General features: G+C 71.3%; 43 protein-coding genes and 1 pseudogene (1 of these 44 running past the window's edge). 21 read left to right on the top strand and 23 right to left on the bottom strand.

The features are described from left to right. Both FAF44_RS30270 and FAF44_RS30265 read left to right on the top strand, forming a co-directional pair. Nucleotides 1-469 carry the final stretch of a serine/threonine-protein kinase gene (locus tag FAF44_RS30270; protein WP_237106714.1) on the top strand. The gene continues 1,100 nt to the left of window position 1, outside the view, so the window shows 469 of its 1,569 coding nt (coding positions 1,101-1,569); its start codon lies off the left edge, out of view; its stop codon occupies nt 467-469. 18 nt (nt 470-487) lie between these two features. Next, a complete protein-coding gene (locus tag FAF44_RS30265; protein ID WP_237106713.1) occupies nt 488-1,441 on the top strand; it encodes a hypothetical protein in 954 nt (317 codons plus the stop codon). A 23-nt stretch (nt 1,442-1,464) separates the two neighbouring features. Here FAF44_RS30265 and FAF44_RS30260 read toward each other — a convergent pair whose 3' ends face one another. Both FAF44_RS30260 and FAF44_RS30255 read right to left on the bottom strand, forming a co-directional pair. Beyond that, nucleotides 1,465-1,827, bottom strand: a complete 363-nt coding sequence (locus FAF44_RS30260) for a DUF5130 family protein (protein ID WP_237106712.1) — start codon at nt 1,825-1,827, stop codon at nt 1,465-1,467. A gap of 7 nt (nt 1,828-1,834) precedes the next feature. Continuing rightward, complete coding sequence (locus FAF44_RS30255; RefSeq protein WP_237106711.1) at nt 1,835-2,125, bottom strand: hypothetical protein; 291 nt, start codon at nt 2,123-2,125, stop codon at nt 1,835-1,837. Nucleotides 2,126-2,473: 348 nt separating this feature from the next. Between FAF44_RS30255 and FAF44_RS30250 the strand changes: the two genes are divergently transcribed. After that, nucleotides 2,474-3,163 (top strand): nuclease-related domain-containing protein, encoded by a 690-nt coding sequence (locus tag FAF44_RS30250; RefSeq protein ID WP_237106710.1) that lies wholly within the window; start codon nt 2,474-2,476, stop codon nt 3,161-3,163. A gap of 67 nt (nt 3,164-3,230) precedes the next feature. Here the strand turns inward: FAF44_RS30250 and FAF44_RS30245 are convergent, their stop codons facing one another. Further along, nucleotides 3,231-5,927, bottom strand: a complete 2,697-nt coding sequence (locus tag FAF44_RS30245; protein ID WP_237106709.1) for an ABC transporter substrate-binding protein — start codon at nt 5,925-5,927, stop codon at nt 3,231-3,233. 145 nt (nt 5,928-6,072) lie between these two features. On the opposite strand from FAF44_RS30245, the gene ilvD reads away from it, so the two are divergent. Both ilvD and FAF44_RS30235 read left to right on the top strand, forming a co-directional pair. Continuing rightward, a complete protein-coding gene (gene ilvD, locus FAF44_RS30240; RefSeq protein ID WP_237106708.1) occupies nt 6,073-7,911 on the top strand; it encodes a dihydroxy-acid dehydratase in 1,839 nt (612 codons plus the stop codon). Between the two features lie 112 nt (nt 7,912-8,023). After that, a complete protein-coding gene (locus FAF44_RS30235; RefSeq protein ID WP_237106707.1) occupies nt 8,024-8,542 on the top strand; it encodes a WYL domain-containing protein in 519 nt (172 codons plus the stop codon). Nucleotides 8,543-8,593: 51 nt separating this feature from the next. Here FAF44_RS30235 and FAF44_RS30230 read toward each other — a convergent pair whose 3' ends face one another. The 3 genes from FAF44_RS30230 to FAF44_RS30220 are packed head-to-tail and all read right to left on the bottom strand — an operon-like array spanning nt 8,594 to nt 10,173. Next, nucleotides 8,594-8,806: a zinc ribbon domain-containing protein gene (locus FAF44_RS30230; RefSeq protein ID WP_237106706.1), complete on the bottom strand. Its 213-nt coding sequence runs from the start codon at nt 8,804-8,806 to the stop codon at nt 8,594-8,596. Between the two features lie 9 nt (nt 8,807-8,815). Then, on the bottom strand, nt 8,816-9,622 hold the full coding sequence (locus FAF44_RS30225) for a GNAT family N-acetyltransferase (RefSeq protein WP_237106705.1): 807 nt from the start codon (nt 9,620-9,622) through the stop codon (nt 8,816-8,818). 44 nt (nt 9,623-9,666) lie between these two features. Beyond that, nucleotides 9,667-10,173: an HNH endonuclease gene (locus FAF44_RS30220; protein WP_237106745.1), complete on the bottom strand. Its 507-nt coding sequence runs from the start codon at nt 10,171-10,173 to the stop codon at nt 9,667-9,669. Nucleotides 10,174-10,456: 283 nt separating this feature from the next. Here FAF44_RS30220 and FAF44_RS30215 point away from each other — a divergent pair, with 283 nt between their 5' ends. From FAF44_RS30215 to FAF44_RS30205, 3 genes are read left to right on the top strand one after another with little or no spacing between them, the layout of a single operon-like run. Next, a complete protein-coding gene (locus FAF44_RS30215) occupies nt 10,457-12,514 on the top strand; it encodes a prolyl oligopeptidase family protein (RefSeq protein ID WP_237106704.1) in 2,058 nt (685 codons plus the stop codon). Nucleotides 12,515-12,524: 10 nt separating this feature from the next. Then, nucleotides 12,525-13,328 (top strand): AraC family transcriptional regulator, encoded by an 804-nt coding sequence (locus tag FAF44_RS30210; RefSeq protein WP_237106703.1) that lies wholly within the window; start codon nt 12,525-12,527, stop codon nt 13,326-13,328. Then, nucleotides 13,325-13,675 (top strand): glyoxalase/bleomycin resistance/extradiol dioxygenase family protein, encoded by a 351-nt coding sequence (locus tag FAF44_RS30205; RefSeq protein WP_237106702.1) that lies wholly within the window; start codon nt 13,325-13,327, stop codon nt 13,673-13,675. The genes FAF44_RS30210 and FAF44_RS30205 overlap by 4 nt, the downstream gene beginning before the upstream one ends. 27 nt (nt 13,676-13,702) lie before the next feature. On the opposite strand, the gene purU is transcribed toward FAF44_RS30205, so the two are convergent. After that, on the bottom strand, nt 13,703-14,557 hold the full coding sequence (purU, locus tag FAF44_RS30200) for a formyltetrahydrofolate deformylase (protein WP_237106701.1): 855 nt from the start codon (nt 14,555-14,557) through the stop codon (nt 13,703-13,705). A gap of 233 nt (nt 14,558-14,790) precedes the next feature. Here purU and FAF44_RS30195 point away from each other — a divergent pair, with 233 nt between their 5' ends. The 4 genes from FAF44_RS30195 to FAF44_RS30180 all read left to right on the top strand — a co-directional run bounded on the left by FAF44_RS30195 (nt 14,791) and on the right by FAF44_RS30180 (nt 17,898). Continuing rightward, on the top strand, nt 14,791-15,741 hold the full coding sequence (locus tag FAF44_RS30195) for an inorganic phosphate transporter (RefSeq protein ID WP_237106700.1): 951 nt from the start codon (nt 14,791-14,793) through the stop codon (nt 15,739-15,741). 12 nt (nt 15,742-15,753) lie between these two features. Continuing rightward, the gene (locus tag FAF44_RS30190; RefSeq protein ID WP_237106699.1) at nt 15,754-16,386 is read left to right on the top strand and encodes a DUF47 domain-containing protein; all 633 of its coding nucleotides are present in this window, start codon (nt 15,754-15,756) and stop codon (nt 16,384-16,386) included. A gap of 82 nt (nt 16,387-16,468) precedes the next feature. Continuing rightward, nucleotides 16,469-17,443 carry a DUF523 and DUF1722 domain-containing protein gene (locus tag FAF44_RS30185; protein WP_237106698.1) on the top strand — a complete coding sequence of 325 codons (975 nt, stop codon included), beginning with the start codon at nt 16,469-16,471 and terminating at the stop codon, nt 17,441-17,443. Between the two features lie 11 nt (nt 17,444-17,454). Further along, nucleotides 17,455-17,898, top strand: coding sequence for an NUDIX domain-containing protein (locus FAF44_RS30180; protein ID WP_237106697.1), 444 nt, complete (start codon nt 17,455-17,457; stop codon nt 17,896-17,898). Nucleotides 17,899-18,132: 234 nt separating this feature from the next. On the opposite strand, the gene FAF44_RS30175 is transcribed toward FAF44_RS30180, so the two are convergent. The 7 genes from FAF44_RS30175 to FAF44_RS30145 form a co-directional block, all read right to left on the bottom strand. Next, nucleotides 18,133-18,903, bottom strand: a complete 771-nt coding sequence (locus FAF44_RS30175) for a hypothetical protein (RefSeq protein WP_237106696.1) — start codon at nt 18,901-18,903, stop codon at nt 18,133-18,135. A 41-nt stretch (nt 18,904-18,944) separates the two neighbouring features. Then, nucleotides 18,945-20,090 carry a pyridoxal phosphate-dependent aminotransferase gene (locus FAF44_RS30170; protein WP_237106695.1) on the bottom strand — a complete coding sequence of 382 codons (1,146 nt, stop codon included), beginning with the start codon at nt 20,088-20,090 and terminating at the stop codon, nt 18,945-18,947. Between the two features lie 83 nt (nt 20,091-20,173). Continuing rightward, entirely contained in the window at nt 20,174-20,614 is a 441-nt protein-coding gene (locus FAF44_RS30165; protein WP_237106694.1) for a hypothetical protein, read from the bottom strand. A 27-nt stretch (nt 20,615-20,641) separates the two neighbouring features. After that, complete coding sequence (locus FAF44_RS30160; RefSeq protein ID WP_237106693.1) at nt 20,642-22,351, bottom strand: tetratricopeptide repeat protein; 1,710 nt, start codon at nt 22,349-22,351, stop codon at nt 20,642-20,644. 198 nt (nt 22,352-22,549) lie between these two features. Continuing rightward, nucleotides 22,550-23,761 (bottom strand): DMT family transporter, encoded by a 1,212-nt coding sequence (locus FAF44_RS30155; protein ID WP_237106692.1) that lies wholly within the window; start codon nt 23,759-23,761, stop codon nt 22,550-22,552. A 473-nt stretch (nt 23,762-24,234) separates the two neighbouring features. After that, a complete protein-coding gene (locus FAF44_RS30150) occupies nt 24,235-24,723 on the bottom strand; it encodes a GNAT family N-acetyltransferase (RefSeq protein WP_237106691.1) in 489 nt (162 codons plus the stop codon). Further along, on the bottom strand, nt 24,720-26,273 hold the full coding sequence (locus FAF44_RS30145; RefSeq protein WP_237106690.1) for an XRE family transcriptional regulator: 1,554 nt from the start codon (nt 26,271-26,273) through the stop codon (nt 24,720-24,722). Before FAF44_RS30145 ends, FAF44_RS30150 begins: the two co-directional genes overlap by 4 nt. Before the next feature lie 274 nt (nt 26,274-26,547). Here FAF44_RS30145 and FAF44_RS30140 point away from each other — a divergent pair, with 274 nt between their 5' ends. From FAF44_RS30140 to FAF44_RS30125, 4 genes are all read left to right on the top strand, one after another. Continuing rightward, nucleotides 26,548-26,832 (top strand): hypothetical protein, encoded by a 285-nt coding sequence (locus FAF44_RS30140; RefSeq protein ID WP_237106689.1) that lies wholly within the window; start codon nt 26,548-26,550, stop codon nt 26,830-26,832. Nucleotides 26,833-27,385: 553 nt separating this feature from the next. Beyond that, nucleotides 27,386-28,249: a mechanosensitive ion channel family protein gene (locus tag FAF44_RS30135; protein WP_237106688.1), complete on the top strand. Its 864-nt coding sequence runs from the start codon at nt 27,386-27,388 to the stop codon at nt 28,247-28,249. A gap of 10 nt (nt 28,250-28,259) precedes the next feature. Then, nucleotides 28,260-28,640 carry a globin gene (locus FAF44_RS30130; RefSeq protein ID WP_237106687.1) on the top strand — a complete coding sequence of 127 codons (381 nt, stop codon included), beginning with the start codon at nt 28,260-28,262 and terminating at the stop codon, nt 28,638-28,640. Between the two features lie 18 nt (nt 28,641-28,658). Further along, nucleotides 28,659-30,062: a glycoside hydrolase family 13 protein gene (locus tag FAF44_RS30125; protein ID WP_237106686.1), complete on the top strand. Its 1,404-nt coding sequence runs from the start codon at nt 28,659-28,661 to the stop codon at nt 30,060-30,062. Here the strand turns inward: FAF44_RS30125 and FAF44_RS30120 are convergent. From FAF44_RS30120 to FAF44_RS30110, 3 genes are read right to left on the bottom strand one after another with little or no spacing between them, the layout of a single operon-like run. Further along, entirely contained in the window at nt 29,975-31,006 is a 1,032-nt protein-coding gene (locus FAF44_RS30120) for an MFS transporter (RefSeq protein ID WP_237106685.1), read from the bottom strand. The genes FAF44_RS30125 and FAF44_RS30120 overlap by 88 nt on opposite strands. Then, complete coding sequence (locus FAF44_RS30115; RefSeq protein ID WP_237106684.1) at nt 31,003-31,425, bottom strand: thioesterase family protein; 423 nt, start codon at nt 31,423-31,425, stop codon at nt 31,003-31,005. Before FAF44_RS30115 ends, FAF44_RS30120 begins: the two co-directional genes overlap by 4 nt. A 23-nt stretch (nt 31,426-31,448) precedes the next feature. Further along, nucleotides 31,449-32,885 (bottom strand): MFS transporter, encoded by a 1,437-nt coding sequence (locus FAF44_RS30110; protein ID WP_237106683.1) that lies wholly within the window; start codon nt 32,883-32,885, stop codon nt 31,449-31,451. 74 nt (nt 32,886-32,959) lie between these two features. Here FAF44_RS30110 and FAF44_RS30105 point away from each other — a divergent pair, with 74 nt between their 5' ends. Continuing rightward, nucleotides 32,960-33,859, top strand: a complete 900-nt coding sequence (locus FAF44_RS30105; protein WP_237106682.1) for an SDR family oxidoreductase — start codon at nt 32,960-32,962, stop codon at nt 33,857-33,859. 2 nt (nt 33,860-33,861) lie between these two features. Next, nucleotides 33,862-34,683, top strand: coding sequence for a MaoC family dehydratase (locus FAF44_RS30100; protein ID WP_237106681.1), 822 nt, complete (start codon nt 33,862-33,864; stop codon nt 34,681-34,683). A gap of 327 nt (nt 34,684-35,010) precedes the next feature. Here FAF44_RS30100 and FAF44_RS30095 read toward each other — a convergent pair whose 3' ends face one another. Further along, on the bottom strand, nt 35,011-35,622 hold the full coding sequence (locus FAF44_RS30095; protein WP_237106680.1) for a TetR/AcrR family transcriptional regulator: 612 nt from the start codon (nt 35,620-35,622) through the stop codon (nt 35,011-35,013). A gap of 109 nt (nt 35,623-35,731) precedes the next feature. Between FAF44_RS30095 and FAF44_RS30090 the strand changes: the two genes are divergently transcribed. After that, nucleotides 35,732-36,886 (top strand): acyl-CoA dehydrogenase family protein, encoded by a 1,155-nt coding sequence (locus FAF44_RS30090; protein ID WP_237106679.1) that lies wholly within the window; start codon nt 35,732-35,734, stop codon nt 36,884-36,886. Beyond that, nucleotides 36,883-38,952 (top strand): annotated as a pseudogene (locus FAF44_RS30085) (acetate--CoA ligase family protein); the annotation flags it as partial. The gene FAF44_RS30090 and the pseudogene FAF44_RS30085, both read left to right, overlap by 4 nt. Before the next feature lie 1,148 nt (nt 38,953-40,100). Here FAF44_RS30085 and FAF44_RS30080 read toward each other — a convergent pair. After that, nucleotides 40,101-40,508, bottom strand: a complete 408-nt coding sequence (locus tag FAF44_RS30080; RefSeq protein ID WP_237106678.1) for a Zn-ribbon domain-containing OB-fold protein — start codon at nt 40,506-40,508, stop codon at nt 40,101-40,103. Nucleotides 40,509-40,584: 76 nt separating this feature from the next. Beyond that, nucleotides 40,585-41,097, bottom strand: coding sequence for a VOC family protein (locus FAF44_RS30075; protein ID WP_237106677.1), 513 nt, complete (start codon nt 41,095-41,097; stop codon nt 40,585-40,587). Nucleotides 41,098-41,248: 151 nt separating this feature from the next. Here FAF44_RS30075 and FAF44_RS30070 point away from each other — a divergent pair, with 151 nt between their 5' ends. After that, nucleotides 41,249-42,568 carry an MFS transporter gene (locus FAF44_RS30070; RefSeq protein ID WP_237106676.1) on the top strand — a complete coding sequence of 440 codons (1,320 nt, stop codon included), beginning with the start codon at nt 41,249-41,251 and terminating at the stop codon, nt 42,566-42,568. Between the two features lie 81 nt (nt 42,569-42,649). Here the strand turns inward: FAF44_RS30070 and FAF44_RS30065 are convergent, their stop codons facing one another. The 3 genes from FAF44_RS30065 to FAF44_RS30055 all read right to left on the bottom strand — a co-directional run bounded on the left by FAF44_RS30065 (nt 42,650) and on the right by FAF44_RS30055 (nt 46,444). After that, nucleotides 42,650-42,874: a hypothetical protein gene (locus tag FAF44_RS30065; protein WP_237106675.1), complete on the bottom strand. Its 225-nt coding sequence runs from the start codon at nt 42,872-42,874 to the stop codon at nt 42,650-42,652. A 301-nt stretch (nt 42,875-43,175) separates the two neighbouring features. Then, nucleotides 43,176-44,840 carry an energy-dependent translational throttle protein EttA gene (gene ettA / locus FAF44_RS30060; RefSeq protein ID WP_237106674.1) on the bottom strand — a complete coding sequence of 555 codons (1,665 nt, stop codon included), beginning with the start codon at nt 44,838-44,840 and terminating at the stop codon, nt 43,176-43,178. Nucleotides 44,841-45,289: 449 nt separating this feature from the next. Beyond that, nucleotides 45,290-46,444, bottom strand: coding sequence for a GGDEF domain-containing protein (locus FAF44_RS30055; RefSeq protein WP_237106673.1), 1,155 nt, complete (start codon nt 46,442-46,444; stop codon nt 45,290-45,292). Between the last annotated feature and the right edge of the window lie 421 nt (nt 46,445-46,865).

Raw genomic sequence — 46,865 nt, 5'->3', positions numbered from 1 at the left:
CCCGCCGAGCCGACGGCCCGCGAGGAGGTCCCCGTGCCCGCCGCCACCACCAGCGGCAGCACGGCCGAGCCCGTCCCCACCACGCCGACGGCCACCGAACGCCGGCCCACGACGCAGCCGGCCAAGCGCGTGCCCTCCCCGCGGGCGACGCGTACGGCGACGATCGTGCCCTCCCCCAGCCCGACCGTCTCCGCCTCCGTCCCGGCCGAGAGTCCTTCGCCCGCGCCGACCACCTCCGAGCCCGAGCAGCCGACGGAGGCGCCCACCACGCCGGGCCCGCAGGAGCCGACGTCCGAGCCCACGGCGGGCCACCCGACCGGCGACATCCAGTGCATCCGGGCCCCGTGCCCGTGACACCGGGCGTTCCCGCCCGGTTCGCCGCCGTCGCCGGTGGGCGCCGGGCCGCGGCCGTCGTCGTGAACCGGGCGCTCCCGCCCGCGTCCGTCTGATGTCCGTAACCGTTCGCTGATCGTGAGAAAGTCGTCGCGTGGACTCGACTCGTGAGCTGTTCGTCGCCCTTGCCCGCCGCTACGCCTTCGCCGACCTCGGCGCGCTCGCGCCGGCGGAGGAGATCGCGGAGGTGTGCGAGTTCGGGCAGCGGCTGCTCTCGCTCGACGCCGAGGACTTCGCGGCCGAGGCCAGGGTGGTGCCGGCCGACCTGCGGCGGCGGGCCAGGGCCTGCCACATGCCGCAGACGCCACGCGAGCAGCCACGGGGGGCGCTGGAGTCGCTGCGGCCCGCGTACGGGCTGCTGCTGGAGGTCATCGCCGTGCGCTGGCACCGGCGCGAGCTGAGCACCATGATCGCGGCGGTGCACATCGCCAGCGAGTACCTGCCGCTGCTGGCCTTCGAGCCGCAGCTCGGGCACGCCGGCGACCCGGCCAGGTGGCCGGCGGGGCTGAGCGCGGCGGGCAGCAGGTTCGGCGTGATCGGCGACCGGGAGTGCGACCACACCAAGTCCGAGCAGTCGGCCACCAACCGCACGTTGCGGGTCTCGATCGAGCCGGGCCAGGGCTGGCGCGCGTACTTCGACCGGCTGCACAGCCAGGTGGCCGGCGCGCTGGGGGTGTGCGTGGCCACCTGCCGCAACCCCTGCACGGCCATGGACTGGATCGATCCCGAGCCGCGCGCCGACCTGCAGTCGCGGGCCCGCACCGCGCTGGCCTTCGCCGAGACGCCGCTCGTCCGGCTCCGCCACGCGGCCCCGGTGGGACACGGGTTCGGGGTGCCGTCGCCGGAGGAGGTGCTCGACGCCTGGGAGCGCAGCCGCGCGGCGCTCGACAAGAACCCGATCGGCACGGCGGCGCTGAAGGACGACGGCTTCCCGCTGCCGGGCCTGCCCGCGCTGTTCTCGGCGGTCGCCGGCACGCCCATCGCGCCGTCCACCCTGCTGCGCGGCGTCAGCGAGCACGTGGTGTCGCTGCTCGACCGGCAGCCCTGAGCCGCCCGCGCCCCAGGCCCTGGTCAGCGGCGGGCGGTGGCCTGCTCGCCGAGTGCGCCGATCCCGTACAGGAGCCCGCCGATCAGGTCGCCGGCGCTGAACGCGGTGGCCATCGACAGGGCCGTCATCCGGCACGCGCCGTCGCTCAGCCGCCGCCGGGCGTTCTCGCCCGTCACGATCTCGAGCGCCCGTCCGTTCGGGTCGACGTAGACCACGACGGCGTCGTCGGCGTCCTGGCCCAGGGCGGCGTGCAGGCGTTCGGCGAAGTGCCGCCGGCCGCCCACCGGCTGCCCGAGGAACACGCCGAAGCGCAGCCCGCTGCGCCGTTCCGCGGTGTGCAGGGCCTGTCTCACGTCGTCGCCCTGGGCGGCGGTCAGTCCTTTCACGGTCACCTCACCATCCCGCGGACGCGCCGCCGGCCCGCATGCCGGGCTCGGCCGTCTCCGCCGCGCTGACCCAGTCGTGCTCGGGCTCCTCCGACCAGTGCGCCGCCCTGTCGGCCAGCACGAGACCGGACGTGCTCACCCCGCGCTCGCTCCTGGAAGGCCCTCCCAGCCACACGGGACCGGCCTCGATCCGGCGCTGCGCGCCGCGCCCCGGCACCATGACGAGCAGGGTGATCAGCACGAACAACCCCATGGACGCCCCGATGAGAAAGAGCAGAATCTCCGCCGCGCTTTTCACACCAAGACCGTAAACCTCGTCGGCGCGCCCGGCCAGACCCGTCGTGACTGTCGTGCAGTCACAGGTTAAGATCTTTTACGGCGGGGCATCTCTAGAGAAGAACAGTAGATATACCCCGAAAGCATGCGTGGAACACGATGAGCTGGGCCATAAAACTATGGACGCGGCAACACTAGGAATCAATCGAAACCCCGGGCTACGGTGAGTTGCGTGGACTCCGACAACCAGCGAGAAGACGGTCACAACACGTCACCGATCTGGGTGAGCGACCGACCAGAAAGTGAGCAGACCGCTGCCGCGAAGCCTTCGGCGCCCACCTCCACGTACGCGCCTGTAGAACGCGCGTCCGTGGGCAGCCTGCTGCAACATCCGACCTTCCGCCGCCTGCGCAATCGCGCGATCGTGGCAGTGGTCGCCGGCGTGGCAGTGGGCTTTCTCGTGCGCGACTGGCGGGTGGGCGTGACCGCGGGTGTGATCGCGGCCGTGCTCGAAGCGGTCTATCGCGCGAGATCCAGTTCGTCCGTACCGGCGTGGCGGCGCACGTCCGTGGCCGAGCGCCGTACCGAGGCGCAGTTGCGCAGGCTCGAACGCAGCGGTTACCGCACACTGCACGCCAGGGCGATCCCGGGCAGCGAGGCCCAGATCGACCACCTCGTGGTGGGCCCGACCGGCGTGTACGCGGTCGACTCCGAGAAGTGGGACCGGCGGCTGCCGGTCCGCGTGCAGATGGGCAAGAAGCTCTATCACGGTCCGTTCGACATGAAGCCCCGGCTCACCGAGGCCAAGTGGGAGGCGTCCCAGGCCAGCGAGCTGATCAGCGAGTCGTTCGGCCGTGAGATCTCCGTCGTGCCCTCCCTGGCGATCTACGGGCCACCGGTCCCGTGGAAGATCATGAACATTCGCGGGGTGGACGTCTACCAGGGCGACCGCGCCCGCAAGTGGATCACCAAGCGGGAGCGGGCGCTGACCACCGCCGAGATCGACCGCATCTACGACATCGCCGCTCAGGTGCTGCCGGCCCGCTACGGCGAGGGCTGATCCGCTTTTCCGCCGGCCGCCGACCTCACGTCGAGGTGGGCGGCCGGTCGCTTATCCCCCGGCCTCCTCAGCGGTAGATCTCCGGGATCGAGCCGCACCAGGAGAACAGCTCGCCGCGGGTAGATCCGGTGATGTCGCCGCAGGCCCCGACATGCGTGGGCCGGTCCGCGTCCTTGACGTGCAGAATCAGCACGGCCTTGTCCACCGGGTACTGCCGGGGCGAGTCGGTGCCGAAGTCGAGCGCCCCGGTGGCGCCCTCGATGGCGTGGCCGCTGGAGTCGGGGGTGTAGAGGGTGCCGAGCTGGCGCCAGACGGTGTAGGAGTTCACCGGCACGCGGTGGCGCATGCCGCCCAGCCGGCGGATGGCGGTGATCATCGTCTCCGTGGCGTCGTACGACAGCGCGGCGTGACCGTCCAGGGTGCGGCCCGGCCCCGGCTCCTCGCACTCGAAGGGGAACGTGGCGAACAGGTCGGCGTAGAAGCTGTGCCGCTGCGGCTGCCCGCACTTCCTGGGCGCGGCGGCAAAAGACTCGTAGTAGTAGTCGATGCCGCTGACGGCCGCCCTGAGGCGCACGTCGGCGACGTACCGGGTGACGTCGTCCCCGCCGAGGATGACCGGGTGCGAGCCCGCGCACTTGTCGGCGACGCCCTTGACGAACGCGGCGAAGTCGGGGATGCCGCGTCCGGCGAAGTACACCAGCCCGTCGAAGCCGCAGGCCGACACCCCGGCGTCGCGCGGGTCGCCCGCGTAGGGGTCGTCGCTGCGGTCCGCCGGGGTCGGCTTGGCCGAGCCGATGGCCGTGTAGCGGTGCCCCTCGACCGCGAAGCCGCGCTCCTTGAGCCGGGCCAGGACACGGGTCTTGAGGTTGGAGACGTAGTAGTCGGTCTCGTCGTGGGAGTAGTAGACGCGGGCCCGGCGGCTCACCTCGCCCTTGCCCGCCAGCGAGGCGGCGAAGGCCGCGGCCACCCACGCCTGCCGGGAGTTCTGCGGCGCGACCTGGAAGTAGAACGGCGAGTCGTTGACCAGGCGGTCGGCCGACAGCGTGGAGGCCACCATGGGCAGCCCCGCCTCGCCCAGCTCCTGGATGGCCGCGACCGTCTCCTGACGGCTCTGGTCCAGGCCCACCACGCCGACGATGGGCGCCGCGCCGTCCTGGTAGCGCAGCAGCAGCCGGGCGATCCGCGACCCGTGCTGCATGCGGCCGCCCGCGTTGGCCAGCAGGATGCGCACCAGCGGCTCGCTGGGGCCGACGGAGCCGTTCTGCCGCCTCTGGGCGATGGCCACGCCGGCCAGGCCCTCACGGGAGGCGGCCAGCGTGTCACGGTCGGTGGAGGTCAGCGCCGCCAGGTAGACGATCGTCACGTACGGCCGGTCGCTGCTCTCGTGGAGCCGCTCGGCCCGCTCGTTCTCCTGCCTGAGCACGGCCTGGACCCGCTCGATCTCGGCGTTGCCCGGCGAGAACAGGTAGTCGGGCTCGGCCACGCCGACGCACTCGGTGCCGGCGAGTTGCCTGCCGCTCTCGGTCCACGGCGTCCACAGGCCGGTGGCGCAGGCGCTGCGGTGCCAGGCGGCGGTCTGGCCGGCGTACGCGCCCACCGCGCCCGCCAGCGCCATCCAGAACAGCGTGATGGCGATCCACGACGACCACCAGGGGGCCACGCGGGCGGGCGGCACCCAGGTGAGGTCGGCGACGTCGTAGCGGGACAGGTCGGGCGGCAGCGGCGGCGCGGAGATGGCCAGCGGGGTCCGCAGCACCCGCTGCCAGTCCGCCGCGCTGTCGGCGGTGACCAGTTCCCGGCGCCAGCGGATGAGCATCCACAGGGGTTCCTCGTCGTCCTCCAGCCGGACGGTGTCCGGTGTGTAGGAGACCACCACGACCGGGTCGAACCTGTCGAGGCCGGCCCGCCGCTCCTCCAGCAGCTCGACCAGCTCGCCGCCGTGCTCGTTGAGGAGCAGAAGGGGGTAGAAGACGTGGGCGGCGCCGCGTACGTGGGCGGGCGAGCGCCGGTACTGCCGGGCGAGGTCGTCCATGAAGGCCCGCAGCAGCAGCCGCGCGACGCGGCCCTCGTCGGCCGGGTCGAGGCCGGCCAGCAGGGCGGGCACGCCGGGCGCCTGGCGGTCGTCGTGCGACAGCGCCCGGCGCAGCCAGCGGAAGCGCCCGCCGAGCACCGGCACCCGCCCGCTGAGCCGCAGGTCGTGCAGGAAGCCGGGCAGCAGCCGCAGCAGCACGTTGACCGGGAACGGCACGTGCTCGGCCCCCGTGCCCGCCGTGTCCACGCCCCAGCCCCAGTTGCGGTCGGACTCGCGCAGGACGCGGCGGGCGTGCTCCTCCCTGGCGTGGGTGTCGGCGAGCTGCTCGACCAGCGTGGCGACCAGGCGGTAGCGCGGGAAACGCAGCCGGTTGCTGCGCAGTTCGGCGACGATGCGGGCGAGGATCTTCGGCACCGGCTCGCCGGGCTGGACGTCGGGGTGGGCGCGCGGGATGTCCGGCGAGATCACCTGCGTGGCGGCGGCGTCCTTGGGCGCGAGCGCCCTGGGCCAGCCGGCGGCCTCGCTGAGCCGGACCAGCGGGATCCCCCGGCGGCCGGTGTGCTGCCTGGCCTCGGCCCCCTCCCGCCGGCCGGACAGCAGCGATCGTCTGGCGACGTGCGGTGAGTCCTGGACGCCCTCGCCCATGGCGGGTCTACGGCATAACCGGTCTATCGTGTGAATGAAGTTGCCGACCCTCGCGGGGTCGTCGAGCATGGCTGCCCCGTGGCTCATCTGATCTCTGTAACACGAGTTCGGCCGCCGGCGACGTCGTTTGCGGCACGATCCGGTAACCAACCGTCCGATGCGTGGACACGCGTCTCATTTACCGGGCAGTGGCCGTAACATGTGAAGACTCACCGACGATGGGAGATGCCCAATGCCCGCCCTCAGGTCACGCACAGTCACCCATGGCAGGAATATGGCCGGTGCCCGGGCCCTGCTCCGGGCGACCGGCGTAGCCGGGAGCGACTTCGGCAAACCCATCATCGCGGTGGCCAACAGCTTCACCCAGTTCGTGCCGGGCCACGTGCACCTGCGCGAGGTGGGCGACGTGGTCTCCGCCGCGATCAGGCAGGCCGGGGCCATCCCCCGCGAGTTCAACACGATCGCGGTCGACGACGGCATCGCGATGGGCCACGGCGGCATGCTGTACTCGCTGCCCTCCCGCGAGCTGATCGCCGACGCCGTGGAGTACATGGTCAACGCCCACTGCGCGGACGCGCTGATCTGCGTGTCCAACTGCGACAAGATCACGCCCGGCATGCTGCTGGCCGCGCTGCGGCTGAACATCCCGACGATCTTCGTCTCCGGCGGCCCCATGGAGGCCGGCAAGACCCCGGGCAAGAAGCTCGACCTGATCGACCCGATGATCGCCTCCGCCGACGACTCGGTCTCCGACGCCGAGTTGCTGGAGATGGAGGAGAACGCCTGCCCGACCTGCGGCTCGTGCTCCGGCATGTTCACCGCCAACTCGATGAACTGCCTGGCCGAGGCCATCGGCCTGGCGCTGCCCGGCAACGGCACCATCCTGGCCACGCACAAGGCCCGCAAGACCCTGTTCGAGGACGCCGGCCGCCAGCTCGTCGAGATCACCCGCCGCTACTACGAGGAGGACGACGAGTCGGTGCTGCCGCGCTCGATCGCCACCCGTGAGGCGTTCGAGAACGCCATGGCGCTCGACGTGGCGATGGGCGGCTCGACCAACACGATCCTGCACATCCTGGCCGCCGCCCGCGAGGCGCAGGTCGACTTCGGGCTCAAGGAGATCAACGAGATCTCGCTGCGGGTGCCGTGCCTGTGCAAGGTCGCCCCGGCCACGGCCAAGTACCACGTCGAGGACGTCCACCGCGCCGGCGGCATCCCCGCCATCCTGGGCGAGCTCGACCGGGCCGGGCTGCTGCACCGCGACGTGCCCACCGTCAACGGCGGCACGCTGGCCGACCTGCTGGCCCAGTGGGACGCCCTGTCGCCCACGGTCAAGCCCGAGGCCGTGGAGCTGTGGCACGCGGCCCCCGGCAACGTGCGCACGGTCAAGGCCTACTCCCAGGACAACCGCTGGGACGACCTCGACCTCGACCGCGAGGCGGGCTGCATCCGCGACCGCGAGCACGCCTACTCCGCCGACGGCGGCCTGGCCGTGCTCTACGGCAACATCTCGCGCGACGGCGCGGTCGTGAAGACGGCCGGCGTGGACGAGTCGATCTGGAAGTTCAGCGGCCCGGCGGTGGTGTTCGAGTCGCAGGAGCAGGCGGTCGAGGGCATCCTCGGCGGCCGGGTCACGGCCGGCGACGTGGTCGTCATCCGCTACGAGGGCCCCAAGGGCGGCCCCGGCATGCAGGAGATGCTCTACCCGACGTCGTTCCTGAAGGGCAAGGGCCTGGGCAAGGTGTGCGCGCTGGTCACCGACGGGCGCTTCTCCGGCGGCACCTCCGGGCTGTCGATCGGGCACGCCTCGCCCGAGGCTGCCGAGGGCGGCACGATCGCGCTGGTCGAGGACGGAGACATCATCGACATCGACATCCCCGGCCGCTCGATGGAGCTGCGCGTGCCCGAGGCCGAACTGGCCGCGCGGCGCGAGCGGCTGGTGGCCGAGCTGGGCGGATACCGGCCGCGTGACCGCGAACGGGCGGTGAGCGTGGCGCTGCAGGCGTACGCGGCGATGACGACGTCCGCCTCGACGGGCGCCTCGCGCGACCTGTCGCAGCTCTCGCGGTAACGCTCCGCGTTCCTGTGCGGCGGGCGGACCTCGGTGCTCGCCTGCCGCACAGTGACCTGTCTTCCCGGACAGACTTTCGAAAATTGTCGGTGGCGGTCCGTATTCTATGGGTATGACGACAGTCGTGAAGCACGATACTCGCCCGCTGACGACCGCCGAGATCGCCGCCCTCGCCCTCTCCCTCGCCCACCTCGGAGCGGGGCCCCAGGCCGTCACCGCACGGCGTGGCCTGCAGCACGTGTTCGAGCACCTCGACCTCGACGACGACGTCATCGCCGCCACCCTCACGACCCTGACCGAGCCGCTGCCCGTCGACGTCGCCTCCCGCGCCCGGCTGATGGCCGACGCCATCACCAGCCGGCTCATGATCCGTCTGCACTACCGCGACGCCGCGGGCGCCGTCACCGTGCGCGACGTCGAGCCGGTGACCTGCCTGGTGCACCGCGAATACTGGTATCTCGTCGGCGTGTGCCGGCTGCGCAGGGCGATCAGGGCGTTCCGGTTCGACCGGATCATCGCGGTCGAGCCCACGCTCACGCCGTCGCGGCCGCACCTGGCCGACCGGTTCCTGCCGTTCCAGCGCCGTAAGCGGCGCACCACCCCGGCGGCCGAGCGGCGACTGACCGCCTAGCAGCAGCCCAGCAGCGGGGCGCCGCCCCGTACCGGCCGGTCGGCGGGGGCTTCAGGAGGCGCAGCAGCCGCCACCGCAGCACCCGCCGCCGCCACCACCGGCCCTGGGCGCGGCGGCGCCACCCGTCATGGAGACGGTGGACAGCAGCTTCACCGTGTCGTCGTGGCCCTCGGGGCAGGCCGCCGGATCGTCGGAGGCCGACATCGGGCGGGACACCTCGAACGTGGAGCCGCAGGAGCGGCATCGGAAGTCGTAGCGCGGCATGCGCTCATCTTAACCGCGGCCGGTGTAGGCGATGTGGGCGTAGTCGGCCACTGGTTCGTAGCCGATCGCCCGGTAGACGGCGTTGCTGGTGGGGTTGGCCAGGTCGGTGAACAGGACGACCTGCTCGCAGCGCTCGGCGAGCGCCACCTGGCTGGCGTGCGCGGTGACGGCCGCGCCGTAGCCGCGCCTGCGCCGTGACGGCGGCGTGTACACCGGGCCGATCCGGCAGACCCCGCCGACCGCCGGGGACAGCGCGGCGAGCGAGACCGGCGCCCCCTCCGCCTCCCACACGAACAGTTCCTCGTGCTGCAACCGCCGCGCGACCACGTCGGCGACCTCGCCGTGGCCCATCCCCGTCTCCTCGCCGAAACCCTGGTACCAGCTCACCAGCAGCGGGAAGTCGACCGGCACGGCGAGCCGGCCCCGGCCGGGGACGTCGGGGACGGCGAGCGCGCCGAGCCGGTAGAGCCGCTCGGAGACCACCAGCCGCGGCGCGCCGAGCAGCCGGGTGGCCTCGTCGGTCACCTCCCGCGGGCCCACGAACACCGGCAACTCGCCGCCGAGCGCCTCGACCAGGGGCGCGACGGCCTCGACGGGCACGGCGAAGAGCCCGGCGGGATGCGGCGGCGTGTGGAAGACCGCACCGCGGACCGCGCCGCCGGCCGTCCACCACCCGAACAGGGGATCGCGTACGGGCATGCCCGCCCGCAGGTTCGCCAGGACGGTCAGCGGCACCGTGTTGCGCACCGGGTCGCCGAGCAGGAACGGCTCGGCGACCCCGGCGTACTCCTCGACGGCCGAGGTGAAGGTCCACATGCCTGCACATGGTGTCAGGCGGCGAACCCCGGCTCAAACGTGTGTCAGGCCGCTGCCTCCAGGTAGGGCGCCCATTGCGGGTCACCGACGAGCGAGGCGCCGATGAGCCGCCAGTGGGCGCCCCGTGGCACCGCGGGGCTGACACGAAGCGTCCACCCCAGCTCCTCCAGGTACTTGTCGGCCTTTCTGTGGTTGCACGTGGTGCAGGAGGCGACGCAGTTCTCCCACGTGTGGGTGCCGCCCCTGGACCGAGGGATCACGTGGTCGATGGTCTCGGCCTTCAGCCCGCAGTAGGCGCAGCGGAAGTCGTCGCGCCGCATGAGGGCGGCCCTGGTCAGGGGGATGCGGGATCGGTAAGGGATGCGGACATATCTGCGGAGCCGGATCACCGAGGGCACTTCGAGCGTACGGCTGGCGGACCGCAGCACCGTGCCCCGGCCGTCACGGTGGACGACGTCGGCCTTCTCCCGCAACACCAGCACCACGGCGCGGTGCAGCGAGAGGGTGGTCAGTGGCTCGTAGGTGGCATTCAGCAGCAGGACCTGGCGCATCATCGGGCCTCTTCCCGCTGCGCGCGTATCAAAGGGGACATGCCGCGGCATGTCCCGGCTGGCGGCCCCTCCTGGGGCACTTGTGCTTCCGTCACGTGGACCTCCGCCGGACGGTCCAGCGGATGGTCACCACGGCACCGTCCTGTCACCAAGTCTGGCGTTTGCACCGTGGTCCCCGCCACCCCAAAATCCTCATGCCGGGCTGACCATAGGGACTCACGGTACGTTTTATGCCCGCTCTACCAGCGCTTTACGCATGCTCATTGGCAGTAGGGTTCCGTGCATGACGCGAGAGCCGTACCCAACAGCACGTCGCGACGACATCGTCGACATCCTGCACGAAACACCCGTCCCCGACCCCTACAGGTGGCTCGAGGACCCCGACAGCCCCGAGACCAAGGGGTGGCTGCTCGCGCAGGCCGAGTTGTTCGCCGCGAAACGCGGACCGCAGCGGTTCAAGAGCCGCATCGCCGAACTGCTCAGGTCGGGGTCGGTGGGCGTCCCGACCTGGCGTGGCGAACGGTACTTCTTCTCCCGGCGCACCCCCGACCAGGAGCACGCCGTCTACTACGTGGTCGAGCCCGACGGCACCGAGCGGGCGCTGATCGACCCGATGGCGATCGACCCGTCCGGCCTGACCACGCTCGACGCGGTCCAGCCGGACAAGGAGGGGCGGCTGCTGGCGTACCAGATCTCGGTGGGCGGTGACGAGGAGTCGATCGTCTACATCATCGACGTGGCCACCGGCCTCCGGGTCGAGGGGCCGATCGACCGCTGCCGCTACTCGCCGATCGCCTGGCTGCCCGGCGGCGAGGCGTTCTACTACGTCCGCAGGCTGCCGAGCACCGAGGTGCCGGAGAACGAGACGCAGTTCCACCGCCGCGTCTACCTGCACCGCGTCGGCACCTCCACCGAGGAAGACGTGATGATCTTCGGGCAGGGCCTGAAGATGACCAACTACTACGGCGTCTCCGTCTCCCGCGACGGCCGCTGGCTGCAGGTCTCGGCCCACGAGGGCACCGCGCCGCGCAACGACGTCTGGGTGGCCGACCTGACCGCCTCGCCGATCGAGCGGCCGGAGCTGAAGGTCGTCCAGGAGGGCGTGGACGCGCAGGTCGGGCTGGCGTTCGGCCGCGACGGCAAGCTCTACGTGCACACCGACCGCGACGCCTCCCGGGGCCGGGTGTGCGTCACCGACCCGGCGGAGCCGGGCTACGACAACTGGCGCGTGCTGATCCCCGAGCACCCCGAGGCGGTGCTCAGCACGTTCGCGATCCTCGACGACCTGGAGCGCCCGGTCATGCTGGTGGGCTGGACCCGCCACGCGATCAGCGAGATCACCGTGCACGACCTGGCGACCGGCGAGCGCATCGGCGAGGTGCCCACGCCGGGGCTCGGCTCGATCGGCGGCATCGCCGAACGTCCCGAGGGCGGTCACGAGGCGTGGTTCGGCTACACCGACAACACCACGCCGCCGACCATCCAGCGCTACGACGCGCGGACCGGCGAGACCACGCTCTGGGCCGCCTCACCGGGCGCGGTCGAGGTGCCGCCGGTACGCACCGAGCAGGTGGTCTACCGCTCCAAGGACGGCACCGACGTCCGCATGCTGGTCATCTCCCCCGTCGGCGAGCAGAGCGGCCCGCGGCCCACCATCCTGTACGGCTACGGCGGCTTCGGCCTGTCCATGACCCCCGGCTACTCGGCCTCGGTCCTGGCCTGGGTGGAGGCCGGCGGCGTCTACGCCATCGCCAACCTGCGCGGCGGCGGCGAGGAGGGCGAGGAGTGGCACCGGGCCGGCATGCTGGCCAACAAGCAGAACGTCTTCGACGACTTCCACGCCGCGGCCGAGCACCTCATCGCCACCGGCGTGACCACGCCCGCCCAGCTCGGCATCTCCGGCGGCTCCAACGGCGGCCTGCTGGTGGGGGCGGCGCTGACCCAGCGCCCCGACCTGTACGCGGCCGTGGCCTGCTCCGCGCCGCTGCTCGACATGATCAGGTACGAGAAGTTCGGCCTCGGCGCGACCTGGAACGTCGAGTACGGCTCGGCCGACGACCCCGAGCAGTTCGGCTGGTTGCGCGGCTATTCGCCGTACCACCATGTCGAGGAGTCGGTGGCCTACCCGGCGACGCTGTTCACCGTGTTCCAGTCCGACACGCGCGTGCACCCGCTGCACGCGTGGAAGATGTGCGCGGCGCTGCAGCACGCCTCCTCGGCCGACCGGCCGGTGCTGCTGCGCAACGAGACCGAGGTCGGCCACGGCGCCCGCTCGATCAGCAGGTCGGTGGACCTGTCGGCCGACACGCTGACCTTCCTGGCCGGGCACACCGGTCTGTAGTCTCGAACGTATGAGCGTGCGGCCGGGTCCGGTCATGGTCGAGGCGGTCCCCAGCGCCGCCCTGCGGCCCTACGTGACCCGGCTGTGCGCCTACCGCGAGCACTACGCCGCACCGGTGACCCGGTCGGAGACGGCGATGCCGGGGGCGGTGCTCATCCTGGCCTTCGGCGCGCCGATGGAGGCCGACGGGCAGCGGGTCACGGCGTTCGGCGGCGGCCTCGGCGACCGCTTCACCGTCACCCGCACCGCCGGGCCGGCCGAGGGCGTGGAGGTGTTCCTCACGCCGTTCGGGGCCCGGCGGCTGTACGGGCTGCCGATGCGGCACCTGACCAACCGGGTGGTGCCGGTCGCCGACCTGCTGGGCCGTTGGGGCGAACTGGCGGTCGAGCGGCTGGCCGCGACCGCGTCGTGGCGGGGCCGGCTGGCGCTGGCCGACCGGCTGCTGCGCGAGCGGATCGCGGCGGGTCCCGTGCTGGGGCCGGAGCTGCCGTGGGCGTGGGCGCGGCTGTTGGAGTCGGGCGGCCGGCTCGCCGTGTCGTCGCTGGCCGAGTCGCTGGGCTGGAGTCACCGCCATCTCGTCGCCCGCTTCCACGACCAGGTGGGGCTGCCGCCGAAGACGGCCGCCCGGGTGATCAGGTTCGGCCGGGCGTTGCGGCTGCTGCGCTCGGGCACGGCCCCGGCCGAGGCGGCGGCCGAGTGCGGCTTCTACGACCAGGCGCACCTGAACCGCGAGTTCCGCGTGCTGGGCGGCACCACGCCAGGTCAGATACGTCCAAGACCCGGGGCCGTCGCCGGGGCATCGTGGGCCCCATGACACGCACCGTTTACGCACTCGCCCGCTACCACGACTGCCAGGCCGCGATCGACTTCCTGACCGGCGCGTTCGGCTTCCGCGTGCACGAGGCCGCCACCAACGACGAGGGCGTGGTCCACCACGCGGAACTGCTCGTCGGCGACGACATGATCATGATCGGCCAGGGACGGCCCGGCGGCCCCGGCGTCTACGTCGCCGTGGACGACGTGGACGCCCACCACGCCCGCGCGAAGGCGGCGGGCGCCACGATCACCATGGAACTGGTGGAGCAGCCGTACGGGTCGCGCGAGTACGCCTGCCACGACCCGCAGGGCAACCCCTGGTTCTTCGGCACCTTCCGGCCCTGAGCCGGCCCCTCTCAGCAGCCGGCCCTCTCAACGGGGGAAGACGACCGTCTTGTGGCCGTCGAGCAGCACCCGCTGCTCGGCGTGCCACCTGACCGCCCTGGCCAGGGCCACGCACTCGACGTCGCGCCCTATGGCCACGAGGTCCTCGGAAGAGTGGCTGTGGTTGACCCGGGCCACCTCCTGCTCGATGATCGGCCCCTCGTCGAGGTCGGCGGTCACGTAGTGGGCCGTGGCGCCGATCAGCTTGACCCCCCGGTTGTGCGCCTGGTGGTAGGGCTTGGCGCCCTTGAACGACGGCAGGAACGAGTGGTGGATGTTGATCGCCCGCCCGGCCAGCTTCTGGCAGAGGTCCTCCGACAGCACCTGCATGTAGCGGGCCAGCACGACCAGGTCGACCTGGTAGTGCTCCACCAGCGCCAGCACCTCGGCCTCCTGCTTGGGCTTGGTCTCCGAGGTGACCGGCAGGTGGTGGTAGTCGATGCCGCTGGACTGGGTGAGCGGACGCAGGTCGGGGTGATTGGAGACGACGGCGGCGATCTCGATGTCCAGCGCCTTGGACCGGACGCGGTAGAGCAGGTCGTTCAGACAGTGGTCGAACTTGCTCACCATGATCAGCACGCGCGGTTTGCGCGCCACGTCGCGTAGCTTGAAGTCCATGGCGAAGTCGGGGGCGAGCGCGGCGAAGGCGGTGTTGAGGTCGTCCTCGCCCAGCGGGCCCGCGAACTGCACGCGCATGAAGAAGCGCTGCGCCACTCTGTCGCCGAACTGCTGGCTCTCGATGATGTTGCATCCGTGCCGGGCGAGCAGGCCGGACACGGCGGCCACCACACCGGGCCGGTCGGGGCAGGACAGCGTCAGGATGTATTCGGCGGGGCTGGTCATGCCTTCACTCTCGAGGACGTGGGTGATCGAACGCCGTCGCGGCCGGCGGTCTCCGGTCGAGCGTACCCGTGGCGCCGGGCTCCGGGGCCTGGACCCCCGATCGCCGTGGGCGCATGTTCATTCTGGGTAGTCGTCTGGAAGCGCTGAGGAAGCGGATGTGACGGACGGGGCGGCGAACGCCCCTTCGCAGCGAGCGGGTCCCGCCGGGACGGGACGGGATGGAGTGCGCGCCCTTGGACGCCCTCGTGCTGATCGTGGTGGCCGGCCTGTTCGCCGTCGTGTCCGGGGTCAACGACGGCGGCGCGCTCCTCGCGACCGGGCTGAAGCTGCCCGTGGTGCGTCCGGTGACCGGGATCGCGGTGCTGACGGTGCTGGTGGCGGTCGTGCCGCTGATGACGCATCAGGTGGCGCTGACGTTCGTGACCCGGCTGGGCTCCTTCGAGGGGCCCGGCGGCCGGATCGCGGTGACCATCGCGGTCGTCTCGGCGCTCGCCGTCGTCTGGGTGCTCAGCGCGAAGGGACGGCCGACCAGCCTGACCCTGGCCGTGGTGGGCGGGCTCACCGGGGCGGGCCTGGGCTGGGAGCTGCAGATCTCCGCGCACTGGGTGGTGCTGGTGCTGGCCTTCGGGCTGGCGGCGCCGTTCGCGGGCGGGCTGCTGGCGTGGCCGATCATCCGGATGCTGGTGACCACGACCACCGCGCGGGGGCTGCGGGGCTGGCACTGGGCCGGCTTCCTGCTGCAGACCTTCGCGTACGCGGCCAACGACGGCCAGAAGATGCTGGCCGTGTTCATGATCGCGCTGGGGTTCACCGGCGCGCCGCTGGAGTACACGGTGGCGGTGGCCGTGCTGTTCGCGTTCGGCGCCATGTACGGGCTGCCCCGGGCGGGCCGCACGCTGAGCCGCGAGATCATCGTCTCCCGTCCCCCGCACGGGGTCGCGGCGGAGCTGGCGGCGGGCGTGGCGGTGATCGGCTGCGCGGCGGTGGGCATGCCGGTGAGCATGACCCAGGCCATCGCCGGGGGTCTCGTCGGCGCGGGCGTGGCGCAGGGCGGCGGCCGGGTCCGCTGGTACGCGGCCGTCAAGATCGTCGTTGCCTGGCTGCTGACGCTGCCCGCCAGCGGGCTGCTGGGCTGGGGGCTCGCCCTGCTGGTCAAGGGGTTCGCGAGCGTGGAGCTCTCGTGAGGGAGGGTGAGTGTGAAACGGCTGCGGCGGATCAGGGACCTGATGACCGGACGCATGGACGGCGCGCTGCTGGAGGCGCTGCTCGGCCAGTTGGAGGCGACCAAGGAAGGAGCGTGGCTGGCCATGGCCATGATCGGTGGAGAGGTCGGCAGGACGGGCGCGCACGAGGAGATGCGCTCGATCGAGCACCTGGGCGACGAGGAGCGCGCCCGGCTCGTCGATGAGCTGAAGAACGCCCTGGTCACGCCCATCGACCGGGAGGACCTGTTCCGGCTGTCCCGCTCGATCGACGACGTGCTCGACTCGCTGCGGGACTTCGTCCGCGAGTCGCACCTGTACCGGGTGCCGGACCAGATCCGCTTCACGCCCATGCTGGACCAGGTGATCGTGGGCGTCGAGGCGCTGGAGGGGGCCGTGCGCAGCCTCGCCGCCCGCCCGTCGGCGGTCCCGCACGACGCGCTGGAGGCGAAGAAGGCGGGCGGGGCGATCCGGCGCATGTACCAGTACGAGATCTCCCGCATCTTCTCCGGCGAGATCACCGCGGACGCGATGAAGGAGCGGGAGCTGGTGCGCCGGCTGGAGATCGTGGGCATGGCCATCGGCGAGGCCGCGGACGCCATCGCCGACGGGGCGATGAAGCGGTGAGCGCCCGGAGAGCGCGTCCGGCGTCAAATGATCTTCTCGGGCTTGGTTGCCCGCACCCCGATTCCCGGGCTGCAATGTGAAGGTGATCAACGAGCCCGGGACGACCGGCGGACCGGCCGAACGCCCCCGGGTGGCCGTCTCCTCCTGCCTGCTGGGCGAGCTGGTCCGGTACAACGGCGGGCACAGCCGCGACCGGTTCCTGACCGACGAGCTCAGCCCGTACGTGGACTGGGTGCCGGTCTGCCCCGAGGTGGAGGCGGGTCTCGGGGCCCCGCGCGAGTCCATGCGCCTGGAGGAGTCCGAGAACGGCCCGCGCCTGCTGACGCGCACGTCGCGGGTCGACCTGACGGACCGCGTGATCGCGCTCGCCGAACGCCGCGCCGCCGAACTCGACGTGGACGGCTACGTCTTCAAGGCCAAGAGCCCCACCTGCGGCATCCACGGCGTGCCCGTCTACCGGCCCGGCGGCGCCCCGGCCGACCGGCGCAACAAGGGGTTGTTCTCCGCGATCGTCATGGAGCGCCATCCGCTGCTGCCGGTGGAGGACGACGGCCGGCTGCACGACCCGCTGCTGCGGGAGAACTTCGTGGAGCGGGTGTTCGCCCATGCCCGGCTGCGCGCGCTGCTCGGCGGCGACTGGCGGCCCCGCGACCTGGTCGCCTTCCACGCCCGGCACAAGATGCAGTTGCTCGCCCACGACCCGCGGCTCTACCGGGAGGCGGGCCGCGTGGTGGCCGGCGCCGGCGCGCGACCGCGCGAGGAGGTGGCCGCCCGCTACACCGAGGTGTTCCGGAGCACGCTCGCCACCAAGGCCACCACGGGCAAGAACGTCAACGTGCTGCAGCACTGCCTGGGCATGCTCGACCTCGACCCGGTCAGGCGGGCCGACGTGGTGGAGGTCATCGACGCCTACCGGGCGGGCCTGGTGCCGCTGAGCGTGCCGACGACGCTGCTGCGCCATCACGCGCGCGGCGAGGCGGCGGCCTGGGTGCGCGACCAGACCTACTTCTCCCCCTACCCCGACGCCCTGCGCCTGCGCAACCACGTCCCGGGGTAGCCTCTGGCCGCATGAGCGACATCGACGAGCGTCCCGCCGCCCGGGTGGTCTGCCTCGACCGCGACGGCCGGGTGCTGCTGATGCACTGGTACGACGAGATCGCCGGCTCGGACGTCTGGGAGCCGCCGGGCGGGCGGCTCGAACCCGGCGAGACGCACCTGGAGGCGGCCAGGAGGGAACTGGCCGAGGAGACCGGGCTGCCGGGCTCGGCGGTGCTGGACCGCCACGTCGAGGTCGAGCGCGACTTCCGGTGGCTGGGCCGGCGCTTCCTGAAGCGGGAGCTGTTCTACCTGGCACGATTCGCCGGACAGCGGCCGCCGGTGGACCCCGGGGAGCTGACGGAGGAGGAGCGGTCGGCCTTCCGCGGCCACGTGTGGGCCGAGAAACTGCCGGACGGCGTCGAACCCGCCGACCTGGCGCAGGTCGTCGAACGACTCACCGCAGACCCCCGCTGACGCTCACCTCATCGGGCCGGGCGGCTCACCTCAGCAGCCCCGCCGAACGCGACCCGCGCCCCCAGAGCGGCTCACGGCAGACCCAGCCAAGAGCGGCCCTCGACGGGGTCGAGCGGATCACCGCGGAACCGCCGCCGGCGCGGCACAGCCCCCAGCGGGCCGGGCCGCTCATCGCTGAACCACCGCTGACGCGGCACGGCCCCCAGCGGGCCGGGCGGCTCATCGCGGGTTCCCTCAGTGGCCCAGTGCCGCCGAGGTTTCCTCCATGAGGCCGCGCAGCAGCGGGCCGGCGACCTTCTCGTGCTCCGCCTCCACCGGCAGCCCCTGGCCCACCCGCTCGCGGTAGACCTCGCGCTCGTGCGGCTCGGTGTAGGGCATCGCGGTCATCGCGACGACCACGCTGACCCTGGTGCCGCCGTGCGGCTGGACGGCCACGGCGTGCGTACGCAGGCAGGTCTCGTCGGGTGCGCCGTACCAGCCGCACTTGATCGCGGCCCCGGGCCAGCCGAGCGCCTCCCGCGCGCCGTACGCCTGCGACCGCTCCACCTCCCCCATCCACCCGAGCACGGCCTCGGCGTCCGGGTCGCCCGCGAGCGCCGCCTGTGCGAGCACCGCGTACGCGGCGGCCACCTCGTGGGCCGCGACCTCGACGGAGCCGAACCTGGACGGGTCGCCGTTCGGCGGCGTCCACGCCACGCCGGTGCGTTCGCGCAGGTCGTCGAGGATGACCCGCGGGCCGATCGCGAGCCACAGGTTGAGCGTGTCGGCGTTGGAGGAGACGACGACGGCGGGCTCGGCGTGCCGGCGCCACCGGGCGGTGTCGGGGATGCGGGCGGCGCACACCCACGCGTACAGGGGTTTGAGCAGGGAGGCGCAGCGCAGGCGGGTCAGCCCCGATCTGACGCTCACGTCGCGGGCGGGCGGCCCGCCGTAGCCGCGTCTGATGCCCGCCGCCTGGGCGCTGGCACTGTGATCAAGGTCGCCGAGCAGCTCGTTGAAGCCCACGGACCCAACCGTAGCCGTACGAGGCACCCGCCGGCGCGCAGTCAGGCCAGCGCGGCGTCGAACCGGGCACGCAGGTCAGCCAGGCGTTCGACGGGTTCGCGGCTGAAGACGAGCCGGACGTATCGGGGGGCCACGGTCTCGCCCCACGCGGTCATGGGGGTGGCGGCGACGCGTCCGCGTTCGAGCAGGCGGGCGGACAGGGCGGTGGCGGTCAGTCCCAGGGCCTCGGCGTCCACCAGGCACGACCAGCCGCCGGCCGCCCGTACCAGCGGCAGGCCGGCGAGCTGGGTGGCAACGGCCGCGTGGCGGGCCTGGTACTCGGCCGCCGCCTCGGCCACGCCCGACGGCCCCCTGAGCGCGGCAGCGGCGCCGAGCTGGTGGAATCCGCTGGCCACCGTCGTGTTGTAGACGGTCGCCACCATGATCCGGGACATGATGTCGGCCGGGCCGGCGATCCAGCCGATCCGCCAGCCGATCATGCGGTACTCCTTGGACACCGAGCCGATGATGATCGTCCGCTCGGCCAGGCCGTCCACCTGGCACGGGTTGATCCTCGGGTGCCCGTCGAAGACGAGGCGCTCCATGGCCGCGTCGTAGACGAGGTACGCGCCGGTGCGCTCGCAGACCTCGGCGACCGCCGCCCAGTCCTCCCGCTCGAAGACGACGCCCGACGGCATCGACGGGCTCATCAGCAGCAGCACGGCGGCCCGGCGCACCTCGGCGAGCGCCGCGCGGTCCAGCCGCCAGTACCCGCCGTCCACGTGCAGCGGCACCAGGCTGGGACGCGCGCCCGACAGGCGTACGCGCTGGAGCAGCCCCGCGTACGTCGGGTCGGTGAGCATCACCGGGTCGCCCGGCTCGGTGGTGGACAGCAGCACGGGCATGACCGCCGACGTGCCGCCCGAGGTGATCGTGATCTGCCGCAGCGGGTCGTAGTCGTGCCCCGTGCGCGCCCGCAGTTCCGCGGCCACCGCCGTGTTCAGCTCCGGCAGGCCGGTGAACGGCAGCCAACTGTTGCCCGTGCCCTCGGCCAGCGAGCGCCGCGTCGCCTCGACGGCCTCGGGCGGGGGCGGGACGTCGGTGTCGAGGTTCTCCATGCGCAGCACGTCGGGGTCGTCCCCGGCAGCGGCGGCCACCTTGTCGATGTCGATCGGCTGCACGTGCGCGAATCGGGAGTTGGGTCGCATGACGAGCACCTCCGCCAGAGCCGTGTTCCGTATATGGAACATCCTCCGCGGCCTCTCCCCTGTCAAGGCGCCCGCCGAGGGGCTCAGAGACCGCGCGCGGCCACCGAGGCGACGAGCGCGATCGGCACCAGCGCCGCCACCGCGAGCGCGGCCACCAGCCGCCGCCACCGCGGCGTCCCGGCCTCCGTCACGTACGCCGCCAGCGCCCCCGCCACCGCGCACACCGTCCCGACCAGGACCGCGTCCAGCGGCGACGCCGGCCACGACGGCACGGACTCGCCCGCGAGACGGAACACCACGAGCATCCCGGCCGCCGTCAGCGCCACCCGCCGGCCCGGCCGCACGGCGACCCGCTCCAGCGCGAGCGCGGACCCGGCGAGCAGGGCCACGCTGATCACCACGACGACGCCCAGCGCGGGGGCCAGGCAACCCCAGTCCGCGCAGCCGACGCCCGCCCAGGCCAGCCGCACGGTGGCCCACCAGAACACCCCGAGGGCGGCGCACACCGCAGCCGCCCGTCCCATCCGCCCCCGCATCCCCCAATGCTCCCATCAGGAGAGCTGCGCGGCCCTCCGGTCGTCCGCCTCGGCCTCGGCCTGACGTCCCAGGGCGCGCAGGGCGACCGCGCGGTTGGCGTAGAGGTCGGGTTGCGGCTGGAGCTCGATGGCGCGCGTGAGGTCGGCGGCGGCCCCTTCCAGGTCGCCGGTCTCGTACCGGAGCACTCCCCGGTTCCCCCAGGCCGCCGCCAGCCCGGGGGCCAGCTCCAGCGCCCGGTCCAGCGCCGCGCCCGCCTCGGCGGGCCGGCCCGCCTCCGTCTCGACCTGGCCCAGCACCGTCAGCAGGTACGGGTTGTCCGGGGCCAGCCGGAGCCCGGTCTCGACGTCGGCCCTGGCCTCGTCGTCCCGGCCGCGGCCGGCCAGCAGCCCGGCCCGGTTGATGTAGGCGTCCAGGTACTCGGGGTCGAGCTCGATCACCCGGTCCAGGTCGGCCAGCGCCGCGTCGGCCTCCCCCAGCACGACGCGCAGCTCCGCCCGGTTGTAGTACGCCTCCGGCAGCGGCGGCCCGGCCCGCAGGGCCTGCTCGAAGTCGGCCCGCGCCTCCTCGTGCCGGCCCAGCTTGAACAGCAGGTTGCCCCGCTCCACGTAGGTGTCGGGGAAGCCGGGGTCGATCGCGACCGCCGCCCCGTAGTCGTCCAGCGCCTCCTTGGCCCGGCCGAGCCCGGACAGGAGCTGCGCCCGGTTGGCCAGCAGCACCATGCGGTGCTGGCGGTGCCGCTCCCCCAGCTCACGGGCCAGTTCGATGGCCGAGTCGACCAGGGCCAGCGCGGCGTCGAACCGTCCGTGCCGCAGCTCGATCAGCGCCAGGCCGTTACGGTCGAAGCCGAGCTTGAAGGCGCGCTCGGCGGGGTCGGGCAGGATGGTGGAGATCGCGATCGCCTCGTTGATCCAGCCCCTGGCCCGGACCAGGTCGCGGGCGGCCGGGTCGGGGTGGCGGGCGTCGAGCATGGCGGTGCCGTACGCCGCCGCCGCGTGCATCGCCGGGTCCTGGCTGGTCAGGCGCACGCGGTCCCAGATCGCGCGGGCCTCGCCGGTACGGCCGAGCCCGCCGAGCGCGGTCGCGGTGCGCTGCGCGAAGCGCCACCAGCTCGCGCCACCGGGCGGCGTGGCCGCCATCCCCTGCTCCCCCAGCTCCGTCACGGCGTGCAGGAAGCCCTCGCGCACGCAGCGGTCGACGAGGGCCCACAGCTCGTCCACGTCCCGGGTGCCGGGCGGGGGCGCGGGGCCGCCGGAGCACACCATGATGGACAAGGTGCCGGGCGGGATGCGCCGTGTCATGACGTCGAGCAGCTCGACGTCCGTCGGGTCGGCCTCGGCGGCGTTGCACACGGCGATCGCCCCTCCGGGCCGCACGGCGTCGCGGACGAACTCGGCGAGCCCGTTCGCCAGCCGCAGCGTACGGCGGGGCGCCGGCACGAGGATGCGCTCCTCGTCGGACAGCTCCGCGTCGATGCCGCCCCGCCGGGCCGGCACGATCCCGGCCAGTTCGGGCGCCGCCGCGAGGATCTCGATGTCGTGCGCCGCCACCAGCCCCGGGGCGGACCCCAGGGCCGGCGGCACCAGGTGCCGCAGCAACGCCGCGGCGACGGTGTAGGGGCCGCGCGGCCGGCGATGCGCGTCGATCAACGGCATCAGCAGCCGGACGGCCCCCCACCGGGCGGGCGGTTCGCCCCGCACCCTGAGGTGCGACCTCTCCTCGGTCACCCCTTGTGAATGACGCCGGAGGTCCCGGCCAGCCTCGCGGTACCAGGCTTACGGACGAGGATGCGCTTCATGGATGTGCCTCTCCACTCGGGGTTGAACCCCAATTATTGGGTCACTCCACCGAATATCAAGGTTTATCGCAAATAAGTGGGAGACGTATGGATAAAAAGCACTTGCCTTTTGAATGGGATATCTAACCTATGGGGCCCGAAACCAGTGCTGCACGCCCGTGGTGTGCGCCTGCTCCGATTCCTCCATGAGGGCGCACAGGCACCGGCCGAGCAGGGTGACCGACTGGCAGCAGCCGGGCCCCGGCAGGTTCCTCGCGCGCACGATGTAGCTGGCCCGCTGGATCAGCCGCTCCAGGCTGGGCTCCGCGCCGCCCTTGAGCGAGCGGGTCTGCCAGGGGCACGACGTGACGTCCGGGCAGGCGTCCTTGTCGAGGTAGGGCGCCGGGCCGCCGGCCAGGCGCAGCGGATCTTCAGGTTTCGTCCGGAGATCGGCCAGCCGCACACCGGCCCTGCGCGCGACGACCAGCAGGCGGCGGCGTTCTTTTCCCCGTTTGACGGCTCTGGTGGGCAACGCCAGCAACATCGCGCCGCCCATCAGCAGGCCGCCCACGATCATGCTCCACCCGAGCCGCTCGTCGAACCAGATCACCGCGATCGCGGCCACCCAGAGCGGCTGTGAGGACATCAGGATCTGGCTCGGCACGGCCGACAGGTGTGCCTGCGCCTGGGAACGGGCCAGGAAACCCAGCGCGCACGAGATCACGGCCAGGTGCAGCATGGCGATCCAGTCGGCCCCGCCGGAGGGCAGGGTGATCCCGTCACGAACGGCGAAGACACCGGTGAGCGCGCCGATCGTGAAGAGCTGGATCACCGTCAGCGCGTACGCGGGGAACCCGGCGGGGTTCTCGGACAGGTGCTCCAGGAGCAGGGTGTGCCCGGAGTAGAGGGCGGCGGCGGCGAGCGTGACCGACAGCGCTATCAGCGAGATCTGGTGCTCCTCCACCCCGCGTACGAGGGTGAAGACGGCCATGCCCGCCAGGGCGAGCGCCACGCCCGCCCAGATGCGCCGCCGGACCGGCTCCTTGAAGATCAGTAGGGACAGGATGGGTGTGAAGATCACGCTGCAGCCGACGGCGAACCCGGACACCGCCGACGGCAGTCCGTGCAGCGCCGCCGCCTGGCCGGCCTGTCCGACCCCGAACATCACCCCGAGCAGCACCCCGTTGACCCAGGTGCCCCGCGACAGCCCCCGAAGGCAGTGCGGCTTGATGAGGAACAGCGTCAGTGCCGCGAGCAGGTAGCGCTCGGCGAGAAGATCTTCGACCGGTAAACGATGGATGAGATCTTTCATCAGCGGGAACGCCGACCCCCATGCGGCGCTCACGAACAACAGAAGCACGGCTCCCCGAAGGGGGCGGGAGGCGGGCATGTCTGCCATGGGAAAAGCATGGCACCACGTTTCGCAGCCTTTGATGTACGGGGAGCGCCCGGTGATGGTTGTCTACAACCGGGTGGTAAGAGCCTCACCCGCCGGCTCGTAGTTCCTTATCCGCGAGAGCTGATTTACGGCCTTTCCGACATATCGTTCTTGCGAATTCGACGAATGATGTCAGGGTCGATGACCGGGGAACCGTCACCCAGCGCGACGAACCGAGAGCGACGCGTCCGGGATCGGCGAGCCGCGACGAGCGGGCCGAAACGCGCGAAGACCGGCGCACCGGGAAACGAGCGCGCGGGGAAACGGACGCAGGGAGAGCAGCGTCGGGTACTCAGCCTCGGCGGCGACGTCACACCGAGCGGGCCCGGGAGAGGTCACCGGGAAAGCCGGAGGGCGGCCCCAGGAAGGGGTGGGGCCGTACGGCGATGCGTGCTCTAGAGATCGAGCAGCATCAGCGGAAGCAGCCGTTTCTCACCGTAGATGACCGTCAGGCCACCCACCTGCTCCCTGGACAGCTCGCGCCACCCCTGGCGCTCGTACAGCGCCAGCGCGGCCTCCTGGTTCAGCGTGGTGTCACCCCGGACACTGTGGAAGCCCAGCTCCACGGCACGCCGCTCCAGCGCGATCAGCATGGCCGCGCCGAAACCGCGGCGCTGGAACTGGGGATGCACCCGCAACCGGCAGAGCTCCGCCGTGCCGGTGTCGACGGGTTTCAGCCCGCCCATGGCCACCACCCGCCCGGCGACCTCCCCGACAAGGAAGTCACCGCCGCAGGCGAGGTAGATCTCCTGGATGCGCGGGAAGTCGTCGTCGTAGTAGACGCCGTCACCGGGAACCAGGCCCACCTCGGCGAGGCAGATCCGGTGGAGTGCGAGGATGGTGTCGAGATCTGACCACCGATAGCGTCTGATCGTCAGCTTCACCCACCGCCCCCTTTCAACTCGGGTTGTCGCGGCCGCCGGAGCGCGGCCGACAGTTTGTCGAGACCCGGTACCGACGGGTCCCGGGCCAGGATCAGCTTCTCGAGTTGCAGCCCGGGGCGCAGGATGAGGTCGGTGAGATACTCGTCGCCGACCATGTTGAGCGCCCTCGTGGCGATGGCCACGGCCTCCTCGGCGTCATCGTCGATCAGCCGGCACTGGGCCTGGTCGAGCCTGATCAGCGTCTGGTCGAGGATGTGGTCCTCGTACTTCTCCAGCGCCTGGTCGAGCACCACCTCGGCCTCGATCGTCTGGCCGAGCTTGGTGAGCACGTCACCCTGGTAGAAGTAGAGCTGCTTCTCGGTGTAGCCGAAGGCGACGTCCTCCTGGTCCTCCGGGCGCATGTGGGCGAAGGCGTTCCTGGCCCGCGCCAGGGCGCGCTTGGCCTGGTCGACGATCTCCTTCTTGCTCTCGCCGTTGGACATCATGGCCAGCGCCCTGGCCTCGACGACCGGAGCCATGGCCTGCGCCGCGCACGGCGTGGAGCCGGCCATGTCGCGGCTCTTCTTGGCCAGGCTGAGCGCCTCGCGGGCGTCGCCGAAGTAGAGGGGGACGAGCGACTCGCGGGCCGCGATCCACGCGCGCAGGGCCCGGTCGCCGGTCTCGTCGGCCGCGGTGCGCCCGGTGCGGAAGAACGAGCGCGCCAGCCGGTGATCGCCCAGATTGATCATGATCATGCCGCTCAGCCCGGAGAGCTGGGCGGCCATCCGGCACAGGCGCTCCTGCAGATCGATGGGCTGACGCCGGGCCATCGCCGTACGCACGGCGCTCAGCTCCAGCAGCACGTCGCACAGCAGTCGCAGCGGGGCCGTCGTCGTGTACTGACGGCCGAAGCTGATCGTCGCCTCTTCCCACTGGTCGAGCATCGCGGCGGACACGGTGGCCGAGACCAGCGTCTCGTCCATCCGGCGCCTGATGCCCTCGCACGCTCCGAGCACCGGCCCTTCGAGGTCGGCCAGGTTGGCGTCGGCCTGCAGGGAGTTTAAAAGCGTCCGGCGGAGGATGTTCTCGTCCTCCTCGTCCTCCGGGTCGGTCTCCATCGGCTGGATCAGCAGTTCCCGGTCGATGGCCTGGTTGGCCGCCCGGTCCTTGGCCTCCGCGCCGGGCCCGCCCGGCGTCTTGTGGCCGTGACCGCAGATGCAGGGCGAGTCGTAGCCCAGCGCGCCCGGCTCGACCCGGTAGACCGCGCACAGGTAGTGCAGGTATTCGGGCCCCGGCCGCTTGAGACCGCTCTCGTACGCCGACAGCAGCGTCTCGCCGATGCCCGGCGACGCCTTGCTGTCGCGCTCGAACAGCGCTCTGACCTGCTCGATGACATCGGCCAACGCGATGCCGTACGCGAGGCGGTGCGCTTTGATGCGACTCGTGCCGAACTGGCCCGTGCACGCTTCGTGGATCTCATCAGCTATCTGAGCCGACGTGCGCCCGGCGGCCAGGCCCTTGGCCCTGATCCGCCGGGCGATCTCCGTCTCCCTGTGCTGTCTGCCGGACATCCCGGCCCCTCTCCCGCATGTCTCGACCGGTCCACAACTGGTGACTCAGCGTAGCCCTAGAGTTGCCCTGCGCCTACCCATGACTATGAAGCAATGCCGAGTTGATTGGAACGCCTTCAATCAGCCCGCGGATAAGGATCGTCCTCCCCGGGTTTGGTTCTTACAACCCATGTGTCAGAAGCGACGCCCCGAAGGCCGTACCCCTCGTTGCGCCCGCTCTTGACTTGAGCCATCTTTGGCCCACCAGCAACGATTCCTGAGGGAGGAACGAACGGTGGGGGACGAGAACTTCGAGCACTTGGAGCGTCTGGTGGCCGAGCTCGGAGCGCGCGGGTTGCTCGCTCGAGTGGTCCAGGCCCAGAACGGACGCAGGTTCGTCAGGGTCATCAACCCGAACGCGACGAGCCTGACCGAGAACGTCACCTGCCGGCCGGCAACCGTCTCGGACATGCCCGACTGGTGGTACTGCTGGTCCTGGGGCGAGCGGATGCACACGGCCGACGACCCTGCCGGAGCCGCGACGAAGGTCGCCCGCGTACTCGCCGCCGTGGGGGAGTGACGACGCGGTGAACCGGGTGGAGCGCAGCCACCACGGCTCACCGCGTCCCACGGCGGCTTCTGGGAGCCGGCGGAGTGGCCGGTGCGGAGGGCCCGCACGCAGGGCCCTGGGCCACTCCGCCGGTTCCGGCCCGCGCAACGATCCGGCACGGCTCCGCGTACCGTGCCCGCCAAAGCCACCCGTCCGGTCCGCCGCGCGGGTGTTCGGGGGGTCCCTTCCGGAACCGCCACGGGACATGCTTCCGGGTGTGTGTCCCGCGGCGAGCCGCACGTCATCGGAGCGTCGTCTCTCGCCCTCCGCGGCCCAGAGAGACGGCGACCCCGTCTTCCCCGGCGTGATGTGACGGCGGGCGGTTCTGTCGGCGGTATTTTTGGATCGAAACGGTCCAAGAAGTTGGCCGAACCGCTTCCGGAGGGGGATCCACCTAGTGTTACTGCTGGTGACGCCGTCGCCACAGCCTTCGTCGACCTCGGTGCTGCCCGACGCCGACAAGGTGATTTCAGATGTGTCAGTGACCTGCCAAAACGATCCGGTGTGCTCTACGCTTGCCGGGATGTTTTACAACGCGCCGTGGGCACCACTGGCGGCGAGCGCCGTCGTGGTCGTCCTGATCGTCCTGCTCGCGTTCGTGCTCCGCAACGTCGCGCACCGGGTCATCACGCGCGTGGTCAACCGCGCCGCCGCGGGTGGTTCCATCACCAGCCGGTTCCGCAAGGGCATCGCGACCGACGGCATCGACGTGCTGCTGCACGAGCGGCGCAAGCAGCGGGCCGAGACGATGGGGTCGGTGCTCAAGCACGTCGCCTCCGTCGTCATCCTGGGCACCGCGGTGCTGACCGTGCTCGACCGGCTGACGATTCCCATCGCCCCGCTGCTGACGAGCGTCGGCATCCTCGGCGTGGCGATCGGCTTCGGCGCGCAGGAACTGGTGAAGGACTTCATCGCGGGCATGTTCATGCTGCTGGAGGACCAGTACGGCGTGGGCGACGTGATCGACGCGGGCCCGGCCATCGGCACGGTCGAGGCCGTGACCCTGCGCATCACCAGGCTGCGCGACGCGGACGGCCGCGTCTGGTACGTCCGCAACGGCACGATCACCCGGGTCGGCAACGAGTCGCAGGGCTGGTCACGCGCGTTCATGGACGTGCCGGTGGCCTACGACGCCGACGTGGTCGGCGTGCGGGTGCTGCTCGAGCACGTCGCCGAGGAGGTCTGGGCCGACCCCGAACTGCGCGAGTCCAAGATCGTGGAGCCACTCACGGTGTACGGCGTCGAGCAGCTCTCCGACAGCTCGCTGGTGTTCCGCATCACGGCCAAGACGCTGCCGGCCGCGCAGGCGGAGGTGGCCCGGGAACTGCGGATGCGGGTCAAGACGGCGCTCGACGACGCGGGCATCCCCATGGTCGCCAGCGCCTAAGCTAGGAACCGTGACAGAGACCTCCTTTTACGACGCCGTCGGAGGCGAGGAGACCTTCCGCCGCCTCGTGCACCGCTTCTATGAGGGGGTCGCGGACGACCCGATCCTGCGGCCGCTCTACCCGGAGTCCGATCTGACGGGCGCCGAGGAGCGGCTGCGGGGCTTCCTCATCCAGTACTGGGGCGGCCCCAAGACCTACAGCGAGCAGCGCGGGCATCCCCGGCTGCGGATGCGGCACATGCCGTTCGTGATCGGGCAGCCCGAGCACGACGCCTGGCTTCGCCACATGCGCGATGCGGTCGACACGCTCGACCTGCCGGAGGAGCTGGAGACCCGGCTTTGGGACTATCTGGTCTACGCGGCGCAGAGCTTGGTGAACTCGCCCACATAACGGGGCATGACACGCCACATGGATATCCCCTGGTGGCGTGACGCCGTCGTCTACGAGATCTACGTTCGCAGCTTCGCCGACGCCTCGGGAGACGGTGTCGGCGACCTGCCCGGGGTGCGCGAGCGCCTGCCGTACCTGCGCCGGCTGGGTGTCGACGCGATCTGGCTGACGCCGTTCTACCGCTCCCCCATGGCCGACCACGGCTACGACGTGGCCGACTACCGCGACGTGGACCCGCTGTTCGGCACGCTCTCCGACTTCGAGGCGCTGGTCGCCGACGCGCACGAGCACGGCCTCCGGGTGATCGTGGACATCGTGCCCAACCACAGCTCGTCCGAGCACCCGTGGTTCCAGGCGGCCCTGCGCGGCGAGGGACGCGATCGGTACGTCTTCCGCGACACCACCAACAACTGGCAGTCCACCTTCGGCGGCACGGCCTGGACGCAGGTGGCCGACGGGCAGTACTACCTGCACCTGTTCGCGCCCGGCCAGCCCGACTTCAACTGGCGCAATCCCGAGGTGCGCGAGGAGTTCCTCGACGTGCTGCGGTTCTGGCTGGACCGGGGCGTCGACGGGTTCCGCATCGACGTGGCGATGGGCCTGTACAAGGCGGAGGGGCTGCCCGACGTGGGCGACCAGTCGTTCAGATCGGTCTCGCCGGTGTGGGGGCAGCCGGAGGTGCACGGCGTCTACCGCGAGTGGCGGCGGGTGCTGGACGGCTATCCGGGCGAGCGGATGGCCGTGGGCGAGGTGTGGACCGACAGCCCCGAGGACCTCGCGCGCTACGTGCGGCCCGACGAGCTGCACCAGAGCTTCAACTTCGCGTGGTTGCAGGCGCCGTGGTCGGCGGCGGCGTTCCGGAAGGTGATCGACGACACGTTGGCCACGGTGCCGTTCGCGACGTGGGTGCTGTCCAACCACGACGTCGTGCGCCACCGCACCCGCTACGGGACGCCGGAGCCCGGGGTGGGCCTGGCGCGGGCCAGGGCGGCGCTGCTGACGATGCTGGCCCTGCCCGGCTCGGCCTACCTCTACCAGGGCGAGGAGCTGGGGCTGCCCGAGGTGCGCGACCTGCCGGACGCGGCCAGGCAGGACCCGGTGTTCTTCCAGTCGAACGGCGAGCAGAAAGGGCGCGACGGGTGCCGGGTGCCGATCCCGTGGACGGTGGAGCCGCCCTCCCACGGGTTCTCGCCGGGCGCGGCGGAGCCGTGGCTGCCGCAGCCGGAGTCGTTCGCGGAGCTGAGCGTCGAGAAGCAGGAGGGGGTCGCGGACTCGACGCTGGAGTTCTACCGGCGGGCGCTGACCCGCCGTCGCGAGCTGGCGGGCGAGCTTCCCTACACGTTGCGCTGGCTGGACTCGCCCGAGGGGACGCTGGTCTTCGCCCCCCAGCCCGGCCCGGCCAGCTCCCCCGCCGCGAGGTAGGCGAGCCCGTTGCCCGCGACGGTCATCACCGAGGCCAGCACGAGCATCGCCACCCCGAGCGCGCTTGCGGTGTACGCGCCGGCGACCAGCAGGGCGAGCACCGCGAGGTTCCACAGGGTGAGCAGCAGCAGGGGCCGCATGCGCAGGCCGGTCCTGTCGGACCAGCGGCCGGCCGCGATGCGGATGGCGGCCCCGCCGATGGCGGCCACCCCGAAGAGCCGGCCGGCCGCCACGTCGTCCCAGCCGTAGGTGGTGACCAGGCAGTCCACGCCGTACGTGCTGACCACGACCTGGGGCACCACGTGCAGGGCGCTGGTGGCGTGCACCCGCCAGAGCGCGGGCTGCCGGTACGGCGAGGCGGCCCGCTCGTCGTCCTGCCCGGAGGCCGTGGGCGGCGGATCGGCCATGAACAGCGCGGCCAGCACGGCGGCCAGGAGGCTCACGCCGGAGCAGAGCAGCAGCACGCCCGGCAGGCCGTGGTCGCGGGCCATGGGCGGCAGGGCGAAGGCCGCGGCGGCCATGCCGAGGGTGAAGGAGACCTGGCGCAGGCCCATGGCGACGCCGCGCTCCGGTGGCCGGAACCAGCGCAGCACGATGCGTCCGCCGCCGACCATGGCGGCCGAGCCCGCCGCGCCCGCCAGGGCCAGCAGCACGATCACCGCCCAGGTCTGCTCGACGAAGGCGGTGGCGGCGAACAGCGCGCCGGCCAGCCCGACGCCGAGGCCCAGGATCAGGCGCTCGCCGTACCGGTCGGCCAGCACGCCCCAGGCGACGAGGGCGCCCAGGATCCCGAAGGCGGGGGCGTTCGTTATCAGGCCGCCCACCGGAAGTAAGACGTTGAAATGTCGCAAAATTTCGGGCATGACCAGGGGCAAGCCGAACAGCCCCATGGCGACGCTGGCGTGCGCGTTGACACCCAGCGCCAGCATCCACCAGCGTCTCATACCGCCGCGAAGCGCTTCAGATGGGCCAGTTCGCCCTCGGTGAGCCGGCGTGGACCGGCCCGTTCGACGTCGTAGGCGGCCATGACGGACATGGCGGTGACGTAGAGCCCCTCGTCGTCGCGGATCTCGTAGCGCAGGGTGAACCGTACGGCCCTGACCTCGGTGACCCAGGTCTCGACCCGCACGGGCGCGGCGCGGAAGCCCAGCGGGCGACGGTAGTCGATCTCGTGCCTGGTCACGACCAGGCCCTTGAACGGATCGTCGCCCGCGTTGTACGGATCGATGTGGAACATGCCGAAGCGGGCGTCCTCGAGGTAGTCGAGGAAGCGCACGTTGTTCACGTGCCCTTGGGAGTCGACGTCGCCGAATCTCACCGTGCGCGGATAGATGTGCCGTTCGGCAGGGGTGCGTTCAACCACGTCCGCAACCGTACCCGTCCTGGCTAGGTGGCCTTGCGCCGGGCCAGACAGGACAGGACGGTCAGCACGGAGATCGCGGCCATGCAACCCAGGGCCCAGCGGTAGCCGGTCACGAGTTGCTCGACCGCCCCGCCCGAGAGCTGCGCCAGCGTCCCGGCGAACACGCTCTGGTGCAGCGCGGCGGGCAGCGGCGCGGTGATGATCGACAGCACCAGGCCGGTGCCCACGACGTTGCCGGTGTTCTGCAGCATGAGACGCATGGCGTTGACGATGCCGAGCCGGTTGGAGGGCAGGCCGTCGAGGATGGCGGTGGTGTTGGAGGGCAGGAAGACGCCCGAGCCGAGCCCGATGAGCACCAGCCCGATCGCGACGGCCGCGTACGGCGTGTCCGAGGACATCACGCAGAGCATCACAACCAGCCCGCACGTGGTCGTGGCGGCCCCGGCCACGGCGAGCGTGCGGGCGCTCGTCAGACGCTGCAGGAAGCCGGAGCTCACCGACCCGATCATCGCGGCGATGGCCAGCGGCAGCACCTTCAGCCCGGCCTGCACGGGCTCGTCGCCGCGCACGGCCTGGAAGTAGAGCGCGATCAGGAAGACCATGCCCATCCGGGCGACCGCGTTGAGGAACGAGGCCAGCGTGCCGAACGCGAACGCCCGCTCGCGGAACAGGCCGAGGTCCACCACCGGATGCGCCGCCCGCGACTCCCTGACCAGGAACAACGGCAGCCCGACGAGGAAGGCCGCCAGGCCGCCGAACACCAGCGGATGGTCCCAGCCGAGCCGGGTGAACTCCGACAGCGCCAGCAGCAGCCCGCCCAACGTGGCCAGGACCAGCACGTTCCCCGGCCCGTCGAGGCCGCCTTCGCGCTCGCCGGGGGTCGGCCGGGGCAGCACGAGCACGCCCCACAGCAGGCAGAGCAGCCCGAACGGCACGTTGAACCAGAACACCCAGCGCCAGCCCAGGCTCTCGGCCAGCACGCCGCCCAGCGTGGGCCCGATCAGCCCGGCGATCGAGAACGAGGCCACGTACACGCCCATCCCCTCGCCCAGGCGCTCGCGCGGGAAGGCGTCGCTGATCAGGGCGGCGCTGTTGGTGAGCAGCATCGCGCCGCCCACGGCCTGCAGCACCCGCATGAACACGATCATCCACGCGTTCGGCGCCAGCCCCGCCAGCAGGGCCGCCAGCGTGTACGTGGCCAGTCCTAACAGGTACATCCGGCGTCTGCCGAACAGATCGGCCAGCCGGCCGAAGACCACCATGAGCACGGTCGTGGTCAACTGGTAGCCCAGGAGGATCCAGCTCGCGGCCGTGGCGCCGGCGCCGGTGTGCCTGGCGATCTCGGGCAGCGCGACGTTGATGGCGCTGCCGCTGAGGCCGGTCAGCACGCTCGCCAGGCTCACGACCGACAGTGTTCGCCAGGCGTCGCGGGTGGATGTGGTGGTGGTCGTCGCCGGCAAGGGCTCTGTCCTTTCTAGATTTTAATACTAGAATCCAATTCACATCGTCAGCCGGTCAAGGATCGAGGTGTCGGATGAGCGGGATCGTCGAAGGACGCGTGGTGATCGTCACGGGTGCGGCCAGGGGCATCGGACGGGGACACGCGCTGGAGTTCGCCAGACAAGGTGCGAAGGTGGTGGTCAACGACCTCGGCGCGGAAGTGGACGGCACCGGCTCGTCCGGGGCAGCGGCGGAGGTGGTGGCGGAGATCGAGGCCATGGGCGGCCGGGCCGTCGTCAACGGCGAGGACGTCTCCGACTTCGACGGCGCCGAACGGCTGGTGCGCGCCGCCATCGACCACTTCGGCGACCTCGACGTGCTGGTCAACAACGCCGGCATCCTGCGCGACCGGATGCTCGTCAACATGACCGCCGACGAGTGGGACTCCGTCATCAAGGTGCACCTGCGTGGCACCTTCGCGCCGCTGCGGCATGCCGCGGCCTACTGGCGTTCGAAGGCGAAAGCGGGCGAACAGGTGGATGCCCGGATCATCAACACCACCTCGTCCTCGGGCATTTACGGTAACCCGGGCCAGGGCAACTACGGAGCCGCCAAGGCGGGCATCGCCGGCCTGACCGTCATCGCGGCCAGGGAACTGGAGCGCTACGGCGTCACCGTGAACGCCGTCGCCCCCGCCGCCCTGACCCGCATGACCGAGAACCTGCTGCCCGCCGGCGCCACCGGCGCCGACCCCGACGACATCGCGCCGCTCGTCGTCTGGCTCGCCAGCGCCGAGGCCCGCGCGATCACCGGACGGGTGTTCAACGTACGCGGCGGCAGGATCAGCGTGGCCGAGGGCTGGCACGCCGGCCCCGGCGCGGACAAGGGCAGCCGCTGGGACCCGGCCGAGCTGGGCGCGGTCGTCCCCGCCCTCGTCGACAAGGCCGCGCCCAACGCGCTCACCAACGGCCGCATCCCCGGGCGGGAGGACTGACGATGGCACTCGACCACTCGCTCGTCGGCGAGGACGGGCCCCCGCACGAGCGCACCTGGACCGCCAAGGACACCATGCTGTACGCCCTCGGCGTCGGAGCGGGCACCTCCGAGCTGGAGTTCACCACCGAGAAGGGGCAGCGGGTGCTGCCGACCTTCGCCGTCCTGGCGGCGCAGGCACCCGGACGCCGGCGGCTCGGCGACTTCGACCCCGCGCTGCTCGTCCACGCCGAACAGGGCTTCGAGCTGCACCGCGAGCTGCCGCCCGCCGGAGGCGTGCGCACCTCCTCCCGGGTCACCGGGATCTACGACAAAGGCTCGGGGGCGCTGGTCACCTCCGAGGCGCGGGCCGTCGATCCCTCGACCGGGGAGCTGGTGATCACCTCCCACAGCTCCGTCTTCATCCGGGGCGAGGGCGGCTTCGGCGGCGAGCGCGGGCCCCGCGACACCTGGGCCCCGCCCGACCGGGCCCCCGACCACAAGGCCAGCTACCCGACGCTGCCCGAGCAGGCGCTGCTCTACCGGCTGTCCGGCGACTACAACCCGCTGCACAGCGACCCGTCCTTCGCCGCCAGGGCCGGGTTCGATCGGCCCATCCTGCACGGGCTGTGCACGTACGGGGTGACGGGACGGGCGCTGCTGCACGCCGTGGCGGGCTCGGACCCGGGGCGCTTCAAGGGGATGTCGGGGCGGTTCTCCAGCCCGGTGTTCCCCGGGGAGTCGCTGACGGTGTCGATCTGGGTGGACGGGGCGGAGGTGTGGTTCCGGACGTCCAAGGACGACGGGACGGTGGTGATCGATCGAGGGCGGGCGACGATCGCCTGAGGGTCCGGCTCCTGGGCGTGATGACCGCCCAGGACCGTCCACATCACGCCGGACGCCACCGCACCACGTCCCGCCGACCCGGCGCCGGTCATGTCCGCGACGTGCGCGGCGCAGGCCGGGACGCGGGGTGCAGCCCGGCGAGCGGGGCAGGCCGCGACGGCCCGGCAACCCGCCCGCCGGGCGAGCGGGCTGCCCAGGCGAACGGGTTTCCCGGGCGGGTGGCTTGCCTGGGTGAACGGCTGGCCCGAGTGGGCGGCTTGCTCAGGGGAACCGGTTACCCAGGCGAACGGGGTACCCAGGCGAACAAGTTGTTCCCAGGTGGGTGGGTTAGGGGTGGTTGAGGGTGCGGAGGGGGTCGAGGCGGTGGATCAGGGTGACGGCGGCCTCGATGACCTCCTGGGCCTCGTCCTCGCTGTCGGACGTGGCGACCTCGCGCGCGGCCTCGCCGATGATGCTGGTGAGCACGGCCACCGTGAAGCGGTCGAGGGGCTCGCCGCCGGCCCCGAGTAGCACGGCGTTCTGGCGCACCCACTCCCGGCCGCGCGTGCGGCGGATGAGCTCGAAGCCGGGCGGGCCGTCGCCGTCGATGAAGAGCCGGACCAGGTCGCGGCGTTCCCAGGCGCCCGCGAGGTAGGCCCGCGCCCCCGCGATGAGCAGTTCCACCGGGTCGGCCACGCCCTCCTTCTTGGCCTTGGCCACGCTGGAGGCGGACGCCTGCTCGTGGGCGACCTGGTGGTCTTCGTAGAGGGCGAGGAAGAGTTCGGTCTTGCCGCCGAAGTGGTGGTAGAGGCTGCCGACGCTGGAGCCGGCGCGGGCGACGACCTCGGAGACGTTGGCCTCGGCGAAGCCGTGCTCGCTGAAGACCTCGCGAGCCGCCTGCAGCATGCTCTTGCGGGTCTGCGCCGTCCGGCTCCACTCCCACGAGGACTTACGTACCATGCCAGCCATCCTAGCCCGCCAAATTCTAGAATCAGATTCTTGACACGGGCCCGCATCGGTTGGAATGTCTTCCTAGAGAACAATTCTAGAAATTTGCCAGGAGGCGGCTGTGGACTTCTCTCTCACCCCGGAGGAACGGCAGATCCGCGACACCGTCCGCGCCTTCATCGAGAAGGAGGTCATGCCGCTGGAGCCCGAGGTCCTGCGCAACGAGCGCGAGGGCCGCCCGGCGCTGGCCCCCGACGTCCTGCGCGACCTTCGCGCCAAGGCCAGGAAGTCCGGGTTCTGGGGGATCAACACCCCCGAGGAGTACGGCGGCGCGGCGCTCGGCCCGATCATGTCCGCGATCATCGCCATGGAGATCGGCCGGACGTTCGTGCCGTTCTCGTTCGGCGGCAGCGCCGACAACATCCTGTACGCCGGCACCGACGAGCAGAAGCGGCGTTATCTGATCCCGACCATCGAGGGCGAGCGCCGCTCCTGCTTCGCCATCACCGAACCCGGCGCCGGCTCCGACGCCCGCAACATCCGCGCCAAGGCCGTGCGCGACGGCTCGGAGTGGGTCATCAGCGGCGAGAAGACGTTCATCACCGGCGGCAACGAGGCGGACTTCGTCATGGTGTTCGCCCTGGCCGGGGAGCACGGCGTCACCTGCTTCCTGGTCGACCGCGACATGGGCTGGAAGTCCGAGCCCATCCCGACGATGGGCCAGTGGGGCCCGGCCTCGCTGGTGTTCGAGGACGTCCGGGTGCCGGAGGAGAACATCCTCGGCGAGCTCGGCAAGGGCTTCGAGCTGGCCATGCAGTGGATCGGCCAGGGCCGGTACATGATCCCGGCCCGCGCCATCGGCTCGTCCGAGCGCATGCTGCAGATGGCCGTCGACTACGCCAAGATCCGCAAGTCCATGGGCCAGACGATCTCCAACTACCAGGCCATCCAGTGGATGATCGCCGACTCCCAGGTGGAGATCGAGGCGGCCAAGTGGCTGACGCTCTACGCGGCCTGGCGGGTGGGCCAGGGCCTGGACGCCCGGCACGCCTCCTCGATCGCCAAGCTGAACGGCGCCGTCATGGCCAACCAGGTCGTGGACCGGGTGCTGCAGATCCACGGGGGTATGGGCTACACGAAGGAGCTGCCGATCGAACGGTGGTACCGCGAGTTGCGGCTGCTGCGCATCTTCGAGGGGACCGACGAGATCCAGCGCCGTACGATCGCCCGCAACCTCATCAAGGGCCACGCCCGGCTGGGCCTTATCGGGGAATGACGCACATGTCGGTAGGGGAGCTGTTCAATCCGCGTTCGATCGCCCTGGTCGGGGCCACGGACAAGTCGGGATGGTCGATCAGCACACTGGCCAACCTGCGGGCCCACGGGTTCCCCGGGCCCGTCCACCTGGTCAACCCGCGGGGTGGGGTGGTGCACGGCCAGCCCGCCTACCGGAGCCTGACGGAGCTGCCCGAGCCGGTGGACCTGGCGTACGTGATGGTGCCGACCGCGGCCGTGCTCGGCGTGCTGCGTGAGGGGGCCAAGCTGGGGATCCGGTGCTACGTGATCCTCACGGCCGGGTTCGGGGAGTCCGGGGCCGAGGGGGCGCGGCTGGAGGCTGAGGTCACGGCCTTCGCCTCCGAGAACGGGCTGACGATCCTCGGGCCCAACGGCAACGGGTACATCAACGCCGCCGCCGGCGTGACCCCGTACGGGCTGCCCATCCCCCGTCCGCTGCTGCGCGGCGCGGTCGGCGTGGTGCTGCAGAGCGGGGCGCTGGCCAGTTCGGTGCTGGGGTTCGCGCAGGCCCGCAACGTGGGTGTGAGCCTGCTGACCTCGATGGGCAACGAGTCGGTCCTCACCGTCACCGACGTGCTCGGCTACCTGGTGGACGATCCGGCCACCAAGGTCATCGCGCTGTTCCTGGAGACGATCAGGAACCCGGCCGAGTTCTCCCGCGTGGCGCGACGGGCGCTGGAGGCCGGCAAGCCGATCGTGGCGCTCAAGATCGGGCGCAGCCGGCTGGCCTCGCACACCGCGCAGGCGCACACCGGCGCGCTCGTGGGCGACGACGACGTCATCGACGCCGCGCTGCGGCAGCTCGGCGTGATCAGGGTGCGCTCGCTGGAGGACCTGATCATCACGGCGGGCCTGCTGGCGTCCTCGGGGCCGCTGCCGGGACGGCGGGTCGGGGTCGTCACGCCGTCGGGCGGCGCCTCGGAGATCATCGCGGACCGGGCCGAGGACGAGGGGCTGGAGCTGCCGCCGTTCGCGCCGGAGACGGTGGCGCGGCTGGCGGAGATCGTCCCGGCGTTCGGGACGGTGCAGAACCCCCTCGACGTCACCGGCTACGTGCTCATCGACCGCACCCTGCTCGGCCGGGCGCTGGAGGCGGTGAGCGCCGATCCGGGGATCGACGTCGTCATGCTGCTGTCGGAGCCGCCCAAGCTGGCCCCGCCCGACCCGGCCCCGGTGCTGGCGACGTACTCGGCCAGCGCGGCGCGGATCGCCTCGTCGCCGGTGCCGGTCGTGGTGGTGAGCAACGTCCTGACCGACGTGACGGAGTTCGGGCGCCGGGTGCAGGAGGAGACCGGCTTCCCGTACGTGGCGGGCGGGATCGAGCACGGGCTGCACGCCATCGGGGCGGCCGTGCGGTGGTCGGAGCTGCGGGCCCGGGTGCTGTCGCGGCCCACGCCGCTCCCCCGCACCGCTGCGCCACCCGCCGGGGCGAGCGGGACGTGGACCGAGCACCGGGCCGCCGCGCTGCTGGCCTCGGCCGGGCTGCCGGTGGTGCCGTCGGAGGCGGCCGGCGACGAGTCGGCGGCGGTGGCGGCGGCCGAGCGGCTGGGTTATCCCGTGGTGCTCAAGGCCGCCGCCGAGGGGCTCGCGCACAAGAGCGACGTCGGCGGGGTCCGGCTCGGGCTCGGCGGGGCGGAGGACGTCCGGCGGGCCTACCGGGAGATGGCCGCCGCGATCCCCGCGCTCGACGGCGTGCTCGTGCAACCGCAGCGCGGCGGCGGGATCGAGCTGCTGGTCGGCGTCGTACGCGACCCGGCCTGGGGGCTCACGCTGGCCGTGGGGCTGGGCGGGGTCTGGGTGGAGGTGCTGCGCGACACGGCCCTGCGGGTGCTCCCGGTGGACGCCGGCGAGGTGCGCGCAGCACTGTCGGAGCTGCGTGGGGCCGCGCTGCTGACCGGCGTCAGGGGCGGCGAGCCGGCCGACCTGGACGCGGTGGCCGGCGTGGTGGCCCGGATCGCGGCGTTCGCCGAGTCGCTGGGCGACGGGCTGGAGTCCCTGGAGATCAACCCGCTGCTCGTCCGGGGCTCGGCGGTCGAGGCGCTGGACGCGCTGATCACCTGGCGCCGACGGTCAGGGCAGGCGGTTGGCCAGCACCAGGGTGGCGGCCGAGGCGAACATGCCGCCGTTGCCCAGCACCACGCTCAGCTCCACGTCCGGCACCTGTGCCGCCGCCTCGCCGCGGAGCTGGCGCACCGACTCCTGGATGGCGAACATGCCGTACATCCCGGTGTGCGTGTACGACAGCCCGCCGCCGTTGGTGTTCAGCGGCAGCCGGCCGCCGGGCGAGGTGTGGCCGTCGGCGATGAACGCGCCGGCCTCGCCGCGGCCGACGAAGCCGAGGTCCTCCAGGCCGTAGATGGGGACGTGGGCGAAGGCGTCGTACACCATGAGGTGGTCCACGTCCTCGTGGGTGATCTTGGCTTCGGCGAAGGCGGCCTCGCCGGACAGGCGGAAGCCCTTGGAGGTGGTGAAGTCCTCCATCTGCGAGATGATCGGCGACTCGGCGGACTCGCCCGAGCCCAGCAGGTAGACCGGCGACCGGCGGGCCCGCTCCTCGGAGGTGACGACGAGCGCGCCCCCGCCGTCGGTGACCAGGCAGCACTCCAGCAGGTGGAAGGGGTAGGCGACCATCCGCGAGGCGAGCACGTCCTCGACCGTGATCAGGTCCTGGTACATGGCCCGCGGGTTGAGGTGCGCCCAGCGCCGCTGCGCCACCGCGACCTCGGCGAGTTGCTCGTGGGTGAGGCCGGTCTCCTTCATGTAGCGCAGCGCCGTGATCGTGAACGACGTGGACGGCCCGACGACCCCGTACGGCAGCTCGAACTGCCCGAGCAGCGAGTCGGCGCCCATCCCGAACCGTCCGGCCCCGACCCGCGACCGCCCCGACTCCCCGTGGGTGATCAGCACCGTACGGCACAGTCCGGCCCTGATGGCGGCGGCCGCGTGCCGCACGTGGAACAGGAACGACGAGCCGCCCACCCCCGTGCCGTCCAGCCAGGCGGGGGTGATGCCGAGGGCGTGGGCGATCTGGATCGGGCCCGGGGTGCCGACCGTGGCGATGCCGTCGATGTCGTGGATGGTCATGTTCGCATCGGCGAGGGCGTTCCTGGCGGCCTCCAGGTGCAACTGGGTCGTGGAGTGGCCCGGCAGGCGGCCCAGCTCGTCGGTCTCGGCGGCGCCCGCGATCACGACGGTCATCGGGCGCCTCCGGCGGGCTCGAAGAGCGGCACGCTGACGTCCCCGCGTTGCTCGAACACCACGCGCAGCTCCATGTCCAGCGGCAGGTGCTCCGGGGTGGCGGGCACGCCGACGATGTTGGTCATCATGCGCACGCCCTCCTCCAGCTCCACGACGGCGATCGGGTACGGGGCCTCGTTCTCGAAGCCGGGCGCGGGGCGGTGGTTGAGCACGTAGGAGTACAGGGTCGCGCGTCCGCTGGCGCGGACCCATTCGACCTGGTCGCCGCCGCAGCGGGGGCAGCTCGGCCGCGGGTAGAAGTAGTGCCGCGCGCACGGTCGGCAGCGTTGGATCCGCAGCTCTCCCGCGGCCGTGCCGTCCCAGAACGGCTGGGTCTCGGGCGTGGGCTTAGGTGCCGGCTTCATCGGCCTCCCCAATCCTAGTTCTAGAATTCCACTCTAGATCTAGGTTCTGCCGCGGCTCAAGGCCCCAGGAGGCCGTTCAGGGACTCGGGACGCCGTTGCCGTTCCTGCCGCGCCCGGCCAGCACGTCCTCCAGGGCCGGACGCGGCTCGCCCGGGTCGCGCCCGCCCGGCTGGGCGAGCTGGATCAGCACCCCGTGCGCCTCCTTGGGGTGCAGGAACACCTCCCGCCAGCGCGCGTCGGACCGGTTGAGCCCGTGCAGCCGGTAGCCGCGCTCGGTCAGCCTGGCCACGGCCGCGTCCAGGTCGCTGACATGGAAGTTCAGGTGGTGGACGCCGCCCCGGCCCCTGGTGAGCTCGAAGAAGCTGTCGAAGAAGGTGGATCCGGCCAGCGGCTCCATGAGTTCGACCTTGCCGCCGTTGCCGTAGGTGAGCTGCAGGGTGCGATACCCGGCGGCCCGGTTGTCGCCGCCGCCGCCGAGATGCCGGCCGCCGAGCAGGTCGCGGTAGATCGGCAGCAGGTCCCTGATCCGGGGCGCCGCCACGGCCGTGTGGTCGAAGTGCACGTCCAGGCCGTCGAGTTCCAGGTCCACGCGGGGGGCTCCTCACTTCGGAAATCCTAGAATTTCATTCTAGCCGCTCACCCTTGACGGACACCGGAGGTGAGGCGCAGCATCACAGAAATGAATTCTAGAGCTAGCTTCTAGAACGCACGGGGGCCCAGCCCGACCAGAAAGGCTAGCCATGAGGCTGTCCTACGTCCGCGAGCTCGACGAGTACCCGACCGGCGCACGCCGCATGAAGATCCTCACCATGGCCGTGCTGGCCATCCTCATCGGCTCCTACGAAGGGCAGATCGCGCCCGTCGTCCCTCTGCTGCTCAAAGACCTCGACATGACGCTGACCACCTACGGCGCGGTGTCCGGAGCGGCGGCCGTGGCCGGGGCGATCGCCTCCATCCTGGGCGGCCGGCTCACCGACCGGGTCGGCAGGGTCCGGCTGCTGATCCCGCTCATGGCGCTGACGGCCGTGTGCTGCTTCGCCATGACGCTCGTACACAGCCCGCGCGACCTGCTGATCGCGCGGATCGTGCTGGCGTTCGTGGACGGCGTCGCCATGGCCAGCACCGCCCCGCTCATCAGGGACTTCTCCCCGCGCCTCGGGCGGGCCCAGGCGTTCGGCTTCTGGACCTGGGGCCCCGTCGGCGCGAACTTCCTGGCCGCCGCCATCGCCGGCTGGACCCTGCCGATCTTCAACGACTCGTGGCGCTCCCAGTTCGTCATCATGGGCTGCTTCTCCCTCGTCATCTCGGTGGTCATCGCGCTCAACATCGCCGACCTGTCGCCCGAACTGCGCGCCCGCATCCAGCACACCGAGCGGGCCGCCACCGACGTCGTGGACCTCACCCAACCGGCCCGCGTCCGCTCGCTGTTCCTGCGGCGCAACATCTGGGCGCACGTCGTCGGCATCTCGCTGTGGCTGGTGCTCTACCTGACGCTGTCGCTGTTCGGGCAGACGATGCTGGTCGGGGCGCTCGGCGTGAGCAGCGCGGAAGCGTCCACGATCATGGCGGCGTTCTGGAGCCTCAACCTGATCACGCTGATCGTGACCGGCCGGCTGTCCGACCGCACGCAGCTCCGCAAGCCGTTCTGCCTCGGGGGCACGGTCTCGGCGGTACTCGTCACGGCGTACCTGGCCGTCTCGCTCGGGCAGGAGGGCGTCTCCACCGGCGAGCTCATGGTGGTCGGCGCGCTGCTCGGCGGCTCGCTCGGCGTCACGTACGCCCCCTGGATGGCCAACTACTCCGAGGACGCCGAGGACGCCGACCCCCGGCTCCAGGGCACGGCGTGGGGGCTGTTCGGATTCCTCAGCAAGGGCATCGCCGTCATCGGGCTGCTGGTCATCCCGCACGTCGTGGAGGCCACGAACTGGCAGACGTGGCTGTTCGTGGCGCTGGGCTGCCTGGTGCTGTTCCTCCCGGCGGTGGTGATGTTCAACGGGCCGTGGCGGCGACGTCCCGCCACCGCTCCCGCCACCGTCGGCGCCGGCCAGGTGGAGAGCTGAGGCTCCCCCTCACCCGGGGGGCTTCACAGGTGGGGCACAAGGCTCCTCCAGCATCTCCCCGGGTGTTCGGGCGGGAGGAGTTCAGGCGTGCTCGAGGTGCTCGGGGTCGATCACTGGGGCGAGGAGGCGTACCTGGCGCTGGTCGGTGCCGGCCCGCTGGCGGAGAACGAGCCGGCCGGCATGACCACCGTCGAACCGGACGTCCTCGGCAAGGTGCTGCGGCGACTGGCGGACCGCGGGCTGATCAGCCGCCTGCCCGGTCAGCCGGCACGCGGAGCCACAACGACTCCCGACACGCGCGAGCACGACAGTCCCCAACCCGGGGAAGCACGACGACCCCTGACACGCAGAGGCACAACCACTCCCGACACGTGCGAGCGGGGCAGTCCGCGGGGGCACGACAGCCCCTGGCTCGAAGGAACACAGCGACCCCGACACCCGGCCGTCCAGCCCCGTCCCGCAGGTGCACGGCGAAGGTCCGTGATGCCCGCACGCCCACGACAGGACCCGCCCCTCACACGCGAACGACCCATGAACCATAGGTGTGATCCATGGGTCGTCAACCCGCCGGAAACCGTTTGCCCGAACGGCCCGGCGGAACGAGTGATCAGTCGCGGTGCAGCTTGCGGTAGGTCACCCGGTGCGGACGCGCCGCATCAGCACCCAGCCGCTCGATCTTGTTCTTCTCGTAGTCCGCGAAGTTCCCCTCGAACCAGAACCAGTTGGACCCTTCCTCCCAAGCCAGGATGTGGGTCGCGATGCGGTCGAGGAACCACCGGTCGTGCGAGGTGATCACGGCGCAGCCCGGGAAGTCGAGCAGCGCGTTCTCCAGCGACGACAGCGTCTCGGTGTCGAGGTCGTTGGTGGGCTCGTCGAGCAGCAGCACGTTGCCGCCCTGCTTGAGGGTGAGCGCCAGGTTGAGCCGGTTACGCTCGCCGCCCGACAACACCCCGGCCTTCTTCTGCTGGTCGGGGCCCTTGAACCCGAACGCCGCGATGTACGCCCGCGACGGCATCTCGACGTTGCCGACCTTGATGTGGTCGAGCCCGTCGGAGACGACCTCCCAGACGTTCTTGGTGGCGTCGATGCCGCCCCGGCTCTGGTCGGCGTAGGAGATCTTGACCGTGTCACCGACGATGATCGCACCGGCGTCGGGCGTCTCGCTGCTGGTGATCATGCGGAACAGCGTGGTCTTGCCGACGCCGTTGGGGCCGATGATGCCGACGATGCCGTTACGCGGCAGGTCGAACGTGAGCCCCTCCATCAGCAGCCGGTCGCCGAACCCCTTGGTCAGCTCGTCGGCCTTGATCACCGTAGTGCCCAGGCGGGGGCCCGGCGGGATCTGGATCTCCTCGAAGTCGAGCTTGCGGAACTTGTCGGCCTCGGCCGCCATCTCCTCGTAGCGCTGGAGCCGGGCCTTGCTCTTGGTCTGGCGGGCCTTCGGGTTGGAGCGGACCCACTCCAGTTCGTCCTCGAGGCGCTTCTTGCGCTTGACGTCCTTCTGCCCTTCGACCTTGAGCCGCTGGGCCTTGGCCTCCAGGTAGGTGGAGTAGTTGCCCTCGTACGAGTGCGCGCGGCCCCGGTCGAGCTCCAGGATCCAGCCGGCGACGTTGTCGAGGAAGTAGCGGTCGTGGGTGACGGCCAGGACCGTGCCGGCGTACTTCTCCAGGTGCTGCTCCAGCCACTGGACGCTCTCGGCGTCGAGGTGGTTGGTGGGCTCGTCGAGCAGCAGCAGGTCGGGCGCTTCCAGCAGCAGCTTGCACAGCGCGACCCGGCGGCGCTCGCCACCGGACAGCTTGCTCACCTCGGCGTCGGGCGGCGGGCAGCGCAGCGCGTCCATGGCCTGCTCGAGCTGACTGTCGAGGTCCCACGCGTTGCGGTGCTCAAGCTGCTCCTGCAGCTTGCCCATCTCCTCCAGCAACCCGTCGCTGTAGTCGGTGGCCATCTGCTCGGCGATGTCGTTGTAACGCTGAAGCATCGCCATCGTCTCGGCGACGCCTTCCTGGACGTTGCCGAGGACGGTCTTCTCCTCGTTGAGCGGCGGCTCCTGCTGGAGCATGCCGACCGTGAAGCCCGGCATCAACATGGCATCGCCGTTGGACGGCTGCTCCAGGCCGGCCATCATCCGGAGCAGCGTCGACTTCCCGGTGCCGTTCGGCCCCAGGACACCGATCTTGGCTCCGGGCAGGAACGACAGGGTGACGTTGTCAAGCACAACCTTGTCGCCGTGCGCCTTGCGCACGCGCTGCAGCGTGTAGATGTACTCCGGCATGCCCTCTAGCTTAGGGGCTCCCGAACCTGGCTTCCGCCGCTCCTCCCGAGCGGCGACCGTACCGGCACGAGCCACACGGACGATCGCCGCTCCCACCACGTCCATGACGCCGCCGTGCCGCTCTGCGAGAGAGACACCCGCCGTCACCGACGCACCGAGAACACGTGCTCGCACCACAGCCGGCCCACGGTTGGAAGCCCGAGCCGAGGGGCCGAACGATCAGGAGGCGAATGTCACAAGCACGACGAGCGCAGAGGCGGCGATCCGGAAGCGGACCTCGAACGCACGAGAACCCCGAACACAACGATCATGAACCAGCGCACGCGCCCGTTGACCGAGCCGCCGGCCGATCACGAGCCGAGCAGGGGCTCCATCAGGGGTCATCCATGCGGAGAAGAACCAGGTGGGAGAGGCGGATGAAACCATTCAAGCGCAGAGAGGGAAGGGTGTCAGGGGCTGGTGTCGTCGGCGATGGGGCGGGGAGGCGGCTGGACGACGGGGATGCAGACGCGATCCCGGCCGAGTTCCTTGGCGCGGTAGAGAGCCAGGTCGGCAGCCGCCAGCAGGTCGATGAGATCGTCACCGTGCACGCTCATCAGCGCCACCCCGACCGAGATCGTGACCCTGACCAGGGTCTCGTCCACCGGGATGGTCATGTGCCCGACGCGGACCCGCAGACGTTCGGCGACCCGGCGAGCCTCGTCGATGTCGGCCCCCGGCAGCAGGACCACGAACTCCTCACCCCCGAACCGGCCCACCACGTCGTACTCGCGAAGCTGGCCCCGCAACGTGGCGGCCACCCCGACCAGGACCTGATCGCCGACGAGGTGGCCGTGAGCGTCGTTGACGCGTTTGAAGTGGTCGATGTCGACGATCAGGAGCGCCAGGGTGTCGCCGGTGCGGCGGGCCCGGACGATCTCGGTGTCCGCCTCACGCTGCCAGGCCGCCGCGTTGAGCAACCCGGTCTTGGCGTCCGTACGGGCCGCGGCCTGGAGTTGGGCGTGCAGGAGGCTGCGTTGCAGCAGCACCACCGGCGGCAGCGCGAGCAGCAGCAGGCCCAGGTTGACACCGCAACTGATGGAGACCGTGACCCCCAGGCACAGCTCGACGATGTCCAGCCTCATGCTCTCCCGGTCCCACAACACCTCCTTCCACGGACTCTCGGGGTCGGCCGTGTGCGCGGCGATGGCGATGAGGGCGATGTTGAGCAGGGAGAACAGCACGGCCGCCGCCACCGCGTAGAGGATCGGCAGCGCGCTGCCCCGCGACAGCGCCCACGGATCGTCCACGAGGTGATGGAAGACGAAGGACGCCGTGCACCCGGCCAGCCCGATGGCGGCGGAGCTGAACACGCGCCGGTAGACCACCGTCGCCCGCACCCGCAACTGGAGCAGTATCTGCAGGACGATGGGCGCGAACAGCGCGTAGACCGGCGGCAGGAGCAGCGCCACCGGCAACCACCAGGCCGACAGCAGATCACGTGACACACCGGCGGGCATGCCCAGCCGCCTGCTCGCCTCGATGCACACCGCACCGCAGCCCATGAGGGCGATGAACGTGAAGATGTCCCGCCACTGGAAGGCGGTGGACGAGGACAAGAGCACGATGGCGGCGAGATCAAGTGCGACAATCGCACACAGATACACCACAAGTGGCCGACGTTGCCCCAGCAACGGCCAACGATCGGCCAATGTTGACACACCGTCGTGAGACTTGATCGAAGCGTGACTGGTCACCACCATCCCGTCTCCCCTCTGACTAACGATGTGTAACACAATAATTGCGGAGTGTGCGTCGCGCGACGGGAACCGCTACGTTGGCAGGACCACGCCCGCTCACTCCACGAGCGGGCCGTGATGAAGAGCAGTGCCGGAAAGGAGCAGCCATGGTGCGGGGCGTGACCTGGACCTGACAGATGCTCTAGCCATCTGACGCGGGCAACACATCATCGGCCGCCCCTCGGGGTGAAAACGGGAACCCGGCCGATGCCCCCTCCCCCTCCATCCCGACGAAATCCCCTTGTAC

Source organism: Nonomuraea sp. MG754425 (assembly GCF_021699195.1).
In the GTDB taxonomy this organism is placed as follows: domain Bacteria; phylum Actinomycetota; class Actinomycetes; order Streptosporangiales; family Streptosporangiaceae; genus Nonomuraea.
Note: the sequence above shows the minus strand (reverse complement) of the source record. Positions and strands in the feature narration are given on the sequence as shown.

Excerpts from the sequence above, each read along its gene's own strand:
- FAF44_RS30105 (WP_237106682.1), top strand. The coding sequence starts at position 32,960 with ATGAGCGGGATCGTCGAAGGACGCGTGGTGATCGTCACGGGTGCGGCC.
- FAF44_RS30100 (WP_237106681.1), top strand. The coding sequence starts at position 33,862 with ATGGCACTCGACCACTCGCTCGTCGGCGAGGACGGGCCCCCGCACGAG.
- FAF44_RS30210 (WP_237106703.1), top strand. The coding sequence starts at position 12,525 with ATGAGCGTGCGGCCGGGTCCGGTCATGGTCGAGGCGGTCCCCAGCGCC.
- FAF44_RS30230 (WP_237106706.1), bottom strand. The coding sequence starts at position 8,806 with ATGCCGCGCTACGACTTCCGATGCCGCTCCTGCGGCTCCACGTTCGAG.
- FAF44_RS30225 (WP_237106705.1), bottom strand. The coding sequence starts at position 9,622 with ATGTGGACCTTCACCTCGGCCGTCGAGGAGTACGCCGGGGTCGCCGAG.
- FAF44_RS30120 (WP_237106685.1), bottom strand. The coding sequence starts at position 31,006 with ATGAGACGCTGGTGGATGCTGGCGCTGGGTGTCAACGCGCACGCCAGC.
- ilvD (WP_237106708.1), top strand. The coding sequence starts at position 6,073 with ATGCCCGCCCTCAGGTCACGCACAGTCACCCATGGCAGGAATATGGCC.
- FAF44_RS30080 (WP_237106678.1), bottom strand. The coding sequence starts at position 40,508 with ATGAAGCCGGCACCTAAGCCCACGCCCGAGACCCAGCCGTTCTGGGAC.
- FAF44_RS30205 (WP_237106702.1), top strand. The coding sequence starts at position 13,325 with ATGACACGCACCGTTTACGCACTCGCCCGCTACCACGACTGCCAGGCC.
- FAF44_RS30165 (WP_237106694.1), bottom strand. The coding sequence starts at position 20,614 with ATGGGACGGGCGGCTGCGGTGTGCGCCGCCCTCGGGGTGTTCTGGTGG.
- ettA (WP_237106674.1), bottom strand. The coding sequence starts at position 44,840 with ATGCCGGAGTACATCTACACGCTGCAGCGCGTGCGCAAGGCGCACGGC.
- FAF44_RS30235 (WP_237106707.1), top strand. The coding sequence starts at position 8,024 with ATGACGACAGTCGTGAAGCACGATACTCGCCCGCTGACGACCGCCGAG.
- FAF44_RS30145 (WP_237106690.1), bottom strand. The coding sequence starts at position 26,273 with ATGTCCGGCAGACAGCACAGGGAGACGGAGATCGCCCGGCGGATCAGG.
- FAF44_RS30180 (WP_237106697.1), top strand. The coding sequence starts at position 17,455 with ATGAGCGACATCGACGAGCGTCCCGCCGCCCGGGTGGTCTGCCTCGAC.
- FAF44_RS30245 (WP_237106709.1), bottom strand. The coding sequence starts at position 5,927 with ATGAGCCACGGGGCAGCCATGCTCGACGACCCCGCGAGGGTCGGCAAC.
- FAF44_RS30220 (WP_237106745.1), bottom strand. The coding sequence starts at position 10,173 with ATGCGCCAGGTCCTGCTGCTGAATGCCACCTACGAGCCACTGACCACC.
- FAF44_RS30170 (WP_237106695.1), bottom strand. The coding sequence starts at position 20,090 with ATGCGACCCAACTCCCGATTCGCGCACGTGCAGCCGATCGACATCGAC.
- purU (WP_237106701.1), bottom strand. The coding sequence starts at position 14,557 with ATGACCAGCCCCGCCGAATACATCCTGACGCTGTCCTGCCCCGACCGG.
- FAF44_RS30070 (WP_237106676.1), top strand. The coding sequence starts at position 41,249 with ATGAGGCTGTCCTACGTCCGCGAGCTCGACGAGTACCCGACCGGCGCA.
- FAF44_RS30135 (WP_237106688.1), top strand. The coding sequence starts at position 27,386 with ATGTTTTACAACGCGCCGTGGGCACCACTGGCGGCGAGCGCCGTCGTG.
- FAF44_RS30215 (WP_237106704.1), top strand. The coding sequence starts at position 10,457 with ATGACGCGAGAGCCGTACCCAACAGCACGTCGCGACGACATCGTCGAC.
- FAF44_RS30125 (WP_237106686.1), top strand. The coding sequence starts at position 28,659 with ATGGATATCCCCTGGTGGCGTGACGCCGTCGTCTACGAGATCTACGTT.
- FAF44_RS30095 (WP_237106680.1), bottom strand. The coding sequence starts at position 35,622 with ATGGTACGTAAGTCCTCGTGGGAGTGGAGCCGGACGGCGCAGACCCGC.